The following is a 55,214-nucleotide window of genomic DNA, read 5'->3' on the forward strand; positions in this document are numbered from 1 at the left end:
GCACGTTGTCCACGGCCACGCGGATGGGGCGCGAGGTGTCGCCGATGGTCTCCAGGCGCACGCCCGGGGGCAGCTCCTGGCGCAGCGCGGCGACGGCGCCGTTGAGGCCGTCGACCACGTCGATGGTGTTCTCGCCCTGGGCCTTCTGCACCGACAGCAGCAGCGTGCGCGCGCCGTTGTACAGCGCCAGGCTCTCGACCTCCTGCGGGCCGTCCTGCACGCGCGCGACCTGCGCCAGGCGCACCGGGGCGCCGTTCTTGCGCGCGACGATGATGCGGCCGAAGTCCTCGGGGCGCTGCATGCGTGCGTCGATCTGCACCATGCGGTCCTGCGCCAGCGAGCGCACGGCGCCCAGGGGCAGGTCCTGGTTCTCGTTGCGCACGGCCTGCGCGACCTGCTCGGGCGTCACGCCGTAGGCTTCCAGGGCCTGCGGCTCCAGGTAGATGTTGATCTCGCGCCGCGTGGCGCCCACCAGCGTCACGGCGCCGACGCCGCGCACGTTCTCCAGGCGCTTTTTCAGCGTCTGGTCGGCCCAGGTGGTCAGGTCCACGGCGCTCTTGCGCTCGGCGGCGGGCACGGAGTCGTCGGGCAGCACGGCCAGCGACCACACGGGGCGGCTGGAGGGGTCGAAGCGCAGCACGCGCGGCTCCTTGACCTCGTCGCGGAACTGCGTGCGCACCGTGGCCATCTTCTCGCGCACGTCCTCGGCGGCCAGGCGGCCGTCCACGTAGAGCTCGAATTCGAGGATGACGACGGCCGTGCCCTCATAGCTGCGCGAGGTCAGGGCGCTGATGCCGGCGATGGAGTTGACGCCTTCCTCGATCTTCTTGGTGACCTCGCTCTCGACGATCTCGGGCGAGGCGCCCGGGTAGTCCGCCGTGATCACGACCACGGGGAAGTCGATGTCGGGGAACTGGTCCACCTTCAGGCGCTGGTAGGAGAACACGCCCAGCACCACGATGGCCAGCATGACCATGGTGGCGAACACCGGATTCTTGAGGCTGACCTTGGTAAACCACATGGTGCGTCCTGGTGTTCAAGGCCGGCGGGCCGGTGCGCTGGCGGCGGCGGCGGGCGCCTGCCCCGGCAGTTGCAGGGCCGTGCCCTGGGGCAGGGCGCCCACGCTGCCGGCGAGCACCTGCGCGCCCTCGGGCAGGCCTTGCACGGCCGCCAGGGACTGGCCCTGGGCCTGCAGGCGCTCGAGCGTGCGCACCTTGCGGTGCGCCACGCGGCCGCTCTCGACCACCTGCACGTAGGGCTCGGGCTGGTCGATGCGCACGGATTCGAGCGGCACGACGACGCGCTCGGCCTCGCCCACGTCCAGCCGCCCCTGCAGGAACAGCCCGTGGCGCAGCGCCGGCGCGCGCGCGTCCTGTTCGATGGCCAGGTACACCGGCACGGCACGGCTTGCCGCCTGGGCGCTGGGGTTGATGCGCACCACGGTGGCCTGCACGCCCTGGTCCGTGCCCTCGATGGCGAGCTGCGCCTTCTGGCCCACGCGCACGGCGGCGGCGTCGGCGGGGGCGAGCTGCGCTTCGAGCTCCAGGCGCGCAAGATCCACCACCTCCAGGATGCGCGCCTCCACGGCCACGCGCTCGCCGTTCTGCGCCAGGCGCTGCGAGACCTGGCCCGCCAGCGGGCTGCGCAGCACGGTGTCGGCCAGGGCCTTGCGGGCCACGTCCACGGCGGCCAGCGCGGCCTGGTGGCTGGCCTGTGCGGCGCTCAGGCTGGCCTGCGAGGTCTCGAGCGCGGTGCGCGAGATGAAACCCTGCTCGACCAGCGCGCGGTTGTTGCTGAACTGGCGCTGCGCAATGTCCACCTGCGCGCGCGCCGCGTCGGCCTGCTCCTGCGCCTGGCGCACGCGCGCCTGCGACTCGGTGGGGTCGATGCGCGCGACGATCTGCCCGGCGCGCACGCTGTCGCCCTCGCGCAGCTCCAGGCCCTGCAGCTCGCCGGGCACGCGTGCCTTGATCACGGCGCTCTGCACGGCGCGCACCGTGCCCGTGATGGGCAGCGTGAGCGGCAGGCGCTGGCGCTGCGCGGTCCACAACTCGTCCGCGGCGATCTGCATGACCACCTCCTTGGCGGCGGGGGCAGAAAGCGCCTGCTGCTGCGCCTTGCGCGCGCCGATGGCGCGCAGCGCGCCCGCGGCCACCAGGGCGAGGGCCACGGCGGCAATGGTCCAGGGAATCCAGCGTTTCATGAAGAGGGCTCGGAGGATGGGGGGAGGGGGGAGGATGCGCGGGCCAGGGCGGCGCCCTAGGCCAGCAGGCCTTGCAGCAGGGTCTCTGCCTGGTGGGCGATGTAGTCCTCGGGGTTGAAGTCCGCGCCGGCGGGAACACAGGCGCTGACCGAGTGCTTCCAGAGCATGAGGAAGATCATGGGGGCCAGCACGCTGTAGACGGCGTAGTCCAGGTTGACGGGGCGGAACTCGCCGCGCGCCACGCCGCGTTCGAGCAGGCTGCGGATGAGCTGCTGGCCCGGCACGATGACTTCCTGCTGGTAGAACAGCGCGAGATCGGGGAAATTGCACGCCTCGCTCATGATCAGCTTGGTGATGCCCGAGGCGCGGGTCGAGCCTATCGACGCCCACCAGGTGCGAAAGCCATAGCGCAGCATGTCGGCCGTGCTGCCCTCGAAGTGCTGCAGCTCGTCGCGCCATTCGGCGAAGCGGCCCACGATGTTCTCGCGCACCACCGCCTTGAACAGCTCTTCCTTGCTCGGGAAGTACAAGAACAGCGTGCCCTTGGACACCCCGGCGCGCGCCGCCACTTCCTCCACGCGCGTGGCGGCGTAGCCCTTCTCGACGAACAGGTCGAGCGCGGCGTCCAGCAGCTCGCCCGGCCGCGCTTCCTTGCGGCGCTCGCGCTTGCTGGACGATGGGGCGGAGGCGGAATCGATCAAGACAGGAACCTGGGCTTGTTAGTGACTGACTGGTTAGTAATGTAGCAAAAGCGCGCCTGGCAGGCAATGCCGCCAAAGCCCCCACCCGGGGCAGGGCCCACCGGGCGGCTGCGCCGGGCCCGTGTCTATGATGCGCAGGCGGGCGGGCACGGCCTGCCCGCAGCCTCATTTCTTGCGAGCCCTGCCATGACCCCTGCCGTACCCGCCCCGGGTTTCCCCGCGTTCTATGCCCACGCCCCGCGCCTGACCGTGCGCGACCCGCTGGCGGACTTCCTGGGCGCTGCGCCCGGCGGCGTGATGGAGTACCAGTATCAGGATGCCGTGCGCCTGGCCGGGCATTCCTGCCCCACGGTGGCGGGTGCCTGGCTCATGGCGGTGCACGGGCTGCGCGCGCTCTATGGCAGCGAATTGCCGGTGCGCGGCGAGATCGAGGCCGCCCTGCGCGATGCGCGCGACCAGGGCGTGACGGGCGTGGTGGCCAGCGTGGTGCAACTGCTCACCGGCGCGGCGGCCGAAACGGGTTTCCAGGGCGTGGGGCCGGCGCACCGGTTCGCGCGCCAGGGCCTGCTGTCCTTCGGCCAGGAGCTGCAGGGCGAGCTGGCCCTGCGGCGGCGCGACACGGGCAGCGCCGTGCAGGTGCGCTTCGACGCCTCGGCCGTGCCCTGGCCGCCGGAGATGCGCGCCCTGTTGCCGCGGGCCATCGCCGGGCAGGCCAGCGCGGCGGAGCGGGAGCGCTTCGGTCAGTTGTGGCAGGAGCGTGTGCGCGCCATCCTGATCGACCATGCCGATGATGCGCACATGGTGCAGGTCGAGCGCGCGGACGGCCTCAGAGCGCCAGGCCCTTGAGGTACTGCCGGAACGCGCCGCCCACCTCGGGGTGCTGCAGCGCCAGTTCCACGGTGGCTTCGAGGAAGCCCTCCTTGCTGCCGCAGTCGTAGCGCTTGCCGGCGTACTGGTAGGCGTAGACGGCCTCCTGTTCCAGCAGGCGGGCGATGGCGTCGGTGAGCTGGATCTCGCCGCCCACGCCGCGCGGCTGGCTGCGGATGAGGCCGAAGATGGCCGGCGTGAGGATGTAGCGCCCCGCCACCCCCATGCGCGACGGCGCCTGCTCGGGCGCGGGCTTTTCCACGATGGCGTCGATGCGCAGCAGCGCCCCGCCGGCGGCTTCCCCCTGGACGATGCCATAGCGGCGCGTGTGCTCCAGCGGCACCTCCTGCACCGCCAGCAGCGAGCGGCCCTGTTTGGCAAAGGCTTCGGTCATCTGCGCCATCACGCCGGGGCCGCCAGGTTTGCCCACCATCAGGTCGTCGGCCAGCAGCACGGCGAAAGGCTCGTCGCCCACCAGGGCCTCGGCGCACAGCACGGCATGGCCCAGGCCCAGCGAGCGCGGCTGGCGCACGTAGGCGCAATCCATGTCCGCGGGCTGCACGGAGCGCACCAGGGCCAGCAGTTCCTGCTTGTGGGCGGCTTCCAGCTCGCTTTCGAGCTCGTAGGCGGTGTCGAAATGGTCCTCGATGGCGCGCTTGCTGCGGCCGGTGACGAAGATCATGTGGCGGATGCCCGCCTCATAGGCCTCCTCGACGGCGTACTGGATCAGCGGCTTGTCCACCACCGGCAGCATCTCCTTGGGCGAGGCCTTGGTGGCGGGCAGAAAGCGCGTGCCCAGGCCGGCCACGGGAAAGACGGCTTTGCGGACGCGGGTGCTGGGGGCCATGGTGTCTGCTCCTGAAATATGAGCTGCTGACGCTTTCTTCATAAGGTTTTCAGAATGGAAAAAGTCTGAAAACCTCAGCAGTCAAGCGCGAGAAGCTCTTCATTTGATAGCTCTGGCCCATGCAGGGCGGGCGCCTCAGGCGCCCAGGCGGGCGCGTTGCTCCTGCACGCGCGCCAGGGTGGCGCTGAAGTCGGCCACGCGCTTTTTCTCCTGCTCGATCACGGCCGGCGGCGCCTTGGCCACGAAGGCCTCGTTCGAGAGCTTGGCATGGGCCTTGGCGATCTCGCCCTCCAGGCGCGCGGCCTCCTTGGCCAGGCGCGCCTTCTCGGCCGCCACGTCGATCTCCACGAACAGCGCCAGGCGCGCGCCGCCCACCACGTTGACCGGCGCGTTCTGTGCCGCCTGGGCCCAGGCGGCAGCGTCGTCGAACACCTGGACCTCGCTGAGCTTGGCCAGGTTGGCCAGCACGGGCGCGTTGGCGCGCAGGAAGGCGGCCTCGTCGGCGGTGTCGGCCAGGGCCAGCAGGGGCAGGCGCTGCGCCGGGGAGATGCCCATCTCGCCGCGCAGCGTGCGGCAGGCGTCCACCATCAGCTTGAGGCGCGCGACGTAGGCGATGGCGCCTTCGTCGATCTTCTCGGGCTGGGCTTCGGGGTAGCGGGCAATGGCAACGGACGCGCCCTCGATGCGCGCCACGGGCGCCACCACCTGCCACAGCGCCTCGGTGACGAAGGGGATGATGGGGTGCGCCAGGCGCAGGATGGCCTCGAGCGTGCGGATCAGCGTGCGGCGCGTGGCGCGCTGCTGCGCCACGCTGCCCGTCTGGATCTGCACCTTGGCAATCTCCAGGTACCAGTCGCAGAACTCGTTCCAGACGAAGTCGTAGATCGTGCTCGCCACGTTGTCCAGGCGGTACTCGGCAAAGCCCCGGGCGACCTCGGCCTCCACCTTCTGCAGTGCGGAGACGATCCAGCGGTCGGGCTGGCTGAAGTGCATATAGGCTTCGCTGCAGCTGCCGTCGCCGTCAAAGCCGCAGTCGTAGCCCTCGCAGTTCATGAGCACGAAGCGGCTCGCGTTCCACAGCTTGTTGCAGAAGTTGCGGTAGCCCTCGCAGCGCTTGCTGTCGAAGTTGATGCTGCGCCCGAGCGACGCCAGCGCCGCGAAGGTAAAGCGCAGCGCGTCGGCGCCGTAGGCCGGGATGCCCTCGGGGAATTCCTTTTGCGTGGCCTGGCGCACCTTGGGCGCGGTCTCGGGGCGGCGCAGGCCCTGGGTGCGTTTTTCCAGCAGGGGTTCAAGCGCGATGCCGTCGATCAGGTCCACGGGGTCGAGCACGTTGCCTTCGCTCTTGCTCATCTTCTTGCCCTGCGCGTCCAGCACCAGGCCGTGGATGTACACATGCTTGAACGGCACGCGGCCCGTGAAGTGCGTGGTCATCATGATCATCCGGGCGACCCAGAAGAAGATGATGTCGTAGCCCGTCACCAGCACGCTGCTGGGCAGGTAGAGGTTGTAGTCGTCGGTGGCCGCGTCGCCCTGCTCGGGCCAGCCCATGGTGGAAAACGGCACGAGGGCGCTGGAGTACCAGGTGTCGAGCACGTCCTCGTCGCGCGTGAGCGTTTTGCCCGGCGCCTGGGCCTGTGCCTCGGCCTCGTTGCGCGCCACGTAGACTTGGCCGTCCTCGTCGTACCAGGCCGGAATCTGGTGGCCCCACCAGAGCTGGCGCGAGATGCACCAGTCCTGGATGTTGTTCATCCACTGGTTGTAGGTGTTCACCCAGTTCTCGGGCACGAAGCTCACCTGGCCGCTGGCCACGGCGGCTATGGCCTTCTGCGCGATGGATTTGCCCGTGGCATCGCCGGCGCCCACCTTGTTCATGGCCACGAACCACTGGTCCGTCAGCATGGGCTCGATCACCTGGCCGGTGCGCGTGCAGATGGGCACCATGAGCTTGTGCTTCTTGGTCTCGACCAGCAGGCCCAGGGCTTCGAGGTCGGCCACCACGGCCTTGCGGGCGGCGAAGCGGTCCATGCCGCGGTATTTTTCCGGCGCGTTGTCGTTCACCGTGGCCTGCAGCGTGAGCACGCAGATCATGGGCAACTGGTGGCGCTGGCCCACGGCATAGTCGTTCTGGTCGTGCGCGGGCGTGACCTTGACCACGCCGGTGCCGAATTCCTTGTCCACATAGGCGTCGGCAATCACCGGGATCTCGCGGTCGCACAGCGGCAGCCTGACCTTCTGGCCGATCAGGTGCTGGTAGCGCTCATCCTCGGGGTGCACCATCACGGCCACGTCGCCCAGCATGGTCTCGGGGCGCGTGGTGGCCACCACGAGCTGGCCACTTCCATCAGCCAGCGGGTAGGCGATGTGCCACAGCGAGCCGTCCTTCTCCTCGTTCTCGACTTCCAGGTCGGACACGGCGGACTGCAGCTTGGGGTCCCAGTTCACCAGGCGCTTGCCGCGGTAGATCAGGCCCTGCTGGTACAGGCGCACGAAGGTCTCGGTCACCACCTGGGAGAGCTTGTCGTCCATGGTGAAGTACTCGCGGCTCCAGTCCACGCTGTCGCCCATGCGGCGCATCTGCGTGGTGATGGTGTTGCCCGACTTTTCCTTCCACTCCCACACCTTGGCGACGAAATTCTTGCGTCCCAGGTCATGGCGGCTCACGCCCTGCTCCTGCAACTGGCGCTCCACCACGATCTGCGTGGCGATGCCTGCGTGGTCGGTGCCCGGCACCCAGGCCGTGTTGCAGCCCTTCATGCGGTGGTAGCGCGTGAGGCTGTCCATGATGGTCTGGTTGAACGCATGGCCCATGTGCAGCGTGCCCGTCACGTTGGGCGGCGGCAACTGGATGCAGAACGCGGGCTGGCTGGCATCGGGCTGGCCGCTGCCGCGCACGCCGGCGGTGCCGTAGCCGCGCCGCTCCCACTCGGGGCCCCAGTGGGCCTCCAGCTGCGCGGGCTCGAAGGACTTGGACAGGGATTGCAGGCCGGGTTGCTGGACGGAATCGGTCATGGGTGCGCTGGTGGGTCAAGAGCAACAGCATCTCTCGGGACGCTGTTGGGCCACTGGGCGTGGCGGGATAGGGAGCCTGCGATTTTAAGCGAAGGCCCCGGTGGCCAATGTGCCGCGAGCAGCGCGTGGAAGCGGCGCCGGGCTGCCTGGTGCGTCGTGCTCAGGAGGCCGCAGCGCCGGGCCCGGCGGGGCGGCGGTCAGCGAGGCGCTATCTCGTGCACAGCGCCATGGCATGCGGGTCCGCCGCTGCGCAAAAAAACCCGCCGTCCCGGAGGGCGGCGGGTTGCCGTGCGGTGCGGCCGGTGCTTACTGCTTGACGGCCTCGATCTGGGCGATCAGGCGCACGTTCTTGGCAAATCCCCAGTCGATGCCGTAATTCATGCCCCACTGCGTGCGGTCGATGGTGGCCTCGAAGTCGCCGCCGCAGACCTCGCGCTTGAGCATGGGGCTTTGGTAGCAGTTGAACTGGTTGGCCTTGAAGGTCACGGGCGCGGTCTTGCCCAGCAGCGTGAGCTGGCCCGTCACTTCCGTCACCTTGTCGCCGTTGAACACGAACTTGTCGGACACGAAGCTGATCTTCGGGTGCTGGGCGGCGTTGAACAGGTCGGCGCTCTGCAGGTGCTTGTCGAAGGACGGCGTGCCGGTGTTGATCGACGTGGCATCGAAACTGATCTCCACCTTGCCGGCCTTGCCTGCGCGGTCGAACTGCACGCTGCCTTCCTTCTTGTCGAAGCGGCCGCGGTTCACGGCGGCGCCGAAGTGGTTGATCTCGAAGGTGACGAAGGTGTGCGTCGGGTCGATGGCGTAGGCGGCCGTCTCGGCGTGGGCGATGCTGCTGCCCAGGGTGGCGGCTGCGGCCAGGGCGAGGAGGGAAATGCGCATGGGAAGTCTCCTGAAGAAAAAGAACAAAGGGAACAGGGGGAAAAAGGTCGGGGGCCGGTCAGAGCTTGCCCACGCCCGTGAGCACGAGCGAGAACTTCACCTGCACCTCGTCGGCCACCATGGAGGTGTCGGCCCATTCGCCGTCGCCGATCTTGAAGGCCAGGCGCTTGAGCGGCAGGCTGCCCGTGGCGGTCGTGGTGCTGCCCGACTGGGCGAGCTGCACGGGGACGTTCACGTCCACCGCCGTGCCCTTGATGGTGAGCTTGCCCGCCACATCGAACTTGCCACCGCCCAGCGCCTTGATGCTGGAGGACTCGAAGGTGGCTTGCGGGAACTGGACCACGTTGAACCAGACCGGCTTGGGCAGCTCGGCGTCGGTCTCGCGCGCGCCCATGGTGGCGCTGCCGGTGTCCACCGTGAAGCGGATGCGGCTGCTGGCCAGCTTGGCGGGGTCGAAGGCGACCTGGGCGTCGAACTTCTTGAACTGGCCCTGCAGGGGCACGCCCATTTGCTTGGCCGTGAAGCTGACGCTGCTTTGCGCTGCGACGAGCTGCTGCTGGGCCAGGGCGGGCAGGCAGGCGCCGAACGCGGCGGCAGCCGCCAGGGTGGGGAGGAAGGTGCGCAATGGAAGCATGGCGGTGGTCAGGAGCAGGCAAGGAAAATCAACGGCCGGGCAGCATGCGGGCCAGCAGGCCGTCGCGGTCCACCCAGTGGTGCTTGAGCGCGGCGGCGACATGCGCCAGCACCAGCAGCGCCAGCGACATGGCCAGCACGCGGTGGCCGATCTGGAGGGCGTCGGCCAGCGTCTTGCTCACGGGCACGAAGTCGGGCAGGGCGATGCGGCCGAACCACACGACGGGAAAGCCCGCGGCCGAGCTGTAGGCCCAGCCCGCCAGCGGCACGGCAAAGAACAGCAGGTACATGAGCACATGCGTGCCCTGGTGGGCCTGGCGCTGCCAGCCCGGCATGGCCTGCAGCACGCTGGCCGGCAGCGGGGGCGCAGGGCGCGCCAGGCGCCACAGCAGGCGCACGAGCGAGAGCGCCAGCACGGTGATGCCCGCCCATTTGTGCCAGTTGTAGAGCTTGAGGCGCTGGGGCGATACCGGCAGGTCCACCATGTAGACGCCGACGCCAAACATGGCGATCAGCATCAGCGCCAGCAGCCAGTGCAGGGCGATGGCAAGACCATCGTAGCGAGCGGAAGGTGTCGGGGCCATGGTGCAGTCCGGTGGAGGAGAAAACCCGCATTGCGGTGCGGGAACCAGGCCAGTGTAGAGGTCTGACCCTTCACGAAGTTTCAAGCGAATTGACGTTGATCGTCAAAAAAGTTGAATTCATGGGCTCCGCCCGCCGCAGCCCGGCGCGGCCGGAGGCGCTGACGCGGCCGGATGCGGGGGGCTCAGCGCGCCAGCGCCGCCTGCTTCCAGGCGTGGGCGGCGGCGGCCGCGTCGTTGCGCTGCTCGGCCAGCTCGGCCAGCGTGCGCCAGGCCCGGCGCTGCAGACCGGCGTCGTGCAGTTGCGGCGCCGCCTGGGTCAGCAACTGCTGGGCCTTGCCCCAGAGCTGGCGCTGCACGCAGGCCATGCCGGCCAGGTACTGCAGGTGCGCGTCGCGCGGGTTGGCCTGCTGGGCGGCTTCGATGCGTGCGAGCCAGGCGGCGTCCAGGCCGGCCAGCGCCGACTCCAGCGCCGCGATCAGGCGCTGCCCCTGCGGCTGCGCGAGCGCGCCGGGCAGCTCCACCGCCTGCTGCCATACCGGCAGCAGCCATTGGCGCACCTGCGCGCCGTCGCCGCCCAGCAGCGCCAGGCGCTGCGCCGCGTGGACGGCGATGTCGGGCATGGCGCGGTCCTGCGCGTCCAGCGCGAGCCAGGCGGCCTGCAGTTGGGCCGGGTCGTGCGCCTGGTTGAGCAGCTCGATCGCCAGGCCGCGCACCAGGCTGCGCGCGGCGTCGCTGGAGAAGGCGCGGTGCTTGCCGAGCAGGCGCGCCGTGTCCAGTGCCTCGCGCGTGCGCCCGGCCAGGCGGCTGGCCTTGAGGCGGATGCGCAGCGCCAGGGTGCGCCGTGCCGCGCCCTGGGGCAACTCGGCCAGGCGCTCGAGCGCGCCCTCGGCGTCGCGGTCGTCCAGGCTCCAGCGCGCGGCGCGCAGTTGCGCACCCTCCAGCAGCTCCTGGGTTCCGTGGCGGCGCGCGCGCGCCTGGCCCAGCGCCTGCTCCAGGTAGGCGTCGCGCAGCTTGCCGTCCTGCAGGGCGTGTGAGGTCTCGGCCGCCACCATGTGCGCCAGGGCGCGCAACTGGGGCCCGTAGGGCGGCGCCTTGCCTTCGGCGTGCAGGCCCTGTTCTTGCTCCAGCGCGGCAAGCGCGGCCTTGCGTGCGCGCAGAAAGCGCCCGCCCAGCATTTGCACGAAGGCGTCGAGCAGGGCGGCGTGCATGGCGCGCTCACGCTGCTGCAGGCGCCAGCGGCGCGCCTGGCGCGGCAGTTCGAGCAGCGCGCCCAGGGCGCGCAGGGCCGCGTGCAGGGTGACGAAGCCCAGGGCCAGCAGCACGAGCACCAGGTTGAGCGAGAGGTCCACGCGCCAGGGCGGCCAGAACAGCGTCACCGTGCCCTGGTTGTTGCCGGCGAACAGGGCCACGGCCACGGCCGTCGCGAACAGTGCCAGGAGCCAGAGGGTTGCGCGCATCGGGGTCGCTTTCCGGGAGGGCGCTCAGCGCCCGGCGGCGGCCGTGGCCAGCGCCGCGAGGGTCTCGTCGGGCCGCGGCAGCTCGGCCACCTTCATGGAGGCCTGCACCTGCTGCAGCGCCGTCGCGGCGGCCTGGGTGCGGCGCGCGGCGGGGTCGAAATAGCGGTTGAGCGCGTTGGTGGCGGCCTGCAGGTCGGCGCGTGCCGAGTCGAACTGCCGCGCCAGGATGCCCATGCGCGCATTGAGCAGCTTGAGCTTGAGGTTTTCGCGCAGGAAGAAGGCCTGCTCCGGCGCCAGCAGCACGGCTTCGGGCCGTTCGATGCGGCTCACGCGCACCAGGCCGCGGGCCTCGTCGAGCACCACGTCCAGGGCGCGCTGCAGCCAGGCCAGCCAGACGCTGTCCTGCGCGGCGCTGGTGCTGGCGGCCGGGGCCTGGCCCGACAGGCGCCGCACGGCGCTGGCCTGGGCCACGGCGTTGAGCAGGGGCAGCTCGTCGGTCTGGCGCACGAGGTCGTCGAGCCGGGCGAGCAGGCCCGCGGTGTCGGTGACGCTGGCGCCGCCCACGCGCTCGAGGTCGTGCGCGATGGCGCGCTGCACTGGCGCCAGGCGCGGCTGGGCGGCGCGCTCGATGCGCTGCTGCGCGCTCTTGAGCGCGGCCACCAGCGGCTCCAGGCTGCCGGTGAGCTGGGCCTGCTGCTGGGCCAGGCGCAGGCCCGATTCGATGTCCACCACGAGGTTTTCGTCGCGCGAGCGCGAGAGGCTTTGCATCAGCTCCTCGAGCTGCGCGCGCTGCAGGGCGACTTCGTTGACACGCGCCTCCTGCACGGCCAGCCGGGCCGCGGCCTCGGTGACCTGCTCCTGCGCCTGCCGCGCGAGGGTGCGTGCCTCTATGGCCTGGGTGCCGGCGTCCTGGCTCTGGCGCGCGAGCTGCTCCTGGATATGGCCCAGCTTTTGCCACAGCAGCACGCTGCTGGCCAGGCCCGCGGCGGCGGCGGTGGCGGTCACGGCCAGCAGCAGGCGCCCGGCGCCTGCGGCGGGCGCAGCCGCGGGTGGCGCCGCGGTGGCAGCGGCGGCGTCTGCGGGCGCGGACTCGGGGACGGAACTCATGGCAGGGATTCTATCGACGCCAGCACATCGCGCAGGGCCGGGCGGCATTCGTGCACGCTGCCAAACCCCGCGGCCCGGGCCGCCTGGGCGATGCGCGGGTGCGTGGCCAGCGCGCGCGCGCCGTGCCAGTCCTGGCCGGGCAGGGCGGCGCGCAGGTGGTCCACGGCCTGGGAGCTGCTCAGCAGCCAGAGCGCGCCGTTGTCCGCGGCCTCCTGGGCCTGGCGGCGCTGCGCCGCGTCCCACTGGGGCGCGGAGCGCGTGTAGGCGACGGTGAAGTCCACCTCCCCGCCGGTGGCCCGGATCTGCCGGGCCAGCCAGTCGCGCCCCGTGCCTTCTTCTGCGGCGCCCGCCTCGGTGCCGCGCACGATGAGCACGCGCGTGCCCGGCCCCACCTGCCCGGCCACCTGGGGCCACAGGGCTTCGGAGTCGAATTGCGTGGCGTCGGCGGCCGGGGTGTCGATGCGCGCGCCGTCCACCCCCAGGGCGCGCAGGGCCCGGGCGGTGCCGGGGCCGGGCGACCATACTCTTGATTTGATAGCGTCTTGCGCTTTCCGGGAAAGGGCTAGAGCCGTTTTTTCATCAAAAAAATGCTGGGCGGCATTGCTGCTCACGACCATGACGGCGCCGTAGGCGCCTTGCTGCACGCGCGCGCGCGCCTGCGCCAGCGCAGCAGGGTCGGCGGGCGGGCCGATGGCGATCAGCGGCAGCGCGCAGGCGTCGATGCCGTGCGCGCGCAATTGCTCCGCCCACTGCAGCGCCTCGCGCTCGGGCCGGGTGACGATGACGCGGGCCATGCGGCGCGGGGCTCAGCCGGTGGCGCCGCCGGCGCGCAGCTGCTGCGCGGCCTGCCGGCCCAGGGCGTCGGCCTGCTCCAGCGTGCTGCAGGGGCCCTGGGCGCTGGTGCGCACCAGGCCGACGCGGCCCTCGGGGTCGCCCCAGGCGGCGGCGATGTGCAACTGGCCGCCTTCGAGGCGCGCGTGCGCGGCCAGCGGCATGGAGCAACTGCCGCCCATGCTGCGGCTGACGGCGCGCTCGGCGGTCACGGTGATCCAGGTGGGCAGGTGGGCCAGCGGTGCCAGGGCGTCCACCAGGTCCTGGCGGTCGGCGCGCACCTCGATGCCCAGGGCGCCCTGGCCGGCGGCGGGCAGCATCTCGGTGGTGGAGAACTCGGCGCGGATGCGCGCGCCCAGGCCCAAGCGCTTCAAGCCCGCGGCCGCCAGCACAATGGCGTCGTACTGGCCTTCGTCGAGCTTGCGCAGGCGCGTGTCGAGGTTGCCGCGCAGCGGCTCGATCTTCAGGTCGGGGCGCAGCGCGTGCAGCAGCACCTGGCGGCGCAGGCTGGACGTGCCGACCACGGCGCCCTGGGGCAGGGCGTCCAGGCTGGCGTAGCGTGGCGAGACGAAGGCGTCGCGCGGGTCTTCGCGCTCCATCACGCAGGCCAGGGTGAAGCCCTCCGGCAGCTCCATGGGCACGTCCTTGAGCGAGTGCACGGCGATGTGCGCGCGCCCGTCGTGCAGGGCGGTTTCCAGCTCCTTGACGAACAGGCCCTTGCCGCCGACCTTGCTCAGGGAGCGGTCCAGGATCTGGTCGCCAAGCGTGGTCATGCCCAGCAGCGCCACGCTGTGCCCGCGCGCGCGCAGCAGGGCCTGCACATGTTCGGCCTGCCACAGGGCCAGGCGGCTCTCGCGGGTGGCAATCACGATGGGAAGCGGGGAGGGGCTGGGAGTCGTCATGCGGGTGCGCCAGGAGAAAAGCAGCCCGGGATGCTAGCATGCTGCGCCGCAACAGATGCGCCCGGCGTCTGCTCTGCGCCATCCCAGGAGACCATCGCAGTGACCGCGAAGAAGAACGACAAGGATTTGCCGCTGATCCAGGACATCCGCCTGCTCGGGCGCATTCTGGGCGACGTGATCCGTGAGCAGGAGGGAGACGCCGCGTTTGCGCTCATCGAGCAGATCCGCCAGTTGTCCGTGGCGTTCCGGCGCGACGCGGACCACGAGGCCGACAAGGCGCTCAAGAAATTGCTCAAGGGCCTGAGCGCGGACCAGACCGTGAGCGTGATCCGCGCCTTCACCTACTTCAGCCACCTGGCCAACCTGGCCGAGGACAGGCACCACATCCGCCGCCGCACCATCCGCGAGCGCGCCGGCGACACGCAGGAGGGCAGCATCGACGTGGCGCTTGCACGCCTGCGCTGGGCGGGTATCGCGCCCGATGCCATCGTGCAGACGCTGGCGCACAGCTACCTCTCGCCCGTGCTCACCGCCCACCCCACCGAGGTGCAGCGCAAGAGCATCCTGGACGCCGAGCGCGACATCGCCCAACTGCTGGCCGCGCGCGACGACATCGCCGAGCGCGCCCAGCTCTACAAGGCCGGGCGCGACGCGCTCACCCCGCGCGCGCTGGCCGCCAACGAGGCGCAACTGCGCGCGCGCGTGGCGCAGTTGTGGCAGACGCGCCTGCTGCGCTACAGCAAGCTCACGGTGGCCGACGAGATCGAGAACGCGCTGTCCTACTACGAGGCCACGTTCCTGCGCGAGATCCCGCGCATCTACGCCGACCTGGAGAACGCCCTGGGCCAGACGCGCGTGCACAGCTTTCTGCGCATGGGCCAATGGATAGGCGGCGACCGCGACGGCAACCCCAACGTCACCGCCGAGACCCTGGTGCAGGCCCTGCGCCGCCAGAGCGAGGTGGCGCTGCGCCACTACCTGACCGAGGTGCACCTGCTGGGCAGCGAGCTGTCGCTGTCGGCACGCCTGGTCGGCGTCACGCCGGCCATGCAGGCCCTGGCGGACAGCTCGCCCGACACCAGCGAGCACCGCCGCGACGAGCCCTACCGCCGCGCGCTCACCGGCATCTATGCGCGCCTGGCGGCCACGCTCGCGCAGCTCAGCGGCGGCGTGGCGGCGCGCCACGCCGTGGCGCCGCAAAACCCCTATGCGGACGCTGCCGGCTTCCTGGCCGAGCTGCGCACCATCGAGGAGTCGCTGCAGGCGCACCACGGCGCGCCGCTGGCCAGCGAGCGCCTGCAGCCCCTGATCCGCGCCGTGGAGGTGTTCGGCTTTCACCTGGCCACGGTGGACCTGCGCCAGAGCTCGGACCAGCACGAGCGCGTCGTCGCCGAGCTGCTCGCCGCAGCGCGCATCGAGCCGGACTACGCCGCCCTGGACGAAGCCGCGCGCCGCACGGTGCTGCTGCGCCTGCTGCGCGATGCGCGGCCGCTGCGCGTGGTGGGGGCGCAGTATTCGGAGCACACGCGCGCCGAAATCGCCATCTTCGAGACCGCGCTGCGCATGCGCCAGGCCTACGGCGCAGCCGCCATCCGCCACTACATCATCAGCCACACCGAAACGGTGAGCGACCTGCTGGAAGTGCTGCTGCTGCAAAAGGAAGTGGGCCTGCTGCGCGGCACGCTGGACGAGCCCGCCGCCAGCCCGCCCGGCGCCGCGCCCGGGGCCGTGGCCGACCTCATCGTGGTGCCGCTGTTCGAGACCATCGAGGACCTGCGCAACGCCGCGGACATCATGCGCGCCTTCTACCAGGTGCCCGGCGTGGCGGCCATGGTGCAGCGCAGCGGGGCCGAGCAGGACATCATGCTGGGCTACAGCGACAGCAACAAGGACGGCGGCATCTTCACCAGCAACTGGGAGCTGTACCGCGCCGAGATCGCCCTGGTGGACTTGTTCGACGAGTTGCCCGGCATCCGCCTGCGCATGTTCCACGGCCGCGGCGGCACCGTGGGGCGCGGCGGCGGCCCGAGCTACCAGGCCATCCTGGCGCAGCCGCCGGGCACGGTGCGCGGGCAGATCCGCCTGACCGAGCAGGGCGAGGTCATCGCCTCCAAGTACGCCAACCCCGAGATCGGCCGGCGCAACCTCGAAACCCTGGTCGCCGCCACGCTGGAGGCCACGCTGCTGCAGCCGACCAAGCCGGCGACCAAGGCCTTTCACGAGGCGGCCGAGCAGCTCTCGCGCGCCAGCATGCAGGCCTACCGCGCGCTGGTGTACGAGACGCCGGGCTTTGCCGACTATTTCTTCAGCGCCACGCCCATCCGCGAGATCGCCGAGCTCAACATCGGCTCGCGCCCGGCCTCGCGCAAGCCCAGCCAGAAGATCGAGGACCTGCGCGCCATCCCCTGGGGCTTCAGCTGGGGCCAGTGCCGCCTCACGCTGCCGGGCTGGTACGGCTTCGGCACGGCGGTGCAGGCCTTTCTGCACGAGAGCGGCCGGCCGCCGGCAGCGCAACTGGCGCTGCTGCGCAAGATGGTGCGGCAATGGCCGTTCTTCAGCGCGCTGCTGTCCAACATGGACATGGTGCTCGCCAAGAGCGACCTGGCCCTGGCCTCGCGCTACAGCGAACTGGTGCAGGACGCGCGCCTGCGCAAGAAGGTCTTTACCGCCATCGAGCAGGAGTGGCAGCGCACGGCCGACGCGCTGGCGCGCATCACCGGCGAGAAGGAGCGCCTGGCGAGCAACACCGCGCTGGCGCGCTCCATCAAGCATCGTTTCCCGTACATCGACCCGCTGCACCACCTGCAGGTCGAACTGGTGCGCCGCTGGCGCGCCGGGCAGGGCGACGAGCGCGTGCAGACGGGTATCCACATCTCCATCAACGGGATTGCCGCGGGGCTTCGCAATACGGGGTGATTGGCGCGGAAATCCGGCGCTGTTGCGCCGATCGCCGCGGCTGGCGCGCCGTACCATGGGCGCATGCCATTCCTGACCCAAGACCGTCCCACCCGCCGTGCCGCGCCGTGGGCGCTGCTGCTGGCGGCGGCCGTGCTGGCCGCAGGCTGCGGCACGCTCGACGTGCCGCGCGCCGACAACTACCCGGCCACGGGGCAGCCGAAGGCTCGTGCCGTGCACCACTGGGATGTGCTGGCCGGCGACGTGGCCGCGCGCGTGGCCCAGAAGATCGCCGGCTGGCCTGAAGGCGAGCACCCCATCCATGTGCGCGTGGCGGAATCGTCCGCCTTCGAGCAGGGCTTTGGCAAGCTGCTGGCCGTGCAACTGCTCGAGCGCGGGGTCGCCCTGTCCCAGGAGCCGGCGGCCGTGGAACTGCTGGTGCAGACCCAGGTCGTGCAGCACCAGGCGGGTGTGCGCAACGGCCTGGCCATGCCCTGGACGCGCCTGGCGGCCGGCGTGGCCGTGGTGCGCGACTGGCATCGCTACGCGCAGTCGGCGGCCTCGGGGGTGGCCAGCGGCCTGGCCCTGGGCATGGCCGTGGACATGGCCGAGCAGCACACCCAGGGTGCGGCCGCGGGCGGCCCTACGCGCACCGAGGTGCTCGTCACCACCCTGTTGCAGGCCGGGGGACGCTACCTTGCGGGCTCGGCCGATGTGTACTACATCGAACCCGAGGACGCCGTGCTCTATCTGCCGCCGCCGCCCGCGGTGCCGCTGGCGCCCGTCAAGAGCTGGAAGGTCGTGACGCCATGACGCGCCGCCTGCTGCTGTGCATGCACCTGGCGCTGGCGCTCGGCCTGCCGGGCTGCGCGGGCTATTACTACGGTGAGCGGGGCGGGGCGGTGGTGCGCACCGACGTGCTCCAGGCCAATTACCAGGCGGTGGACCGGCTGCTGGAGACGGCGCCGCTCGATCCGCGGCGCAGCGTGCTGGTGGCGACGCTGGTCAACGTGGACCGGCTGCAGGAGTCCTCGCGCCTGGGCCGCATCTTCTCCGAGCAGATTGCCGGGCGCCTGGTGCAGCGCGGCGTGCCCGTGGCGGAGTTGCGCCTGCGCGAGCAACTGGTGCTGCACCCGGGCCAGGGCGAGCTGCTGCTCTCGCGCGAGCTGCGCGAGGTCAGCCAGGCGCACGATGCGCAGGCCGTGGTGGTGGGCACCTACGCGGTGTCCGGCGCCATGGTGTATGTGAGCCTCAAGCTCGTGCATCCGCAGGGCAACCAGGTGGTGGCCGCCAGCGACTACGCGCTGGCGCTGGACGAGAATCTGCGCGGGCTGCTGCAGGGGCGCTGATTGTGCTCCTGAAAATATAGCTGCTCGCGCTTGCTCCACAAGCGCTGCAAGCCTTTTTTACTCTCAGTGCAGCATCAGTGCGCCGGCGTTCTTGCTCTTGCCTGCGCGGGCCGGCGGGTTGCACAGGCCGCAGGTGTAGTGGCGGTTTTCGTACAGCTCGGTCACGAACATGCCGCCGCACTGCGCGCACTTGGTGCGCTGGAGCATGCCGGCGTCCACGAACTTCACCAGGCGCCAGGCGCGCGTGAACGAGAGCAGCGGCTCCACCTGGGCCGTGGCGATCTGCTCGGTGTAGAGGCGGTAGGCCTTGGTGAGCTGGTCCACCGGGTCCAGGGCGATGCCCTTGGCCAGGTACTCGTAGATGTTGAGGAACAGCGAGCTGTGGATGTTTTCCTGCCAGGTGAGGAACCAGTCGGTCGAGAACGGCAACTGCCCCTTGGAAGGCGACTTGCCCGCGATCTCCTTGTACAGGCGGATCAGGCGCTCGTAGGACAGCGTGGTTTCCGATTCGAGCACCTGCATGCGCGCACCCATCTGGATCAGCATGGCCGCGCGCTCGATCTGGCGCGACTCGTTGAGCACGCTCTTGACCGGTGCGCTGGTCTTGGCGGTCTTTTTGGCGGCGGGGCGGGTAGGGGTCTCGGTCGTCATGGCAGAACTCCGTGGAGAAGGGCGGGGCGTGTGCTCAGAGCACTTCGGAGGCGCGGCTGGCCATCAGGATGTTGGCGTGCAGCGTGTTCGTCGCCTCGTTGCCCACCTTGCTGGGCGCGTGGTTGGTGAGCAGGCCCCAGACGAGGTTGTCGTCCACGCGGAAGCTGCAAAGAAGCGTGTTTCTGGCCGCCAGTTTCATCAGTTGCGCGGCCGACAGCGATGCCAGAATATCGGCAGCCTCTTCGTTCAGGCCCAGGCGGAAAACGGCTTCGGCCTTGTCCTGGCGGATCAGGGTCTGGGCCAGCATCAGATAGGTGAGGTTGGCTTCGCGGATTTCGGCAAGCAGTTGTTCGTTCGTCATGGGGCACTTCCTTTTCCATCCCCGGATCGCCTGGTCTGCCTCATGCAGCGTTTCGCGATCCGTTGAAATGGATTGTGAATTTGGCCCAATCAAAAATTAAGTCAGCCGATGGCGGTGCGTGTTGTCCGGTACAGCCGCAGGCCTTGTAGGAATTTGCCTGACAAGCGCTGTCGGCGTCAGCCGCGCGCGACGGGGCGCGCCGGGTCGCTGCACCACTCGCTCCAGCTGCCGGCATAGAGCGCCGCGCGCCCCAGTCCCGCGTATTCCATGGCCAGCAGATTGGGGTTGGCCGTCACCCCGCTGCCGCAGTGGTGCACCACGCTGGCCGGGTCGCGCCCGTCCAGCAGCGCGAGGAATTCGGCACGCAGCACCGCAGGCGCCTTGAAGCGGCCATCCGGGCCGAAGTTGTCGGTGAACGGCCGGTTCAGGGCCCCCGGGATATGCCCGGCCACCGGGTCCAGGGGTTCGACCTCGCCCCGAAAGCGCGGTGCGGCGCGCGCGTCGACGATGGTCTGCTGCGCCGAACCCAGGTGCTGCAGCACCTGGGCGCTGTCCGCCAGCGTGCGCAGCGCCGGGCCGGGGGTGAAGTCGCCCGGTGGCCGCGGCGCGCTCGCCCCCTCTTCGAGTGCTCCGCCGGCCTGTGTCCAGGCCTGCAGGCCGCCGTCGAGCACGGCCACGGCCTCGTGGCCCAGCCATTGCAGCATCCACCACAGGCGGGCGCAGAAGGCGCTGCCATTGCGGTCATACACCACGGCCTGCATGCCATGGGCAAAGCCCTGGCTCGCCAGCCACGCGGCAAAGGCTGCGCGCGTGGGCAGAGGGTGGCGCCCGCCCGAGGCGCGTGCCGCGCCGGGCCGGGCCGAGAGCGCCTGGTCCAGGTGCGCGTACACCGCGCCCGGGATATGGCCCTGCAGGTACTGCGCCGCACCGGCGCCGGGATCGGCCAGGTCGAAGCTGCAGTCGAAGACCATGCAGGGGGTGCCGCGCTGGCGCAGGGCCAGCAGCTCGGGGGCGGAGATCAGGAGCGTGTGCGTCATGGCTGGAAGGGTGCGGTCGGACGCCGGCAGGGCGGCGCGGGGTTCACAGTGCGGCACGCGCATCGCGCGCGCGCAGCACAGTGGCGAGGATACCGCTGCCCACGATCAGGGCCATGCCGGCCCAGCCCAGCAGGTCCACGCGCTCGTCGAACAGCAGCACGCTGTAAAAGCCCGCGAACACGATGCCCGAATACTGCAGGCTCGCCACCACCAGGGTGCTGCGCGCCGAGCGCGCGCTGCCGTAGGCGTACGTCATGCACAACTGCCCCAGGGCGGCCAGAACGCCGATGGGCAGCAGCCACAGCGCGGGCCAGCCGGGCCAGGGCGAGTGGCCCACGGCCAGCGTGGCCGCGCCGCCTGCCAGGGCCGAGCCCAGGGCGAAATAGAACACGGTGCGCGACTCGGGTTCACCCAGGCGCGCCAGCCGGCCCACCTGCAGGTAGGCGAGCGCCGCCATCAGGCCCGAGAGCAGGCCCAGCGCGCTGCCCAGCGTCTGCTGCGGCGTCTGGGCGATGCTTGGGCGCAGCATCAGCACCACACCGGCAAACCCGGCCAGTACGGCGAGCAGCAGCGGGGCGCTGAGCGTGGCGTGCGCCGCACCGCGCCGCCGGTGCCAGGCCCACAGGCTGGCGCCGACGATGAAGGCGGCGATCCAGATGCTGCTCATGTAGTTGAGCGTGAGGGCCGTGGCCAGCGGCAGGTGGGCGATGGCGTAGAACCAGGCACCCAGCGAGACCACGCCGACCAGGCTGCGCCAGGCGTGCTGGGCCGGGTGGCGCGTGGCCAGCGTCACCCCTTGCGAGCGCGCGAGCAGCCAGAGCATGAGCATGCCGACGAGGCCGCGCCAGAACACCAGCTCCGCCGGGTTGAACCACGCTGAGCCGAGCTTGACGCACACCCCCATGCTCGCAAACAGGAACGCGGCGAGCACCATCCAAAGGGCATGCATGGGAGAGCTGGGTATTAGAGTGAAAACGGCACGCAGCGCCCGTGCGGCGGGCGCCACGTGCTATTGCAATGGTAGCAAGAACCGGTCGGGTCTGCCGCTGTGCGCCGCTCAGCGCGCCGGCACGGCGTCGCCCATGCGGCGGCGGTACCACTCGTGGAAGTGCTGCATGCCGTCTTCCATGGGGCTTTGGTAGGGGCCCACTTCGTTGTCGCCGCGCTCGTGCAGCGCCTTGCGGCCCGCATCCATGCGCTCGCCGATCTCATCGTCCTCGATGCAGGTTTCCATGTAGGCCGCCTGCTGGGCCTCGACGAACTCGCGCTCGAAGGCCTGGATTTCCTCGGGGTAGTAGAACTCCACGAGGTTGAGCGTCTTCGACGGGCTCAGGGGGTGCAGCGTGGAGACGGTGAGCACATGCGGATACCACTCCACCATGATGTGCGGGTAGTAGGTCAGCCAGATCGCGCCGCGCTCGGGCAGCTTGCCATCGCGGTAGCGCAGCAGCACCTCGTGCCACTGGCGGTAGACCTCCGAGCCCGGCTTGCCGAAGGTGGGCGCCACGCCCACGGTCTGCACCGAGAACTCCTCGCGGAACTCCCAGCGCAGATCGTCGCAGGTGACGAAGTTGCCCAGGCCCGGGTGGAAGGGCCCGACGTGGTAGTCCTCCAGGTAGACCTCGATGAAGGTCTTCCAGTTGTAGTTGCACTCGTGCAGCTCCACGCGGTCGAAGGCGTAGCCCTCGAAGGAGAGCTCGGCGCGCACGCCCATGCCGGCGAGGTCGGCCTCGATGTCGCGACCGTTGTCCTCGAACAGCATGCCGTTCCACTCACGCAGCGGGTAGTTGCGCAGATTCAGGCAGGGGTCCTGCGGGAAATGCGGCGCGCCCAGCAGCTCGCCGCTGGGGCTGTAGGTCCAGCGGTGCACGGGGCAGACGATGTTGCCGCCCGCGCTGCCTTTCTGGCTGTCGTGCAGCGAGCCGCGCCCCTGCAGCATGACGGCCTGGCGGTGGCGGCAGACGTTGGAGACCAGCTCCACCTGGCCCTGGGCATTGCGCACCAGCGCGCGTCCGCCCAGTTCCTGGGGTAGCACCTGGTAGTCGCCGGGCCCGGGCACGCTCAGGCCGTGGCCCACGTAGCGCGGGCCGCGTTGGAACAGCACTTCCATCTCGCGCTGGAACAGCGCCTGGTCGAAATAACTGGAGACGGGAAGTTGGCTTGCGGCCTGCTGCAGTCGAAGACTTAAATCAGACATGGCATACCTGACCTAAAGACCCCCCACAGGGAGAAACGGGACCAGGGTGGTGAATGCGTCCCGGGGAAGAAAAATAAACCGGCATGGCAGCCGGTTTGCAGTGAATGGGATTATAGGACGTGGGGTTATTTGCGTCCCCCCATTCCCGCAGCCGCACTGCGTGTATTCGCCGGGCCCGCGGGCCGCCCGGCCGGGGCGGTGTATCGGCCTAAAATCGAGCGTTTCAGCTATTGCAGGCACCACTCCATCCATGCCCAAACCCAAAACCGCCGAGCCGGCCAGCTACGAGGCTGCGCTGGAAGAACTGGAGCAATTGGTCGGCCGCATCGAAACGGGGCAGATGCCCCTGGACCAGTTGCTCGCAGGCTACCAGCGCGGTGCCGTCTTGCTGGCCTTTTGCCGCGAGCGGCTGCAGGCCGTGCAGGAGCAGGTCCGCGTGCTTGATGAAGGCGGGCTGCAGCCATGGACGCAGGAATGACGGCCGCCGCAGCCTGGAGCCTGCAGGCCTGGAGCGGGGCGCAGTTGCAGCGCGTCGAGCAGGCCCTGGACGCCTGGGTGGGCGTGGACGCCCCCGCGGATCTGGGCGAAGCCATGCGCTATGCCGTGCAGGGCGGCGGCAAGCGCCTGCGCCCGCTGCTGGTGCTGGCGGCGCGGCAGGCCGTGCGCGCCGCCGACGCCGCGCACGAGGCGGCCGCGCTTGACGAGGCGGCGCTGCGCGCGGCCTGCGCGGTGGAGCTGATCCACGCCTATTCGCTGGTGCACGACGACATGCCCTGCATGGACAACGACGTGCTGCGTCGCGGCAAGCCCACGGTGCACGTGCAGTTCGGCCAGGCCCAGGCGCTGCTCGCGGGCGATGCCCTGCAGGCCCTGGCGTTTGAACTGCTCACGCCCGAGGACGCGGCCGTGCCCGCCGCCGTGCAGGCGCGCCTGTGCCGCCTGCTGGCGCGTGCGGCCGGTGCCACGGGCATGGCGGGCGGCCAGGCGATCGACCTGGCCAGCGTGGGCGTGGTGCTCGACGAAGCCCGGCTGCGCCACATGCACCGCCTCAAGACCGGCGCCCTGCTGCAGGCCAGCGTCATGATGGGCGCGGCCTGCGGCCACGCCGATGCGCGCGCGCAGCAGGCCCTGGCGGCCTATGGCGCAGCCCTGGGCCTGGCCTTCCAGGTGGTGGACGACATCCTCGACGTGACCCAGGATTCGGCCACCCTGGGCAAGACGGCCGGCAAGGATGCCGCGCAGGACAAGCCGACCTATGTGTCGCTGATGGGGCTGGCATCCGCCCAGGCCCATGCGCGCGATCTGCTGGGCGAGGCCCATGCCGCGCTCGCTGCCAGCGGCCTGGACGATACGCAGGCGCTGGCGGCGCTGGCCGATACGGTGGTGCACCGTTCCCATTGAGGGTTTACGCAAAAATCACGTTCTGCGCTTGACTGGCAAGCGCGGTAAGCTGCAAAAAATATAGCAATGTCCACCCCCCAATACCCCCTGCTCTCGCGCGTGAACGACCCGGCCGACCTGCGCAAGCTCGCGCGCCCGGAGCTCAAGGCGCTGGCGGCTGAGCTGCGCGCCTACGTGCTCGAGAGCGTCTCCCAGACGGGCGGGCACCTGAGCTCCAACCTGGGCACGGTGGAGCTGACCGTGGCGCTGCACCATGTCTTCAACACGCCCTACGACCGGCTGGTCTGGGACGTGGGCCACCAGACCTATCCGCACAAGATCCTCACCGGGCGGCGCGAGCGCATGCACACCCTGCGCCAGTTCGGCGGCATCTCGGGCTTTCCGCGGCGCGACGAGAGCCCCTACGACACCTTCGGCACGGCGCACTCGAGCACCAGCATCTCCGCGGCGCTGGGCATGGCCCTGGCGGCCAAGCGCAAGGGCGAGCAGCGCCACGCCGTGGCCGTGATCGGCGACGGCGCCATGACGGCGGGCATGGCCTTCGAGGCCTTGAACAACGCGGGCGTGGCCGACTGCAACCTGCTCGTCATCCTCAACGACAACGACATGAGCATCAGCCCGCCCGTGGGCGCGCTCAACCGCTACCTCGCCCAGCTCATGAGCGGCCAGTTCTATGCCGCCGCCAAGAACGTGGGCAAGAGCGTGCTCAAGAACGCGCCGCCGCTGCTGGAGCTGGCCAAGCGCCTGGAGCAGCAGGCCAAGGGCATGGTGCTGCCGGCCACGCTGTTCGAGAAGTTCGGCTTCAACTACATCGGCCCCATCGACGGGCACGACCTGGACTCGCTCATCCCCACGCTGGAGAACATCAAAAGCCTGCCGGGGCCGCAGTTCCTGCACGTGGTGACCAAGAAGGGCCAGGGCTACAAGCTCGCCGAGCAGGACCCCGTGGCCTACCACGGGCCCGGCAAGTTCGACCCCAGCGTGGGCCTGATGCAGCCGGCCACCCCGCCCAAGCAGACCTTTACCCAGGTATTCGGCCAGTGGCTGTGCGACATGGCCGCGCAGGACCAGCGCCTGGTGGGCATCACCCCGGCGATGCGCGAAGGCTCCGGCATGGTCGAATTCCACCGCCGCTTTCCCGACCGCTACTACGACGTGGGCATTGCCGAGCAGCACGCCGTCACCTTCGCCGCCGGCATGGCCTGCGAGGGTGTCAAGCCCGTGGTGGCGATCTACTCCACTTTCCTGCAGCGCGCCTACGACCAGATGATCCACGACGTGGCGCTGCAGAACCTGCCCGTGGTGTTCGCGCTCGATCGCTCAGGCCTGGTGGGGGCCGACGGCGCCACGCACGCCGGTGCCTACGACATCGCCTTCATCCGCTGCATCCCGAACATGGCCCTGGCGTGCCCGGCCGACGAGCGCGAGTGCCGCCAGCTCCTGAGCACTGCCTACGCGCAGGACCACCCCGTGGCCGTGCGCTACCCGCGCGGCAGCGGCGTGGGCACGGCCCCGCTGCCGGGGCTGGAGGGCCTGCCCTATGGCAAGGGCGAGCTGCGGCGCACGCGCCAGGGCGGCGGCGCCGGGCCGCGCATCGCCATCCTGGCGTTCGGCACCTTGCTGTACCCGGCCCTGCAGGCGGCCGAGTCCCTGGATGCCACAGTGGCCAATATGCGCTGGGCCAAGCCGCTGGACACTGCCCTGCTGCTGGACCTGGCCGCCAGCCACGATGCCCTGGTCACGGTGGAAGAGGGCTGCACCATGGGCGGCGCGGGCAGCGCCGTGTGCGAGGCACTGAACGCCGCGGGCGTGCTCAAGCCCGTGTTGCAACTGGGCTTGCCCGATAGCTTCATCGAGCACGGCGACCAGGCGCGCCTGCTGGCCCTGCAGGGGCTGGACGCCGAAGGCATGGAGCGCGCCATCCGCCAGCGGTTTGTTGGCGAGCCGTAAGCCTGGTGGCTTAGGGTTGCCTGTGCGGGAGTACCCCCAGGCACGACACGTGTACAGGGTTGACCCGCCCAGAGTTCGCACCGGTTGTTTCTACAATGCCTCGGGCTGCGAAGTCTCCGGCCTGGCTCTTGTACCCCAAGCCAGGCCGGGTTTTTTTCAATCAATCAGGAGACCTTCATGGATCGTCGTTCCGTCATTAAAAATGCAGGTATTGCAGGCGTGCTGGCCGCAGGCGTGGCGCCCGCAGTGCATGCCCAAGCGGCAGTGCGCTGGCGTTTGGCCACCAGTTTCCCCAAATCGCTAGAAACCCTGCATGGCTGCGCCGTCAAGTTCTCCGAGACCGTGAAGGCGCTTTCGGGCGGCAAGTTCGAGGTCTCGGTGCACGCTGCGGGCGAACTGGTGCCGGCATTCGGCATCGTTGACGCGTTGGCCGACGACTCGCTGGAAATGGGTGAAACCGCTGCCTACTACTACACCGGCAAGGATCCATCGTTCGCCTTCGGTTGCGCGATTCCCTTTGGTATGACGGCGCAGCAAAACCAGGCCTGGAAGCTGCACGGCAACGGTCACAAGCTGATGGATGAGCTGTACGGCAAGTACAACTTCTTCGGTATCAGTGCGCTCAACACCGGCACGCAAATGGGCGGCTGGTACCGCAAGGAGATGAAGACCCCAGCCGACTTCAAGGGCCTGAAAATGCGCCTGGGCGGCGGCGTGTTCGGCGAATCCATGGCCAAGCTGGGCGTGGTGGCGCAAAACATGCCCGGCGGCGATGTGTACCAGGCACTGGAAAAGGGCACGCTGGACGCAGCCGAGTTCGTGGGACCCTACGACGATGAGAAGATGGGTTGGAACAAGGTCGCCAAGTACTACTACTTCGGTGGCTGGTGGGAAGGTGGCGCGGACTTGGAGTTCTTCATCAACAAGAAGGCATTTGCCAAGCTCTCGCCGGAAAACCAGGCCATCGTGCACGCCGCTGCGGCTGTCGCCTACAACGACGGCACTTCCAAGTACCTGGCCCTGAATCCGATCTCGCTCAAGCGCCTGGCCGCGAGCGGTACGCAGCTCAAGCGCTTCCCCAAGGCCATCGTCGAGGCGGGCTTCAAGGCCGCGCAAGAGGTGTACGCCGAGCACAGCGCCAAGGATCCGCAGTTCAAGAAAATCCTCGACGACCTGCGCACCTTCCAACGTGACCAGATTCTCTGGAACCGCTACTCGGAACTGGCATTCACCCAGGATATGGCGTCGCTGAAGATTTGACGCCTTGGGGGGCGCACTGCGTGTGTGCCCCGAGAAAGACAAACCGCGGCTCTGAGGCCGCGGTTTTTTTTGTGCGCGCCCAGCATGGGCGCGCTTGCAGAAGGTCAAGGTTTGCCGGTGGCGTCCCTCAGGGCCTTCATAGGGTCTTCCTCGCCCGCCGGCGTGCTGTCCGTGTTCGTGCTGGGGGCCTCATCGGGGGTGGATGCTGCACCGTCTTGTGGAGACGGCTCCCCGAGCGCATCGTCGCTGTGGCCTGGTTCCATGTCGCCGCCCTGGTCCAACTGCTCCAGCATTTGCTCGCCAACGGCCTTCATGTCCACATTCACTTGTTTGTCCAGGTTGCTGGTGACCAGGCTGGGGAAGGCAATCAGAATGGCGACCATGGTCAGTTGCAGGATCAGGAAGGGAATCGCGCCCTTGTAGATCTGCATCGTCGTCACCGGGGCCATGGTCTTGCCCGTCACGTGGTCAACGTAGGGTTTCTCGGGCGCGACCGAGCGCAGGTAAAACAGCGCAAAGCCAAACGGCGGGTGCATGAACGAGGTTTGCATGTTTACTGCCAGCAGCACGCCGAACCAGACGAGATCGATGCCCATCTTGTCGGCAATGGGTGCGAGCACCGGAACGACGATGAAGGACAGCTCGAAAAAGTCCAGGAAGAACGCCAGCACGAAGATCATGACGTTCACAAAGATCAGGAAACCCAACTGACCGCCGGGCAGCTTGGAAAGCAGGTGTTCGACCCAGACCGGGCCATCCGCTGCCTGGAACACCATGCTGAAGATGGTCGCGCCCACGAGGATGAACATCACGAAGGATGACAGCTTGGTGGTGGTGTTGAGTGCCTGCTTGAGCAATTGCAGGTTGATGCGCCCGCGCATCGCGGCCATCACCAGCGCGCCCATGGCACCCATGGCGCCACCCTCGGTCGGCGTGGCGACACCCAGGAAAATGGTGCCCAGCACGAGGAAGATCAGCAGCAGCGGGGGGATCAGCACAAACGTGACCCGCTCGGCCAGCTTGGACAGCAGGCCCAGGTTCGTGACCCGGTTGACGACGGCGATGAGCCAGGCGAGAAAGCTGCCGCCGCACATGGCGACGACGATTTTTTCATCGGTGGGCACAAATTCCACCAACTCGTTCTTCCACCAGGAATGCACGGCCTCCATGTGCTCTGCCAGGAACACGGCCACCAGCGTGGACAGGGCCACGAGCACGGCCAGCGAGGTGTAGCCCGAGTGGCCGTTGGCTTCGCGGAAGGTGCGTGCCTCTGGCGGCAGTGCAGGCACTGCCTTGGGCTTGAAAATGGCCAGAGCGACGATCCACAGGATGTAGAGCCCCATGAGGGCAAAGCCGGGGATGAACGCACCCTTGTACATGTCGCCCACGCTCTTGCCCATTTGATCGGCGAGCACAATCAGCACCAGCGACGGTGGGATGATTTGCGCCAGCGTGCCTGAGGCGGCGATCACGCCGCTGGAGAGGCTGCGGTCATAGCCGTAGCGCAGCATGATGGGCATGGAGATCAGGCCCATGGAGATCACGGAGGCAGCGACGACGCCGGTGGTGGCGGCGAGCATGGCCCCCACCAGTACCACGGCCAGCGCCAGGCCGCCGCGCAGCGGACCGAACACCTGACCGACCGTTTCCAGCAGATCCTCGGCCATGCCGCTGCGTTCGAGGATCAACCCCATCAGCGTGAAGAAGGGCACGGCCAGCAGGGTTTCGTTGGCCATGATGCCAATCAAGCGCTGGGGCAGCCACGAGAATATCGACGTGGTAAAGACGCCCAGTTCGATGCCCAGCAGGCCGAAGAACAAGCCCGCAGCCCCCAGACTGAAGGCCACGGGAAAGCCTAGGATCAGAAAGCAGATCAGCCCGGCGAACATCACCGGGGCAAAGTTGGCAGCAATGAATTCCATGGTGAACAAGCTCCGCGTGCGTGTCAGTGGGCCTGGCCGGTCGCGGCCTGCTGCTGGCGCAGCGCTTCGACGAGTTCCTCTTCGGCGCTCTTGTCATTGAGCTTCACCGTCGGATCGGGCCCCTGGCCCGTGAGAAAGGCGATGCACTTGATGAGCTCGGACCAGCCCTGCAGCATGAGCAGGGCAAAGCCTGCCGGCAGCGCCACCCAGACCGGCCAGCGGATCAGGCCTCCGGGGTTGGGTGACATTTCGCCCGAGGCGTAGCGCTCGGCCACGATGGGCCCGCACAGCCAAAGAATGACGATGCACACCGGGGTGAGAAAGAACACGATGCCCAGGATCTCGATCCAGATCTGCACTTTCTTGGGCAGGCGGCTGTTGAGCACGTCGATGCGCACATGCTCACGGTGGAGCAGCGTGTAGCCAGCGGCGATCAGGAACGACCAGGCAAACAAATACCACTGCACCTCGAGAAAGCCGTTGGAGCTGGTGTCGAACACCTTGCGCACCACCGCGTTTGCCGCGCTGATGAAGGTGGCCGCAAAAATCAGCCAGATGCAATATTTGCCCACGAAGGTATTGAGCCTGTCGATGGCACGGGACAGTGAGAGTAAAGCCTGCATGGTGTCTCCAGAAAAGCAGCCGAAGCACACCACAGCGCATGCCCGGGTGGGGCATGCGCTGTGGTGCATTTTTTGGACATGCGCATTCTACGGAGTCCCGTGCGCCCGCGTTGCACTAAGGCCTAATGCCTGGGGGGCGAAAATGCACGGTTGAACGGGGTTCAATTGCTCTTGTTTGCATAGCGGTGCAACAAGTTCGCGGCCCGTGCGGCTCGGTCGGTCTGCGGCGGCCTGCAGGTTCCGTGCGTGCAGGGCGAGGTAGAATGGCCGGGTCATCCACACACCAGGGCGAGAAAGGCAAGATCGGTTATGACACCGCGAACTACGACCACCCAGTCCGCCGGCCGCTGAGGCCGGGTGTTCGCGCCTGCACGAGACCGTTTTCCTCTCCCCCTCGAAAAGCGCGGACCGTGTTCCGCGCTTTTTGCTTTATGGCCGAGGCGCGCATTGCAGTACCTCTCCAGAATTGACAAGGATTTGCTCACCATGATTCAGATTACGCTCCCCGACGGCGCGCAGCGCAGCTATCCCGGCCCGGTCACGGTGGCCGAGGTGGCCGCCTCCATCGGCTCTGGTCTGGCCAAGGCCGCGCTGGCGGGCAAGGTCGACGGCAAGGTGGTGGACACGAGCTACCAGATCACGCAGGACAGCGCGCTGGCCATCGTGACTGCCAAGGACGCCGAGGGCCTGGAGGTCATCCGCCATTCCACGGCCCACCTGTTGGCCTATGCGGTCAAGGAGCTGTTCCCCGACGCGCAGGTCACCATCGGCCCGGTGATCGAGAACGGCTTCTACTACGACTTTGCCTACAAGCGCCCCTTCACTCCCGAAGATCTGGTGGCGATCGAGAAGCGCATGACCGAGCTCGCCGCCAAGGACGAGCCCGTGGTGCGTCGCGTGCTGCCGCGCGACGAGGCGGTGCAGTATTTCAAGAGCCTGGGTGAGCACTACAAGGCCGAAATCATCGCCAGCATCCCGAGCAACGAGGACGTGAGCCTGTACCGCGAAGGCGGCTTCGAGGACCTGTGCCGCGGCCCGCACGTGCCCAGCACGGGCAAGCTCAAGTTCTTCAAGCTCATGAAGGTGGCCGGCGCCTACTGGCGCGGCGACCACCGCAACGAGATGCTGCAGCGCGTCTACGGCACGGCCTGGGCCACGAAGGACGAACTGCAGCAGTACCTCACGATGCTGGAGGAGGCCGAGAAGCGCGACCACCGCAAACTCGGCCGCGAGCTCGACCTGTTCCACATCGACGAGCATTCGCCCGGCACCGTGTTCTGGCATCCCAAGGGCTGGACGCTGTGGCAGGAGGTGGAGCAGTACATGCGCCGCGTGTACCGCGACAACGGCTACCAGGAGGTCAAGGGCCCGCAGATCCTGGACAAGACGCTGTGGGAAAAGACGGGGCACTGGGACAAGTACCGTGACAACATGTTCACGACGGAGAGCGAGAAGCGCGACTACGCCTTGAAGCCCATGAACTGTCCGGGCCACATCCTGATCTTCAAGCAGGGCATCAAGAGCTACCGCGATCTGCCGCTGCGCTACGGCGAGTTCGGCCAGTGCCACCGCAACGAGCCCACGGGCGGCCTGCACGGCATCATGCGCGTGCGCGGCTTCACGCAGGACGACGGCCACATCTTCTGCACGGAAGACCACATCCTCTCCGAGTGCACGGCCTACACCGCCCTGCTGCAGAAGGTGTACAAGGACTTCGGCTTCACGGACATCATCTACAAGGTGGCCACGCGCCCCGAGGCGCGCATCGGCTCGGACGAAAGCTGGGACAAGGCCGAGCAGGCGCTCATGCACAGCCTACAGGCCTCGGGCTGCGCGTTCGAGATCGCGCCCGGCGATGGCGCCTTCTACGGCCCCAAGATCGAGTACACGCTCAAGGACGCGATCGGCCGCCAGTGGCAGTGCGGCACCATGCAGGTGGACTTCTCCATGCCCGAGCGCCTGGACGCCGAGTACGTGGGCGAGGACGGTGCGCGCCACCGGCCTGTGATGCTGCACCGCGCCATCGTCGGCAGCCTGGAGCGCTTCATCGGCATCCTGATTGAGCAGCATGCTGGCGCCTTGCCGGTGTGGCTGGCGCCGGTGCAGGTGGCGGTGCTCAATATCACCGACGCGCAGGCGGACTACTGTCGCGAAATTGCCGAAAAAATCGCCCAGGCCATGCCCCAGCATCCGCTGCGCGTGGCGCTGGATCTGCGTAACGAAAAGATAACGTATAAAATACGCGAGCATTCCATGCAGAAACTGCCCTATATTCTCGTCGCCGGCGACAAGGAAAGGGCGTCTGGAGCCGTCGCAGTGCGTGCCCGGGGCAACAAGGACTTGGGCGTCATGCCGGTCGATGCGTTCATCGACCTGATCGTCCAGGCCGTTGCATCCAAAGCCTGATCGCGGATGTGTGCCTGCAAGCCCCGGCCTGCAGGCAGCGTGCCGTGGGTACTGCGTGTTGTCGTTTTTGACCAAGGGTGAGAGCCATAGCTACTGAATTTCGTGACCGTCGTCAGCGCGAGGAGCGCAAGCACCGTCTCAATCGTGAGATTACCGCGCCCGAGGTGCGCCTGTCCGGGCCGAACAACGAACCCATCGGTGTCGTGAGCCTGATGGAGGCGCTGCGCATGGCCGGCGAGCTCGACGTCGATCTGGTCGAGATCGCTGCCACGGCCAACCCGCCCGTCTGCCGCCTGATGGACTACGGAAAGTTCAAGTACCAGGAGCAGAAGAAGGCTGCCGAGGCCAAGGCCAAGCAGACGGTCATCGAGATCAAGGAAGTCAAGTTCCGTCCCGGGACCGACGATGGCGACTACAACATCAAGTTGCGCAACATCCGGCGGTTCCTCGCCGATGGCGACAAGTGCAAGATCACCCTGCGTTTTCGCGGCCGCGAGATCACGCACCAGGACCTCGGCCTGGCGCTGCTCAACCGCCTCCGGGACGACCTGGCCGACACCATTCTGGTGGAGCAGTTTCCCAAGCTCGAAGGCCGCCAGATGATCATGATGATCGCTCCGGCGCGCAAGAAGGCCGGCAAGGCCGCCTCCGAAGCCACGGGCGCCGAGCAGGCCGGCTGAACGGAAACAGCGCAAGCATCTGGCCGCCGCGGCGCATGCCGGGGCAGCCGGTGGCAGGAGTGCATGGCATTCCTGCCCGGGCAGGCGAAAGCCTGCCGTTAAAAGTGGCTCGGGGCCGACAAGTTTGCAAGCTGGTTTGCAAACGCCTCGCGAGCACAAACAAAGAGGAGCATTCCAATGCCCAAAATGAAAACCAAGAGCAGCGCCAAAAAGCGCTTCCGCGTTCGTCCGGGTGGTACCGTCAAGCGCGCCCAGGCCTTCAAGCGTCACATCCTGACCAAGAAGACCACCAAGAACAAGCGCCACCTGCGCGGTGCAGTGAATGTGCATGAGACCAACATGGGTCACATCGCACAGATGCTGCCCTTTGCCGGCCTGTAATCAACTGACGAACAAGGAGTACACACATGCCTCGCGTCAAACGTGGTGTTACGGCTCATGCCCGTCACAAGAAGGTTCTGGCTCTGGCCAAGGGTTTCCGCGGCCGCCGCGGCAATGTCTTCCGCATCGCCAAGCAGGCGGTGATGAAGGCCGGGCAGTACGCCTACCGTGACCGCCGCAACAAGAAGCGCGTGTTCCGCCGCCTCTGGATCGCCCGTATCAACGCCGGTGTGCGCGAGCTGGGCCTGACCTACAGCCAGTTCGCCAACGGCCTGAAGAAGGCTGCCATCGAGATCGACCGCAAGATGCTGGCCGACCTCGCCGTGCACGACAAGGCTGCCTTCGGCAGCATCGTGGATCAGGTCAAGGCCAAGCTGGCTGCCTGAGTTCCCGGCGGGCTACTATCTTTTTGATAGCTACCTACGCACCAACAACAAGGGCCAGGGCTTGAAAAGGCACTGGCCCTTGTTTCTTTTTGAAGAATGCATATGAACGAGTTGGACCCGCTGGTCGAAAGTGCGCGCCAGGCCTTCGCTCACAGCGCGACGCCCGCCGACCTGGAAAACGCCAAGGCCCAGTTCCTGGGCAAGGCCGGTCGCATCACCGAGCTCATGAAGGGCATGGCCCAGCTCTCGGTGGAGGAGAAGAAATCGCGCGGCGCGGCCATCAATCTGGCCAAGCAGGCCATCGAAGGGCTGCTGACCGAGCGGCGCCAGCAACTGGCCGATGCGCAATTGCAGGAGCAGCTCAAGGCCGAGGCGCTGGACGTGAGCCTGCCCGGGCGCCGGCGCGGGCAGGGCGGGCTGCACCCGGTCTCGCGCACGCTCGAGCGCATCCAGGGCATCTTCGGCTCCATGGGCTTCGACGTGGCCGAGGGCCCCGAGATCGAGTCCGACTGGTTCAACTTCACCGCGCTCAATACGCCCGAGGACCATCCCGCGCGCTCCATGCATGACACCTTCTACATCGAAGGTGGCACGCCGGACGCGCCCCACCTGCTGCGCACGCACACCAGCCCGGTGCAGGTGCGCCATGCGGTGCAGCACGTCAAGCGCCACCGCGCGCTGCTCGATGCCGGCCAGAGCATGCCCGAGATCCGCGTCATCGTGCCCGGCCGCACCTACCGCGTCGATTCGGACGCCACGCATTCGCCCATGTTCCACCAGTGCGAGGGCCTGTGGATCGGCGAGAACGTGAGCTTCAAGGACCTGAAGGTCGTCTTCACCGCCTTCTGCCGCACCTTCTTCGAGAGCGAGGACCTGGTGCTGCGCTTCCGGCCCAGCTTCTTCCCCTTCACCGAACCCAGCGCCGAGATCGACATCCAGTTCCAGGACGGGCCGCTGGCCGGGCGCTGGCTGGAGGTGGCCGGCTCTGGCCAGGTGCACCCCAACGTGGTGCGCAACATGGGCCTGGACCCCGAGCGCTACATCGGCTTTGCCTTCGGCATGGGGCTGGACCGTTTCACCATGCTGCGCTATGGCGTGAACGATCTGCGCCTGTTCTTCGACGGCGACATCCGTTTCCTGTCGCAGTTCCAGTAATGCAAAAAAGTGAGCTGCCAGCGCTTGATTTCATTGATTTTCAATATGTTTTCATATTGAATCGACCACATAGCAATCGCTACCAGCTCCTGATTTCATAGCGTACCGAGGGCCTGACGCCTCAAAGAGTCTGACCATGCAATTTCCCGAATCCTGGTTGCGCGAGTTCTGCAACCCGCCGCTGTCCACCGCCCAACTGGCCGAGACCCTGACCATGGCCGGCCTTGAAGTCGAGGAGCTGCGCCCCGTGGCGCCGCCGTTCACGCGCGTGGTCGTGGGCGAGATCAAGGACGCCCAGCAGCACCCCAACGCCGACCGCCTGCGTGTGTGCCAGGTGGACGTGGGCCAGGGCGCGCTGCTCAACATCGTCTGCGGCGCACCCAACGCCCGCGTGGGCATCCGCGTGCCCTGCGCCCTGGTGGGCGCCGAACTGCCGCCCGGCGAGGACGGCAAGCCCTTCCTGATCAAGGTCGGCAAGCTGCGCGGCGTGGAAAGCCAGGGCATGCTGTGCTCGGCGCGCGAGCTCCAGCTCTCGGAGGACCACGGTGGCCTGCTGGAGCTGCCGCTGGACGCCCCGCTGGGCCAGGACATCCGCCAGTACCTGAACCTCGACGACACCCTGTTCACGCTCAAGCTCACGCCCAATCTGGCGCATTGCCTGAGCGTCTACGGCGTGGCGCGCGAGGTCGCCGCCCTGACCGGCGCGCCGCTGAAGGCGCCCACCTTCCCCGCGGTGGCCGTGGCGCTGGACGACACGCTGCCCGTCAAGGTCAGCGCGCCCGACCTGTGCGGGCGCTTCTCCGGCCGCATCGTGCGCAACGTCAACACCCAGGCCCAGACGCCGCAGTGGATGGTCGACCGCCTGGCGCGCTGCGGCCAGCGCAGCGTGACCGCGCTGGTGGACATCTCCAACTACGTGATGTTCGAGCTGGGTCGCCCCTCGCACATCTTCGACCTCGACAAGATCCATGGCGGCCTGGATGTGCGCTGGGGCCGTGCGGGCGAGCAGCTCAAGCTGCTCAACGGCAACACCGTCGAAGTCGACGAGAAGGTCGGCGTGATCGCCGACGAGCAGCAGGTCGAGTCGCTTGCCGGCATCATGGGCGGCGACGCCACGGCCGTGTCCGACGACACGCGCCACATCTACGTCGAGGCCGCCTTCTGGTGGCCCAAGGCGATCGCCGGCCGCTCGCGCCGCTACAACTTCTCCACCGACGCGGGCCACCGCTTCGAGCGCGGCGTGGACCCGCAGCTCACCGTGGAGCACATCGAGCGCATCACCCAGCTCGTGCTGGAGATCTGCGGCACGGACGCGACGCAGTGCGGCCCCATCACCGACCAGCAGGTGCGCATGCCCGAGGCGCGCCCCGTGACCCTGCGCGTGGCGCGTGCCGCCAAGGTCATCGGCATGCCCCTGACCCAGGCGCAATGCGCCGACGCCCTCACGGGCCTGGGCCTGGCGGTCACGCAGGGCGAGGGCACGGTCACCGTCACGCCGCCGTCCTACCGCTTCGACCTCGCCATCGAGGAAGACCTGATCGAGGAAGTCGCGCGCATGGTGGGCTACAACCAGTTGCCCACCACGGCGCCGCTGGCGCCCATCACGCCCAAGCTGCGCGCCGAGAGTCGCCGCAGCCCCTTCGACGTGCGCCACCAGCTCGCCGCACAGGGCTACCAGGAAACCATCAACTTCAGCTTCGTCGAGGAGCGCTGGGAGCACGAGCTGGCGGGCAACGCCCAGCCCATTCGCCTGCTCAACCCCATTGCCAGCCAGATGAGCGTGATGCGCTCCTCGCTGCTGGGCTCGCTCCTGCAGGTGCTCAAGTTCAACCTGGACCGCCGCGCCGAGCGCGTGCGCGTGTTCGAGCTCGGTCGGGTGTTCCTGCGCGACGCCGCCGTGCCCGACTCCGACAGCACCGTGCAGGGCTACCACCAGCCCATGCGCGTGGCCGCGCTGGCCTACGGCCCGTGTGATGCCCTGCAGTGGGGCAGCAAGGAGCGCGCCGTCGACTTCTATGACGCCAAGGGCGACGTCGAGGCGCTGCTCGCGCCCGTGCAGGCGCAGTTCGAGGCCGCCGAGCACCCTGCCATGCACCCCGGGCGCTGCGCGCGCGTGCGTGTGGGCGGCCAGGTCATCGGCCATGTGGGCGAGCTGCACCCGCGCTGGTGCCAGTCCTGGGAGCTGCCGCGTCCGCCCGTGCTGTTCGAGCTCGAACTCGACGCCGTGCTCGAGCGCGCGGTGCCGCGCCTGGTCCCCGTGCCGCGCCACCAGACCGTGGAGCGCGATCTGGCCGTCGTCGTGGCCGAGAGTGTCAGCCATGCCGCTATGATGGCGGCCATCGAGGCGGCGCTGCCCGCGCAATTGCTGCGTGGCGCCGTGCTGTTCGACGTATACCGCGCGCCCCAGGGCAAGGGGGCGCAGGCGGGTACGGCGGGGCTGGAGCCGGGCGAGAAAAGCCTGGCCGTGCGCTTGACGCTGGGCGGCCATGCGACGCTCACGGACGCGCAAATCGATGCGGCCGTGCAGGCCGTGCTGGCCCAACTCCAGGCCCAGGTGGGAGCAAGGTTGCGTGCGTGATGCTGGAACGGAGCGACGAGGTGATCGAGTTTGCAGTGGATAGCCTGGAGACCCCGGCCCTGACCAAGGCGCAACTGGCCGATTTGCTGTTCGAGCACATCGGCCTGAACAAGCGCGAGTCCAAGGACATGATCGATGCCTTCTTCGATCTGATTGCGCAAAGCCTGATCGAGGGCCGGGACGTCAAGCTCTCGGGCTTCGGCAACTTCCAGATCCGGACCAAGGCGCCCCGTCCCGGGCGCAACCCGCGCACGGGCGAGGCCATTCCCATCGGCGCGCGCCGGGTCGTGACTTTCCACGCCAGCAGCAAGCTCAAAGAGCAGATCCAGGACGCGCACGGCTGAGCCGGGCGCGGCGGCCGCGCCCCAGGGCCATGCTGTGGCGCAACTGCTGCAGCGTACTGGCGCTGGCGGTCCGTCTGCAGTACCCTTGGCGGTTCCCCGCTGATCATTCGTTCGCGCCCGCCTCACACCCGCACCATCGACCATGGGTACCGTGCTCCCCCCCATTCCGGCCAAGCGCTACTTCACCATCGGCGAGGTGGCCGAGCTGTGTGGCGTCAAGCCCCACGTGCTGCGCTATTGGGAGCAGGAATTCACGCAACTGCGGCCCATGAAGCGGCGCGGCAACCGGCGCTACTACCAGCACCACGAGGTGCTCATGATCCGCCGCATCCGCGACCTGCTCTACGACCAGGGGTTCACCATCAGCGGTGCGCGCAACAAGCTGCAGGAGCTGGCGCACGCCACACGTGCCGTGCCGGGCGCGGCGCCGGACATGCCAGAAGGCGCGGTGCTCGAGCCTGTGGCTGAGCCCGCGGCGGCTGTGGCCGCGCTGGGCCGTGGCGACATGGATGCTGTGCGCCAGGAATTGTTGGAAATTCGTGCACTGCTTTCTTTCGAGGCCTGATTTTCGATATATAATTTAAGTCTTGTCGGCGTGTAGCGCAGCCTGGTAGCGCACTTGCATGGGGTGCAAGGGGTCGCGAGTTCGAATCCCGCCACGCCGACCATTTTTTACCGAGACAACGGGTTACAGTAGGAATGCTGTAACCCGTTTTCTTTTGCCCTGTGCGGCCTGCTTGCCGGCGCCGGGGGAGATTGTTCGGAGTCTTTCATGGACAAGCATTACCTGAACCCCTTGTTCACGCCGGAGACCGTGGTGGTATTCGCCGGCCGGCTCGACGACGAGGAGCGCCCCGCGCAGGCACAGGTCCTGTCCGAGGCCTTGCGCGCGCAGCGCTATGCCGGGCGCATGGTGTTCCTCGACATCCATACCACGGGCACGCTGGCCGATCTGGCGCAAAGCCGCGCGGACCTGGCCATCATCGCGCTGCCGCCCGCTGAAATCGGTGCCGCCCTGGAGCTGGCCGGCCGCATGGGCTGCCACGCCGCCATGGTCATCTCCAGCGGTATCGGCGCAGAGCAGGCGGCGCAGCTGCGCACCATTGCCGAGCGCGAGGACATGTTCCTCCTGGGCCCCAATGGCATGGGCATGCAGCGCCCGGCGCTGCAGCTCAACGCCAGCATCGCCGGGCCCCTGGCGCGGCCGGGGCCGCTGGCGCTGGTGTCGCAGTCCGGGGCGCTCACGGCGTCCATTCTGGATTGGGCGCGCAACAACGCCGTGGGTTTTTCCTCCGTGGTCTCGCTGGGCCCGCATTCCGGCCTGGACATCGCGCAGGTACTCGACTTCCTGGCCACCGACCCGCAGACGCACAGCATCGTGATGTACCTGGAAGGCATCACGGATGCGCGCCGCTTCATGAGCGCCTTGCGCTCGGCCGCCAGTGCCAAGCCCGTGGTCGTGCTCAAGGCCGGGCGCAAGCCGGCCGGCAACGAGGCGGCGCAGACGCACAGCGCGGCCATCGTCGGCAGCGACGACGTGTTCGACTCCGCCCTGCGCCGTGCCGGCGCCGTGCGCGTGCGCTCCTTCGTGGCGCTGTTCTCGGCGGCCAAGTGCCTGGCCTCGCGCTACCGGCCCGTGGGCAAGCGCCTGGCCATCGTGACCAACGGGGGCGGGCCGGGCGTGCTGGCGGCCGACTGGGTCAACGAGATCTTTCTCGACCTGGGCCGCCTGTCGCCCGAATCCGTGGCCGCCCTCAGGCCGCAGTTGCCGGCGCTGGCCTCGCTCACGGACCTGATCGACCTGTCCGAGGATGCCGCCCCCGAGCATTACCGCCTGGCCATCGAGGCGGCGGCGCGTGATCGGCAGATCGACGGCGTGCTGGTCATCCATTCGCCCAAGCATGGCGTGGACCCGACGGAGGTGGCGCAGGCCGTGGTGCAGGCCAAGCGCCAGTTGCACAAGCCGCTGCTGTCGTGCTGGATGGGCGACGCCACGGTCGTGCCGGCGCGCGGCGTGCTGCTGGAGGCCTCGATTCCGAATTTCCGCACGCCCGAGGCAGCCGTGGGCGCCTTTGGCAACATCGCGTCCTTCCACCAGAACCAGCAGTTGCTGCAGCAGACGCCGCCGCCGCTGTCGGCCCTGGCGCGGCCGGACATCGAGGGCGCGCGCCTGCTCATCGAAAGCGTGCTGGCCGAGCGGCGCAAGGTGCTCACCGAGATGGAGTCCAAGACCCTGCTGGCGGCCTTCCACATTCCGGTGACGCGCACCATCCTCGCGCGCTCGGCGCAGGAGGCGATGATGATTGCCACGCAGATGGGCTTTCCCGTGGCGCTGAAGATCGATTCGCCCGACATCCTGCACAAGTCCGACGTGCAGGGCGTGGCCTTGAACGTGATGAACGGTGCCGCCGCGCGCGACACCTACACCGACATGGTGCAGCGCGTGGCGCGCCTCAAGCCCGAGGCGCGCATCAACGGCGTGACGGTGCAGAACATGGCGCCCACGCGCCGCGGCCGCGAGGTCTGCGTGGGCCTGGTCACGGACGACCCGTTCGGCCCCGTGATCTCGTTCGGCGCCGGGGGCACGATGATCGAGCTCATCAACGACCGCGCGATGGAGCTGCCGCCGCTCAACCAATTCCTCGCACGCAACCTGATCCAGCGCGCGCGTGTGGCCGAGACCCTGGGCGAGTGGCGCGGTGCGCGCGCCGTGCACCTGGAGGCGCTGGAGCAGATCCTGCTGCGCGTCTCCGAGATGGTGTGCGAGCTGCCGCAGTTGCGCGAGATGGACATCAACCCCATCATCGTCGACGAGAACGGCGCCGTGGCGGTCGATGCGCGCATCCTCGTGGACCACGCGCCGCAACTGGCGGGCAGCGGCTCGGGCCGGTATGGGCACCTGGCCATCCTGCCGTACCCGGCGCGCTTCGAGCAGGTCTGGCCGCTGCGCGGCGGCGGCGAATACACCGTCCGCCCCGTGCGCCCGGACGATGCGCAAATGCTCCAGGACCTGGTGCAGGGCCTCTCGCCCGAGAGCCGCTACTTCCGCTTCGTCTCCACCATGGCCAAGCTGCCGCCCGCCATGCTGGCGCGCTTCACGCTCATCGACTACGACCGCGAGATGGCCCTGGTGGCGGTGGTCAAGGACCGCAAGATCCTGGATGACGGCAGCATCCAGGAGACCGAGCGCATCGTGGGCGTCTCGCGCTACGTGACCAATCCGGACCTCGTCAGTTGCGAGTTCGCCCTGGTGGTGGCCGACGACTTCGCGGGCAAGGGCATGGGCTCGCGCCTCATGCTCAGCATCATGGACGTGGCGCGCGAGAAGGGCCTCTCGACCATCGAGGGTCTGGTGCTCGCGAACAACCCGGACATGCTCAAGCTGATGCGCAACCTGGGCTTTTCCATCAAGCCCTACCCGGAGGATCCGGAGTTCAAGCTGGTGGCGCACACGCTGTGAGCGCGCCCCGGCGCCTGCCCACTGCGGGCGCCGAAGCGGTCCACCGGCAGGTCAGTGCTGCGGCAGCTTGATGGGCTGCCAGCCGGTGTGCTCGAAGTACTTGCCGTAGGCGTTGGCCGCCTGGGCCACCTGGACCACACCGGCGGCGCGCTTCTTCGCGCCCTGCTTGCCCTGGGCGGCCTCGATGCCGCCCATCAGGTCGGCGACGATGATGTGGAGCTGGGCATCGGCCGCGGCGTCGAGCTTGCAGTTGTCCACCATGTAGGTGACCTGGTCCGAGACCTCCTTGCCGAAGGCGTCGTAGTCGGCGGCCGTGGCCTTGCCGGAGTGGGCCGCAGGCAGGGTCTGCGACACCGCCTTGTGGATCTGGCCCATGGCCTGGCGCAGTGCCTGGTCGGTGCCCCATTTCTTGCCCGCGTTGAGTTCGAGCTTGTGCGGGGCGGCATTGCCGTGGTCATGGGCGTCGGCAGCGGCCAGTGCGGCCAGCGGGGAGGCCAGGGACAGGGCCAGCAGCAGGGCGATGGGTGATTTCATGAAAAGACTCCGGTAGGGGTTGAACACGTTTGGGGCCCTCGCAGCGCGGCGGCCTTGCTGTCTTCAACGAACCGGGGGCGGGAATGTTCCTTCTTTTTTTGCTCCGCGCCCGCATGCGGCTCAATCGCGGTGCAGCAGCTCCTCCTCCGTGGCTTCCTGCGCATAGCGGCTCAGCAGCAGGTCCATGAGGCGTTGGCGCTGCTGCGCGTCCAGCACGCTGCGCTCGGCCAGCAACTGTTCGATCACGCGCTGCTGCTGCGCCCCCTGCAGGGCGGCAATGGCGGCCTGTTCGGCATCGATGGCTGCGCGGTCGGGCTGGGCCGCGAAAATATGCCGCACCAGGGCCTCGCGGCGCTGGCGGATGTCCTGCCAGTTGGCCGTCAGGGCGTGCAGAAAGGGCGTTTCCAGCTCCTGCCAGCGGGCGCGCTGTTCGGCGCTCAGCTCCAGGTAGTCCGGCAGATGCAGGGGGGCGGGCTGCGCTGCCGGCTGCGCTGGATTGGGGGGCGCGGCGCGCCACACCAGGGCGGCGACGATGCCCAGGTTCAGCGCCAGCGAGACGGCGAGCAGGTAACGGAGCCAGGGGGTGCGGTTCATGGCATTCCTTTCGGCAGGCGGCAAAGTTCGGCGGCGGCGCACAGGCCGCCCGGCGGTACCGGATCGAAGACCCGCACCATGGCGGCACGCGGGGCGGTGGCGGCGCTGCCGCCCGCCAGCAGCAGGCTGCCGAGCCACACGCCGGAGACCAGCGCCAGGCCAGCGGCCAGACCGGCTGGTATCCAACCGGGCCCGCCCCACAGCGCGGGCCAGGGGCGCTGGCGGCGCCGCGGCGGGCGCTGCAGGCGGCCCTCCAGGCGGGAGGCGAGGTCGAAGCCCAGCGTGGGCGAGGGCAGGGCGTGCAAATCGTGGCGCAGGGCCTGCAAGGCCGTCAGTTGCCGCTGGCAGACGGGACAGCCCTGCAGGTGCTGCTCGAAGCGGGCGTGTTCGCGCGGTGCGAGCGCCTGGTCGATATAGGCGGACAGTTCATCGTGGCGGGGGCAGATCATGGCATTTCCTCCGGTCAGCGCGGCATTTTGTCCAACAGGCTGGCGCGCGCACGGGCGATGCGCGATTTGACGGTGCCCAGGCTGATGTCCAGCACCGTGGCGATGTCCTCGTAGGACAGGTCTTCGATCTCCCGCAGCAGCAGGATTTCGCGGTGCTCGGTGGGCAGCCGGGCCAGGGCCCGCTCCAGGCCCCGCAGGCTTTGCGTGGTCTCCAGCGTTGCATCCGGGCCCGGGCCAGGGTCGGCAAGGCCGTGCTCCTGTTCCTCGTCCAGCGCCACGAACTCGACCCGCTTGCCGCGCCGCAGCCAGTCGAAGGCCTGGTTGCGTGCAATGCGGAACAGCCAGGTCGTGAACTGCGCCTCGGGCTGCCAGCGCGCCAGGGCCTGGTAGGCGCTCAGAAAGGTCTCCTGCGTCAGCTCCAGGGCATCGTCGGGGGAGCGCGTGAGCCGCAGCAGGAACCGGTAGATGCGGTCCTGGTAGCGCGTCACCAGCTCCGAGAACGCGGCCACCTCGCCCTGCCGGGCACGGGCGAGGCACTCGCTGTCATCGAGGTGGCGCAGAAGGGTTCGCATGGCGGTTGCCCATGTCAACGAATGGGGCGCGCCAAAGTTCCATCTTTTTGCGCGCCGCTGAACCGCAAGAATACCGATGGTCTGGCCATGTCTGCTCTCGGGGGCGGGCGCGAGGCGGCGGCGTGCGGGTTTCAGCCCAGGTTGCCGGTGGCAATGCTATGGGCGCGCTGGGCGGCCTCGGCCTGAACCTGCACTGCGCTGCGGCTCACGGCAGACGTTGCGTCAAGCACGGGCCGCGCGTTGTCATTCTGGCGGTGGGGTGCGGCCAGGATGGCTTCCGCGCGCACGGCAGCGCGGTCGCGGTGCGACGCAAAGCCCGCCTCGAAGTCCAGGCCGTAGAGGTTGCCTTGGCGCGCGGCGGAGTGCGCAGGCGCATCGCCAGAGGTGTGGGGAGCAGCCGCGAACGCAGACAGCGGGGCGGCAATGGCAAGGGCGCTCAGAAGAAGACGGAAGGATGGCATGGGAGTTTCCAGAAGTTGCAGGGAGTGGGGTCCGGCATGCGCCGGGCCTTGCTTGCTTCAACGTGGAAAACCCTGAATTGTTCCCGCCATGCCCGCGCCCGGCCTCAACCAATGGTCATCAGGCTGGCATTGCCGCCGGCGGCTGCCGTGTTCACGCTCACCGAGCGCTCGTGCACCAGGCGCTCCAGGGGCACGGTGCTGTCACCCGGGCGCAAGCCGGTCACGCCCACGATGGGGCCGGGGCGTTGCGCCACGGACTGGCACACCGCGCGCAGGGCGTCTGCGCTGCCATGGTGCAGCACGGCGTCGAACCAGACGCTGTCCTGCTGCCAATCGGCGGCCAGCGACACATGCTCCTGCAGCGCGGCGGGCAATGCGTCGCGCAGACCTGCGTGCGCTGCGCTCCACACGGCCTGGCCGCCCGCAGCGAGCACGGCGGCCAGTTGCACCAGCAGGTCGGCGTCCTGGTCGGCCAGGCACAGCACGCGGGCGCGCGCCAGCACGCGATAGGTGTTGCTCTCGCCCGTGGGCCCCGGCAGGGCCAGCGTGGTGCCGCTGGGGGTCTCGCGGCCCAGGCGCTCGCAGGCGGATGCGAGGGCGCCGTCCTGGCGCTGCAGGGCCCAGGTGTGCAGGGCCTGCAGGGCCGGTGGCTGCTCTTGCGCGGCCTGGCCGCCGGCCTGCAGGCGCTGCACCAGCGCCCCGGCGGGGTAGCGCGCGAGCAGGCGCAGCAGGTACATGGGGCCGCCCGCCTTGGGGCCGGTGCCCGAGAGGCCTTCGCCGCCAAAGGGCTGCACGCCCACCACGGCGCCCACCATGTTGCGGTTGACGTAGATGTTGCCTGCGTGGGCCTGCTCCAGCACCTGGGCGATGGTTTCGTCGATGCGCGTGTGCAGGCCCAGGGTCAGGCCGTAGCCGGTGGCGCTGATCTGCTGCATCAGGCGCGGCAGGTCCTTGCGTGCATAGCGCACCACGTGCAGCACGGGACCAAAGACCTCGCGCTGCAGTTCGCCGAGGTGCTCGATCTCGATCAGCGTGGGCGGCACGAAGGTGCCATGCTCCGTGCCTGCCTGCGCCGGGGCCTGGTACACGCGCCGGCCCTGGGCGCGCAGGCGCTCGATGTGGCCGAGGATGCTCTTCTGGGCCTCGGCGTCGATCACCGGGCCCACGTCGGTGCGCAGCGCATCGGGCCGGCCCACGCGCAGCTCGCCCATGGCGCCCTGCAGCATGGCCACGATGCGCTCGGCCGCCTCCTCCTGCACGCACAGCACGCGCAGGGCCGAGCAGCGCTGTCCGGCGCTGTCGAAGGCCGAGGCCACCGCGTCGCCCACCACCTGCTCGGCCAGGGCCGAGGAGTCCACGATCATGGCGTTCTGGCCGCCGGTCTCGGCGATCAGCGTGATGGGCTGGCCGGCAGCGTCCAGCCGCCCGGCCAGCGTGCGCTGCAGAATGTGCGCAACTTCGGTGGAGCCGGTGAACACCACGCCCATGGTGCGCGCATCGGCCACCAGGCGCGCGCCCACGCTCTCGCCCTGGCCGGGCAGCAATTGCACGGCGGCGCGCGGCACACCTGCCTGCCACAGGGTGCGCACGGCCTGGGCGGCGACCAGCGGCGTCTGCTCCGCCGGCTTGGCCAGCACCACGTTGCCCGCGGCCAGGGCGGCGGCCACCTGGCCCATGAAGATGGCGAGCGGGAAGTTCCAGGGGCTGATGCAGACCACCGGCCCCAGCGGGAGGTGGGTGCTGTTGTCGAAATCGCTGCGCGCCTGGGCGGCGTAGTAGCGCAAGAAGTCCACGGCCTCGCGCACCTCGGCCACGGCGTTGGCCGCGGTCTTGCCGGCTTCGCGCATCAGCAGGCCCAGAAGCTGGGGCATCTGCGCCTCCAGCAGGTCGGCGGCGCGCAGCAGGGCCGCGGCACGCTCGGCCGGCGCCGTGGCGGCCCAGTGTGGCGCGGCCTGCGCGGCCCAGGCCAGGGCCTGGTCCACTTCTGCGGGAGTGGCTTCCTGCACCTGGCCCACCAGGTCGCGCTGGTCGGCAGGGTTGCGCACGGGCACGGTGGCGGCGGGTGGCGTGTCCTGGGCCAGCAGGGGGCCGGCGTGCCAGGGGTGGGCGGCGCTTTGCGCCAGTTGCGCGGCCAGTTCGTCCAGCACCTGCTCGCTGGCCAGGTCCAGGCCGCGCGCATTGGCGCGCTCGCTGCCATAGAGCTGCAGGGGCAGGGGGATGCGTGGGTGCGGCAGGCCGGCGCTGCCCTCGGCCTGGGCGGCCTGCAGCACGGCGGCCACGGGGTTTTGCACCAGGTCTTCCAGGGCGATGCTGGGGTCGGCGATGCGGTTGACGAAGGAGGTGTTGGCGCCGTTCTCCAGCAGGCGGCGCACCAGGTAGGCGAGCAGGGTTTCGTGCGTGCCCACGGGGGCGTAGATGCGGCAGGGACGGCCCAGCTTGCCGGCGGCCACGGCGCCCACCACCTGTTCATACAGCGGTTCGCCCATGCCGTGCAGGCACTGGAATTCGTACTGGCCGGCGTAGTAGTTGTGGCCCGCCAGGTGGTAGATGGCGGCCAGCGTGTGCGCGTTGTGCGTGGCGAACTGGGGGTAGATGGCCTCGGGGGCGGCCAGCAGCTTGCGCGCGCAGGCGAGGTAGGACACGTCGGTGTGCACCTTGCGCGTGTACACGGGGTAGTCGGCCAGGCCATCGACCTGGGCGCGCTTGATCTCGCTGTCCCAGTACGCGCCCTTGACCAGGCGCACCATGAGGCGGCGCTGCGTGCGGCGGGCCAGGTCCACGCAGAAGTCGATCACGCAGGGGCAGCGCTTCTGGTAGGCCTGGATGACGAAGCCGATGCCGTTCCAGCCCTGCAGGCTGGGCGCGTGGCACAGGCGTTCGAGCAGGTCCAGCGAGATTTCCAGGCGCTCGGTTTCCTCGGCGTCGATGTTCAGGCCGATGTCGTACTGGCGTGCCAGTTCGGTCAGGCGCAGCACGCGCGGGTAGAGCTCGTCCATCACGCGCTCCCACTGCGCCCGGCTGTAGCGCGGGTGCAGGGCCGAGAGCTTGATGGAGATGCCCGGGCCTTCGTAGATGCCGCGCCCGTTCGAGGCCTGGCCGATGGCGTGGATGGCCTGCTCGTAGGACTGGTAGTAGCGCGCCGCATCCTCGCTGGTGAGGGCAGCCTCGCCCAGCATGTCGTAGGAGTAGCGAAAGCCCTCGGCCTCCATCTTGCGTGCGTTGGCCAGCGCCTCGGCGATGGTCTCGCCCGTGACGAACTGCTCGCCCATCATGCGCATGGCCATGTCCACGCCCTTGCGGATCAGCGGCTCGCCGCCCCTGCCGATGAGGCGCCCCAGCGATGCCGAGAGACTGCCCTCGCTGTGCGTGGCGGTGAGCTTGCCCGTGAGCAGCAGGCCCCAGGTGGCCGCGTTGACGAACAGCGAGGGGCTCTTGCCCAGGTGGTTCTCCCACTGGCCGTTGCTGATCTTGTCGCGGATCAGCGCGTCGCGCGTCGCCGCGTCGGGAATGCGCAGCAGCGCCTCGGCCAGGCACATCAGCGCCACGCCTTCCTGCGAGGACAGGGCGAACTCCTGCAGCAGCCCCTGCACGATGCCGGCGCGACCCGCCGAGGCCTTGCGCTGGCGCAGCGTGCCGGCGATGCGCAGGGCCAGGGCCTGGACGGCCTCGTCCTTGTCCTGCGGCAGGCGGGCCTGCTCCAGCAGCGGCGCCAGGGCCTGGGGCTCGGGGATGCGGCAGGCGGCGGTGATGGCCGCGCGCAGCGGCGTGGCGCTGGCGGCACGGGGGGCAAAGTCGGCAAAGGGCTGTGTCATGGTGCGGCTCTCGTGGAATGGACCTGGTACGGGCATGCGGTGGCGCGATCATGCGGTGAATTCGGATGAATTAATATCCAAAAATTACACGATCAACCGAATAAATGTCTGCATATGTCAGAACAAATAAATGATCTGGATCGTATCGACCGCCGGATTCTGGAAATCCTGCAGGACGACGGCCGCATCTCCAACCTCAAGCTCGCCGACAGCGTGGCGCTCTCGCCCACGGCGGTGCTTGCGCGCGTGCAGCGCCTCACGCGCGAGGGCTACATCGTGGGCTACGAGGCGCGGCTCAATCCGCTCAAGCTCGGCGCCGGCATGCTGGTGTTCGTCGAGGTGCTGCTCGACCGCACCACGCCCAATGTGTTCGAGCAGTTCAAGGCCGCCGTGCAGGTGCGTCCGGAAATCATGGAGTGCCACATGGTGGCGGGCGGCTTCGACTACCTGCTCAAGACGCGCACGGCCGACATGAACGCCTACCGCGAGTTTGCCGGCGCCGTGCTGTGGCAGTTGCCCGGCGTGCGCGAGACGCGCACCTACGCGGTGATGGAGGAGGTCAAGCACAGCACGCGCCTGCCGCTGTGATGCCGCGGCCGCTATCATCGGGCCGTCGCATCCAGCCAAGGAGAGAAACCATGCGTGCATTTCCCGGTGTTGCCGCAGCCCTGCTGTGCGCCCTGGCGGCGCAGCAGGCTGCCGCCAGTTGCTATGTGATCTACGGGGCGGACGGCCAGGTGCTGTACCGCTCGGTCGAACCGCCGGTCGATCTCTCCCTGCCGCTGCACCAGACGCTGCCGCAGGCCGCGCCCGGCGGCAGGCTGGTGTTTACGCTGGACGACCATGGCTGCGAGGCCGAAATCAACCGCCTGGCGACCCGGCGCACCGCGCCTGCTGCGCCGCCTGCACCCGCGCAAAGCCCCGCCAAGGGCTGAGGCCCGGGCCTGAGACAATCAGGGGCATGAGCGAACATTCCAGCCTCCCTCCCGACCTCGACATCCCGCCCGCCAGCGCCCCGGCCCTGCCCGAGGGGCAGTTGCTCGTGCAGGCGCTCAACCTCGACGCCCAGGGCGTGGCGCGCCGCGCCGACGGCAAGGTCGTGTTCATCGACGGGGCGCTGCCCACCGAGCGCGTGAGCGTGCGCGTCGAGCGCCGCAAGAACCAGTGGGAGCAGGCCAGCCTCACCGACATCCACCACGAATCGGCCTTGCGCGTGCACCCGCGCTGCCCGCATTTCGGCCTGCACGCGGGCGCCTGTGGCGGCTGCAAGATGCAGCACCTGGACATGGCCGGCCAGGTGGCCGTCAAGCAGCGCGTGCTCGAAGACAACCTCTGGCACCTGGGCAAGGTGCGCGCCGAGACGCTCTTGCGCCCCATCGAGGGGCCGTCCTGGGGCTACCGCTACCGTGCGCGCCTGTCGGTGCGCCATGTGCTCAAGAAGGGCGTGGTGCTGGTGGGCTTTCACGAGCGCAAGAGCCGCTACATCGGCGACATGCAGGTCTGCCCCATCCTGCCGCCGCACGTGAGCGCCCTGCTGCTGCCGCTGCGTGCGCTCATCGGCAGCCTGCAGGCGCGCGACACCTGCCCGCAGATCGAGCTGGCCTGCGGCGACAGCGTGACCGCCCTGGTGCTGCGCCACCTCGAGCCCCTGAGCGCGCACGACCTGGCGCTGCTGCGCGCCTTTGCCGCCACGCACGGCGTGCAGTGGTGGCTGCAGCCCAAGGGGCCGGACACGGTGCGCCTGCTCGATGAAGGCGGCGCGCCGCTGGCCTACGGCCTGCCCGAGTTCGGCATCACCATGCCGTTCCGGCCCACGGATTTCACCCAGGTCAACCCGCACATCAACCGCGTGCTGGTGGCGCGCGCGCTGCGCCTGCTGGACGTGCAGGCGCACGAGCGCGTGATCGACTGGTTCTGCGGCCTGGGCAATTTCACGCTGCCGCTGGCCACGCAGGCGCGCGCGGTGCTGGGCATCGAGGGCAGCGAGGCGCTGGTCGCGCGTTCACGCGAAAATTATGCGTTCAACAATGCCCAAAGGCCCGCGGGGCAAGCGCTGGCAGCTACTACATTCGTAGCGCGCAACCTGTTTGAGATGACGCCGGAGATGCTGCTCGCCGATGGCGTGGCCGACAAGTGGCTGGTGGACCCGCCGCGCGAGGGCGCCTTCGCGCTTGCCAAGGCCCTGGCCGACATCGAGCAGGCCCGCCGCGGCGCCGAGGGCGCGCCGCCCCTGCCGGCCGGTGCGCAGCACTGGACGCCGCCGCGGCGCATCGTCTACGTGAGCTGCAACCCGGCCACACTGGCGCGCGACGCCGGCCTGCTGGTGCACCAGGCGGGCTACCGCTGCACGGCCGCGGGCATGGTCAACATGTTTCCGCACACCGCGCATGTGGAGAGCATGGCGGTGTTCGAGCGGAAGGCTGTGGCCTAACTCAGGCGCCTTCGTCCTGGGTGCTGTCGCGCTTGTCTGCCGTGGCCGGCCGGGCCGAGGGCGTGACGGTCGAGGGCGTGCCCTCGATCTTGTTCTCGCGCATGTACTGGTCCATGTCCTTCCAGCCCGCGAAGATGGCCGCCTTGTTGGCCTTGGGGTTGAGGGCGTAGCAGTCCTCGGGGCCGCGCAGCGCATGGCGGCAGGCGCCGCCAATGGCCTTGGCCTCCTCCTCGCGCTGCGCAATGCGCGGGTCCGGGCCCAGGCCGGGAATGGACTGGAGCTGGTCGCAGCCCGCCAGGAGCATGGCCAGGGCCAGGGCGAGGGAGAGGCGTGGTGGCATGTCGGAATGGTGTGCAGGCTTGACCTTCATTATCGGCTGCTGCGCGCGCGGATTGAGCCTGCCCGTGCCTGCCCATGAAAAAGGGCCCCTGGCGGGGCCCTGGAGGCAGAGCGCGGGGCGCGGGCTTCAGTCGCTCTCGCCGCCCATGATGCCCAGCAGCGCCAGCAGGCTCTGGAAGACGTTGAACAAGTCCAGGTACAGGGCCAGCGTGGCGCTGATGTAGTTGGTCTCGCCGCCGTCGATGATGCGCTTGAGGTCGTACAGCATGTAGGCGCTGAAGATGGCGATGGCGGCCACCGACAGCGCCACCATGCCGGCCGACGAGCCGACGAACACGTTGATGATGGCGCCCGCCATGAGCACCAGCGCGCCCACGAACAGCCACTGGCCCAGGCCCGAGAGGTCGCGCTTGATCACGCTGGCCAGGCTGGCCATGACGAAGAACACGCCGGCGGTGCCCGCGAAGGCCGTCATCACCAGGTCGGTGCCATTCTTGAAGCCCAGCACCATGGCGATCAGGCGCGAGAGCATGAGCCCCATGAAGAAGGTAAAGCCCAGCAGCACGCCCACACCCGCGGCCGAGTGCTTGGTCTTCTCGATGGCGAACATGAAGCCGAAGGCGCCGCCCAGGAAGACGACCAGCCCCAGGCCGCCGCCCAGCGCGCGCGTGATGCCCGTGGACACGCCCAGCCACGCGCCCAGCACGGTGGGCAGCAGGCTCAGCGCCAGCAGCCAGTAGGTATTGCGCAGCACCTTGTGGCGCTGCTCCTGCGCCAGGCCATAGCCGGCAGAGGGGAGGGTGGTGATACGGTCGTTCATCGTGGCGCTCCTGTAGGGCCTGCACCATGCAGACGCAGGCATTCTAGATGGGGGTGCGCGCCGGCATTGCAATGCCGGCGTCCAATACCCGGTTTTCGGTCAGGGATCTTTTGCCCGGCGTGCGGGTGACGCCGGCGAGGCCGCGCGCTATCCTGCTGGCCCATCCATTCCTTGCCGGCCCACGAGGCCCATCGACCATGAAGACCCACAACACCCTCGAACTCGCCGATATCAAGAAGATTGCCGCCGCCGCCGAGGCGGAAGCCCTGAAGAACCACTGGGCCGTGACCATCGCCATCACCGACGCCGGCGGCCACCTGCTGTGGCTGCAGCGTCTCGATGGCGCCGCGCCGCTGTCGGCCCATGTCGCGCCCGCCAAGGCGCACACCGCCGCGCTGGCGCAGCGCGAGAGCAAGGTCCATGAGGACATGATCAACGGCGGGCGCACGGCCTTTCTGAGTGCGCCGGGCGTCGCTGGCATGCTCGAAGGCGGCGTGCCCATCATGCACCAGGGCGCATGCCTGGGCGCCGTGGGCGTCAGCGGCGTCAAGGCCAGCGAGGATGCGCAGATCGCACGCGCCGGCATTGCCGCGCTGGGGCTTTGATGCTATTGAAGATATAGCTGTTTGCGCTTGCTGTATCAGCCTTAGAGGCCTTTTGATCCATATTCGGCCAGGCGGCCCGCAAGCAGCGGGCCCTGGCCCGGCGCCTGCTCCGCCGCCAGGCCGTGCAGAAAGGCCGCGTGCACCGCGGCCTGCTCTGGCGCCTGGCCGGCAGCCAGCTGCGCGCCCACCATGCCAGCCAGCACGTCGCCCGTGCCCGCCGTGGCCAGGCGGGCGTTGCCCGTGGGGTTGATGACGGGCGTGCCCTGCGGCGCCGCCACCACACTGCCCGAACCCTTGAGCAGCACCACGCAGCCCGTGCGCCCGGCCAGGGCCTGGGCGGCGCCCAGGCGGTCGGCCTGCACCGCGCTGCTGTCCACGCCGAGCAGGCGCGCCGCCTCCAGCGGGTGCGGCGTGAGCACGGTCGCCTGGCCGCGCGGTGCACGCTGGGCCAGCGCCTGGGCGAGTGCGGGCATGCGCGCCATGGCGTTGAGTGCGTCGGCATCGAGCACCAGGCGCGGCGCCGCCGCCAGCACGCCGGGCAGCACGCTGCGCACGGCCGCGCCGCCGCCGCAGCCGCAGACCACGGTCAGATCCGCCAGCGCCAGCGCTTCCACGCGGCGCAGCATGAGCTCGGGCTGCTGCGGGTCGATCTCCAGGGCCGTCTGCCCCAGCAGCGCCACCAGTACGCGCCCCGCGCCCTGGTGCAGCGCCGCGCGCGCCGCGAGCAGGGCGGCGCCGGCCATGCCCAGGCCGCGTTCGGCCAGCGCCTCGCCGCCGATCACGGCCACGTCGCCATAGCTGCCCTTGTGGCTGGCGTGCGGGCGCGGCGCTGTGGCCGGCGCGCCGGCCAGCCAGGCCGTGGGGGCGGTGCTGGCGTCCTCGCTGCCCAGGCCGTGCCACCAGACGGTGCCGGCGGCATCGCGTCCGGCGCCGGTGAACAGCCCGGGCTTGAGCGTCAGCAGGCTCAGCGTATGGCGCGCCCCGGCCGGGGGGCTGCCGGGGCCGGGCGCAAAGCCCGCGGCGTATTGCCCGGTGTCGGCCTGCAGGCCCGAGGGCAGGTCCACGCAGAGCACGGCGGCCGGGGTCTGGTGCAGCGCCTGCAGCAGCGCCCGCAGGCGCGCGGGCGGCGCGGGGCGCTGGTCCCCGGGGGCCAGGCCTATGCCCAGCAGGGCGTCTATGCACAGGTCCTGCGGCCCCAGGCCCTGCGGGGGCCCGGAGACGAACGGTACGCCCGCCTGCTGCGCGCGCTGCCAGGAGTGGCGCGCGTCTGGTGGTGCGCTCTCGGGCGTGCCCAGCCAGGTCACGGCCACGGGCACGCCGTGGCGGTGCAGGTGTAGGGCGGCCTCCAGGCCGTCGCCGCCGTTGTTGCCCGGCCCGCAGGCGATCCACACGCGGCGCGCATGCGGCGCCAGGGCGCGCGCCAGTTGCGCCACGGCCAGCCCGGCGCGCTGCATCAGCGTGTGCGCGGGCAGGGTGGCGGCAGCGGCCTGTTCGATGCGGCGCGTGGCCGCGCTGCCGTGCAGCGGCCAGGGGCGGTCGTGGTGGATGCGGTGCATGGTGCGGGTGCAGGAGCGGGGCCTGGCACCCATTGTGCGTCAGGCCAGGCGCGCCGGCTCCAGGGCCTGCATGGGCAGCGCGGGCGTGCGCCCGGCGATCCGGTCGGCCAGCGCGCGGGCGCTGCCGCACGCCAGGGCCCAGCCGCTGGCGCCGTGCCCCAGGTTGAGCCACAGGCCCGGCACGCCGCTGGCGCCCACGGCGGGTGGCCCGTCGGGCAGCATGGGCCGCGCGCCGCGCCACACCTGCACGCCGGCAGAGTGCGAGATGGCCCCGGGAAAGCATTCGCTGAGCACGCGCCAGAGCGTGTGCAGCGTCTGCGGGTGGGCGGCTGCGCCGCACCCGAGCTCGGCCCCGCCGGCGATGCGCACGCGCTGGCCCAGGCGCGCGATGCTGGTGCCGCTGGCGGCGTCGCTCACCACGCCCTGCGGTCCGTGCAGCGCCTCGCGCAGCGGCGCGCTGATGGTGCAGCCCTGCAGCGCCACCAGCGGCAGGCGCAGGCCCAGGGGACGCAGCAGAGTCGCTGCCGCGGCGCCCGTGCACAGCACCACGGCGTCGAAGCGGCGCACCGCGGCCTCGCCCTGCACCTGCACGCCCGGCGGGTGGGCCTGCACCTGCGCAATGCTGGCGCCGAATTCGAACTGTGCGCCGTGGCGCTGCGCGGCCTGGCGCAGCAGCAGGGCGAACTGGCGGCAATTGCCGGTCATGCCGTCGGGCAGGTGCCAGGCCGCGGCCAGGGGCAGGTCGGGTGCCAGGCCGGGCTCGATGCGGCGTGCCGCGTCGGCGTCCACCTCGTGCACGGTGTGGCCGCTCTCGCGCAGGGCGCGCAGCAAGCGCGCCCCGGCCGCGGCGTCGCGGGCGCTGCGCAGCAGGACCAGGGCGCCCGTGCCGTGCTCGAAGGCCAGGTCCAGTTGCCGGGTGCGTTCGAGCAGGCAGGCCTGGCTGTAGCGCGCCCACTGCAGCAGCTCGGCCCAGGCGGCGGGCGCCGTGGCGGCGCGCTGGGCGGCGCGTGCGTTGCGGCGCCAGCGGCGCAACCAGGACAGCTCGTTGAGCGTGACGGCGCGGCCCAGGCGCAGCGGTGCCTGGCGGCCCCACCAGCCTGCGTTGCCCCAGGCACCGGGCAGGGCCCAGGGGTCCAGGCCCGCGGGCGCCAGCAGGCCGCCGGGGGCAAAACTGGCTTCCTCGGCGGTGGCGTTGCGCTGTTCGAAGACGGTGACGGCGTGGCCATCGGCGGCCAGCTCATAGGCGGTGGCGACGCCGGCAATGCCGGCGCCCACGATGGCAATGTTCATGAATACGGGTGATTTTGGCCTATAGCGCCCATGGGGAGAGCGCTGGCAGCTATTGTTTTTGTAGTGCTTGTTCGATCTGCAGGCCGATGTTGAGCACGCTGTCGTCGTGCAGCGCAGCGTGCCAGACCATCAGGCCCACGGGCAATTCGCCCTGGAGGTGGCAGGGCAGCGACAGGGCGCAGCCATCGAGCAGGTTGACGGCGCTGGTATTGCGCAGCAGCAGCGTGTTGACACGGAAGAACTCGGCGTCGCGCGCGGCATCGCGGGCAGCGTCCTGGCCGTCGGCCGGGGCCACCTGCTCCCATGCGGGGGCCAGTATGGGGACGGTGGGCGAGAGCAGGGCGTCAAAGCCCGCCAGGCAGGCCTGCATGCGCGCGATCCAGGCCTGGCGCTCGTGCACCAGCGCCAGGTATTCCCAGGCCAGGAGCGCGGCGCCCTTCTCGATGCGGGTGCGCACGCGCGGGTCGTAGCGCGCGCCGTCCCGGGCGAGCAGGTGGCGGTGCCAGGCGTAGCTCTCGGGGGCGGAAAAGCCGTAGGCGGGCTGCTCGTGCATCGGGGGCAGGTCGATCTCGGCGATGCACGCGCCCGCGCGCGCCAGCACCTGCAGGCTGCGCTCGAAGGCGCGCGCCACCGGGGCGTCCAGCGCGTCCAGGAATACGGTGCGCGGCACGGCCAGCCGGTAGCACGAGAGC

Annotated in this window: 51 protein-coding genes and 1 tRNA gene (2 of these 52 only partly in view); 22 read left to right on the forward strand and 30 right to left on the reverse strand. The window is 69.3% G+C overall.

Going from position 1 to position 55,214, the window contains the following annotated elements; genetic code table 11:
- The 3 genes in view from CGR01S_RS05840 to CGR01S_RS05850 are tightly spaced (at most 56 nt apart) and all read right to left on the reverse strand, a layout consistent with a single transcriptional unit that may run on beyond the window.
- Nucleotides 1-1,021, reverse strand: the start of a protein-coding gene (locus tag CGR01S_RS05840) for an efflux RND transporter permease subunit (protein WP_042423707.1). 2,159 nt of this gene lie to the left of the window's left edge; the window shows 1,021 of its 3,180 coding nt (coding positions 1-1,021); it begins with the start codon at nt 1,019-1,021; its stop codon lies off the left edge, out of view.
- Nucleotides 1,022-1,036: 15 nt separating this feature from the next.
- Nucleotides 1,037-2,203, reverse strand: a complete 1,167-nt coding sequence (locus CGR01S_RS05845) for an efflux RND transporter periplasmic adaptor subunit (RefSeq protein WP_042423709.1) — start codon at nt 2,201-2,203, stop codon at nt 1,037-1,039.
- 56 nt (nt 2,204-2,259) lie between these two features.
- Nucleotides 2,260-2,904 carry a TetR/AcrR family transcriptional regulator gene (locus CGR01S_RS05850; protein WP_042423713.1) on the reverse strand — a complete coding sequence of 215 codons (645 nt, stop codon included), beginning with the start codon at nt 2,902-2,904 and terminating at the stop codon, nt 2,260-2,262.
- Nucleotides 2,905-3,090: 186 nt separating this feature from the next.
- Here CGR01S_RS05850 and CGR01S_RS05855 point away from each other — a divergent pair, with 186 nt between their 5' ends.
- The gene (locus CGR01S_RS05855; protein WP_042423716.1) at nt 3,091-3,750 is read left to right on the forward strand and encodes an FmdE family protein; all 660 of its coding nucleotides are present in this window, start codon (nt 3,091-3,093) and stop codon (nt 3,748-3,750) included.
- Here CGR01S_RS05855 and galU read toward each other — a convergent pair.
- The 9 genes from galU to hemC form a co-directional block, all read right to left on the reverse strand.
- Nucleotides 3,731-4,618 (reverse strand): UTP--glucose-1-phosphate uridylyltransferase GalU, encoded by an 888-nt coding sequence (gene galU, locus CGR01S_RS05860; RefSeq protein ID WP_042423718.1) that lies wholly within the window; start codon nt 4,616-4,618, stop codon nt 3,731-3,733. The genes CGR01S_RS05855 and galU overlap by 20 nt on opposite strands.
- A gap of 135 nt (nt 4,619-4,753) precedes the next feature.
- Entirely contained in the window at nt 4,754-7,627 is a 2,874-nt protein-coding gene (locus CGR01S_RS05865; RefSeq protein WP_042423720.1) for a valine--tRNA ligase, read from the reverse strand.
- 306 nt (nt 7,628-7,933) lie between these two features.
- On the reverse strand, nt 7,934-8,509 hold the full coding sequence (locus CGR01S_RS05870; protein ID WP_042423723.1) for a YceI family protein: 576 nt from the start codon (nt 8,507-8,509) through the stop codon (nt 7,934-7,936).
- 58 nt (nt 8,510-8,567) lie between these two features.
- Nucleotides 8,568-9,143: a YceI family protein gene (locus tag CGR01S_RS05875; protein ID WP_042423725.1), complete on the reverse strand. Its 576-nt coding sequence runs from the start codon at nt 9,141-9,143 to the stop codon at nt 8,568-8,570.
- A 28-nt stretch (nt 9,144-9,171) separates the two neighbouring features.
- A complete protein-coding gene (locus CGR01S_RS05880) occupies nt 9,172-9,726 on the reverse strand; it encodes a cytochrome b (protein ID WP_042423728.1) in 555 nt (184 codons plus the stop codon).
- A gap of 182 nt (nt 9,727-9,908) precedes the next feature.
- Nucleotides 9,909-11,183: a heme biosynthesis protein HemY gene (locus CGR01S_RS05885; protein ID WP_042423731.1), complete on the reverse strand. Its 1,275-nt coding sequence runs from the start codon at nt 11,181-11,183 to the stop codon at nt 9,909-9,911.
- Between the two features lie 24 nt (nt 11,184-11,207).
- Nucleotides 11,208-12,290, reverse strand: coding sequence for a uroporphyrinogen-III C-methyltransferase (locus CGR01S_RS05890; RefSeq protein WP_042423734.1), 1,083 nt, complete (start codon nt 12,288-12,290; stop codon nt 11,208-11,210).
- Complete coding sequence (locus tag CGR01S_RS05895) at nt 12,287-13,084, reverse strand: uroporphyrinogen-III synthase (protein WP_042423737.1); 798 nt, start codon at nt 13,082-13,084, stop codon at nt 12,287-12,289. The genes CGR01S_RS05890 and CGR01S_RS05895 overlap by 4 nt, the downstream gene beginning before the upstream one ends.
- Nucleotides 13,085-13,096: 12 nt before the next feature.
- A complete protein-coding gene (gene hemC / locus CGR01S_RS05900; RefSeq protein WP_042423740.1) occupies nt 13,097-14,023 on the reverse strand; it encodes a hydroxymethylbilane synthase in 927 nt (308 codons plus the stop codon).
- Here hemC and ppc point away from each other — a divergent pair.
- The 3 genes from ppc to CGR01S_RS05915 all read left to right on the forward strand — a co-directional run bounded on the left by ppc (nt 13,943) and on the right by CGR01S_RS05915 (nt 18,267).
- The gene (gene ppc / locus CGR01S_RS05905) at nt 13,943-16,939 is read left to right on the forward strand and encodes a phosphoenolpyruvate carboxylase (RefSeq protein WP_439644732.1); all 2,997 of its coding nucleotides are present in this window, start codon (nt 13,943-13,945) and stop codon (nt 16,937-16,939) included. The two genes, hemC and ppc, sit on opposite strands and share 81 nt — an antisense overlap.
- A gap of 63 nt (nt 16,940-17,002) precedes the next feature.
- Nucleotides 17,003-17,731, forward strand: coding sequence for a hypothetical protein (locus CGR01S_RS17185; protein ID WP_042423746.1), 729 nt, complete (start codon nt 17,003-17,005; stop codon nt 17,729-17,731).
- Entirely contained in the window at nt 17,728-18,267 is a 540-nt protein-coding gene (locus CGR01S_RS05915; RefSeq protein WP_042423749.1) for a FlgO family outer membrane protein, read from the forward strand. The genes CGR01S_RS17185 and CGR01S_RS05915 overlap by 4 nt, the downstream gene beginning before the upstream one ends.
- A gap of 63 nt (nt 18,268-18,330) precedes the next feature.
- Here the strand turns inward: CGR01S_RS05915 and flhC are convergent, their stop codons facing one another.
- The 5 genes from flhC to CGR01S_RS05940 all read right to left on the reverse strand — a co-directional run bounded on the left by flhC (nt 18,331) and on the right by CGR01S_RS05940 (nt 22,513).
- Entirely contained in the window at nt 18,331-18,918 is a 588-nt protein-coding gene (flhC, locus tag CGR01S_RS05920) for a flagellar transcriptional regulator FlhC (protein ID WP_042423752.1), read from the reverse strand.
- A 34-nt stretch (nt 18,919-18,952) separates the two neighbouring features.
- Complete coding sequence (gene flhD / locus CGR01S_RS05925; protein WP_042423755.1) at nt 18,953-19,279, reverse strand: flagellar transcriptional regulator FlhD; 327 nt, start codon at nt 19,277-19,279, stop codon at nt 18,953-18,955.
- Nucleotides 19,280-19,455: 176 nt separating this feature from the next.
- Entirely contained in the window at nt 19,456-20,316 is an 861-nt protein-coding gene (locus CGR01S_RS05930; protein ID WP_042423757.1) for a sulfurtransferase, read from the reverse strand.
- 43 nt (nt 20,317-20,359) lie between these two features.
- Nucleotides 20,360-21,265, reverse strand: coding sequence for a DMT family transporter (locus CGR01S_RS05935; protein WP_042423760.1), 906 nt, complete (start codon nt 21,263-21,265; stop codon nt 20,360-20,362).
- Nucleotides 21,266-21,373: 108 nt separating this feature from the next.
- On the reverse strand, nt 21,374-22,513 hold the full coding sequence (locus tag CGR01S_RS05940) for an aromatic ring-hydroxylating oxygenase subunit alpha (protein ID WP_042423763.1): 1,140 nt from the start codon (nt 22,511-22,513) through the stop codon (nt 21,374-21,376).
- Nucleotides 22,514-22,763: 250 nt separating this feature from the next.
- Here CGR01S_RS05940 and xseB point away from each other — a divergent pair, with 250 nt between their 5' ends.
- The 4 genes from xseB (at nt 22,764) to CGR01S_RS05960 (ending at nt 27,124) form a co-directional block, all read left to right on the forward strand.
- On the forward strand, nt 22,764-22,991 hold the full coding sequence (xseB, locus tag CGR01S_RS05945) for an exodeoxyribonuclease VII small subunit (RefSeq protein ID WP_042423766.1): 228 nt from the start codon (nt 22,764-22,766) through the stop codon (nt 22,989-22,991).
- Nucleotides 22,976-23,914 (forward strand): polyprenyl synthetase family protein, encoded by a 939-nt coding sequence (locus tag CGR01S_RS05950; RefSeq protein WP_245616761.1) that lies wholly within the window; start codon nt 22,976-22,978, stop codon nt 23,912-23,914. The genes xseB and CGR01S_RS05950 overlap by 16 nt, the downstream gene beginning before the upstream one ends.
- Nucleotides 23,915-23,980: 66 nt before the next feature.
- A complete protein-coding gene (dxs, locus tag CGR01S_RS05955) occupies nt 23,981-25,864 on the forward strand; it encodes a 1-deoxy-D-xylulose-5-phosphate synthase (protein WP_042423772.1) in 1,884 nt (627 codons plus the stop codon).
- 177 nt (nt 25,865-26,041) lie between these two features.
- Nucleotides 26,042-27,124: a TRAP transporter substrate-binding protein gene (locus CGR01S_RS05960; protein WP_042423775.1), complete on the forward strand. Its 1,083-nt coding sequence runs from the start codon at nt 26,042-26,044 to the stop codon at nt 27,122-27,124.
- Nucleotides 27,125-27,228: 104 nt separating this feature from the next.
- Here CGR01S_RS05960 and CGR01S_RS05965 read toward each other — a convergent pair whose 3' ends face one another.
- Together CGR01S_RS05965 and CGR01S_RS05970 are read right to left on the reverse strand one after the other, a co-directional pair.
- Entirely contained in the window at nt 27,229-29,046 is a 1,818-nt protein-coding gene (locus tag CGR01S_RS05965) for a TRAP transporter large permease (RefSeq protein ID WP_042423778.1), read from the reverse strand.
- 23 nt (nt 29,047-29,069) lie between these two features.
- Nucleotides 29,070-29,669: a TRAP transporter small permease subunit gene (locus tag CGR01S_RS05970; RefSeq protein ID WP_042423781.1), complete on the reverse strand. Its 600-nt coding sequence runs from the start codon at nt 29,667-29,669 to the stop codon at nt 29,070-29,072.
- A 486-nt stretch (nt 29,670-30,155) separates the two neighbouring features.
- On the opposite strand from CGR01S_RS05970, the gene thrS reads away from it, so the two are divergent.
- From thrS to CGR01S_RS06020, 10 genes are all read left to right on the forward strand, one after another.
- Nucleotides 30,156-32,075: a threonine--tRNA ligase gene (thrS, locus tag CGR01S_RS05975; protein ID WP_042424592.1), complete on the forward strand. Its 1,920-nt coding sequence runs from the start codon at nt 30,156-30,158 to the stop codon at nt 32,073-32,075.
- Nucleotides 32,076-32,152: 77 nt separating this feature from the next.
- Nucleotides 32,153-32,755 (forward strand): translation initiation factor IF-3, encoded by a 603-nt coding sequence (gene infC, locus CGR01S_RS05980; RefSeq protein ID WP_084690578.1) that lies wholly within the window; start codon nt 32,153-32,155, stop codon nt 32,753-32,755.
- Nucleotides 32,756-32,932: 177 nt separating this feature from the next.
- Nucleotides 32,933-33,136, forward strand: a complete 204-nt coding sequence (gene rpmI, locus CGR01S_RS05985; RefSeq protein WP_042423784.1) for a 50S ribosomal protein L35 — start codon at nt 32,933-32,935, stop codon at nt 33,134-33,136.
- Between the two features lie 26 nt (nt 33,137-33,162).
- Complete coding sequence (gene rplT, locus CGR01S_RS05990) at nt 33,163-33,522, forward strand: 50S ribosomal protein L20 (protein ID WP_042423787.1); 360 nt, start codon at nt 33,163-33,165, stop codon at nt 33,520-33,522.
- A 102-nt stretch (nt 33,523-33,624) separates the two neighbouring features.
- Nucleotides 33,625-34,677: a phenylalanine--tRNA ligase subunit alpha gene (pheS, locus tag CGR01S_RS05995; protein WP_042423791.1), complete on the forward strand. Its 1,053-nt coding sequence runs from the start codon at nt 33,625-33,627 to the stop codon at nt 34,675-34,677.
- A 136-nt stretch (nt 34,678-34,813) separates the two neighbouring features.
- The gene (pheT, locus tag CGR01S_RS06000; RefSeq protein ID WP_042423793.1) at nt 34,814-37,255 is read left to right on the forward strand and encodes a phenylalanine--tRNA ligase subunit beta; all 2,442 of its coding nucleotides are present in this window, start codon (nt 34,814-34,816) and stop codon (nt 37,253-37,255) included.
- Complete coding sequence (locus CGR01S_RS06005) at nt 37,255-37,599, forward strand: integration host factor subunit alpha (protein ID WP_042423796.1); 345 nt, start codon at nt 37,255-37,257, stop codon at nt 37,597-37,599. Before pheT ends, CGR01S_RS06005 begins: the two co-directional genes overlap by 1 nt.
- 142 nt (nt 37,600-37,741) lie before the next feature.
- The gene (locus CGR01S_RS06010; RefSeq protein WP_042423799.1) at nt 37,742-38,164 is read left to right on the forward strand and encodes a MerR family transcriptional regulator; all 423 of its coding nucleotides are present in this window, start codon (nt 37,742-37,744) and stop codon (nt 38,162-38,164) included.
- A 26-nt stretch (nt 38,165-38,190) separates the two neighbouring features.
- Nucleotides 38,191-38,267, forward strand: a tRNA-Pro gene (locus CGR01S_RS06015).
- A gap of 104 nt (nt 38,268-38,371) precedes the next feature.
- Nucleotides 38,372-41,059 (forward strand): bifunctional acetate--CoA ligase family protein/GNAT family N-acetyltransferase, encoded by a 2,688-nt coding sequence (locus tag CGR01S_RS06020; RefSeq protein WP_042423802.1) that lies wholly within the window; start codon nt 38,372-38,374, stop codon nt 41,057-41,059.
- Between the two features lie 51 nt (nt 41,060-41,110).
- Here CGR01S_RS06020 and CGR01S_RS06025 read toward each other — a convergent pair whose 3' ends face one another.
- From CGR01S_RS06025 to putA, 6 genes are all read right to left on the reverse strand, one after another.
- The gene (locus CGR01S_RS06025) at nt 41,111-41,593 is read right to left on the reverse strand and encodes a hypothetical protein (protein ID WP_042423805.1); all 483 of its coding nucleotides are present in this window, start codon (nt 41,591-41,593) and stop codon (nt 41,111-41,113) included.
- Nucleotides 41,594-41,713: 120 nt separating this feature from the next.
- Nucleotides 41,714-42,187 carry a Spy/CpxP family protein refolding chaperone gene (locus CGR01S_RS06030; RefSeq protein WP_042423808.1) on the reverse strand — a complete coding sequence of 158 codons (474 nt, stop codon included), beginning with the start codon at nt 42,185-42,187 and terminating at the stop codon, nt 41,714-41,716.
- Nucleotides 42,184-42,636, reverse strand: coding sequence for an anti-sigma factor family protein (locus tag CGR01S_RS06035; RefSeq protein WP_042423813.1), 453 nt, complete (start codon nt 42,634-42,636; stop codon nt 42,184-42,186). Before CGR01S_RS06035 ends, CGR01S_RS06030 begins: the two co-directional genes overlap by 4 nt.
- A 14-nt stretch (nt 42,637-42,650) precedes the next feature.
- A complete protein-coding gene (locus CGR01S_RS06040) occupies nt 42,651-43,208 on the reverse strand; it encodes an RNA polymerase sigma factor (protein WP_042423816.1) in 558 nt (185 codons plus the stop codon).
- 131 nt (nt 43,209-43,339) lie between these two features.
- On the reverse strand, nt 43,340-43,669 hold the full coding sequence (locus CGR01S_RS06045; RefSeq protein WP_042423818.1) for a hypothetical protein: 330 nt from the start codon (nt 43,667-43,669) through the stop codon (nt 43,340-43,342).
- Between the two features lie 104 nt (nt 43,670-43,773).
- Entirely contained in the window at nt 43,774-47,481 is a 3,708-nt protein-coding gene (putA, locus tag CGR01S_RS06050; protein WP_042423821.1) for a trifunctional transcriptional regulator/proline dehydrogenase/L-glutamate gamma-semialdehyde dehydrogenase, read from the reverse strand.
- A 114-nt stretch (nt 47,482-47,595) separates the two neighbouring features.
- Here putA and CGR01S_RS06055 point away from each other — a divergent pair, with 114 nt between their 5' ends.
- Genes CGR01S_RS06055 through rlmD form a run of 3 tightly spaced genes read left to right on the forward strand, consistent with a single transcriptional unit; the run spans nt 47,596 to nt 49,912 of the window.
- Entirely contained in the window at nt 47,596-48,069 is a 474-nt protein-coding gene (locus tag CGR01S_RS06055; RefSeq protein ID WP_042423823.1) for an Lrp/AsnC ligand binding domain-containing protein, read from the forward strand.
- Between the two features lie 50 nt (nt 48,070-48,119).
- Nucleotides 48,120-48,416 carry a hypothetical protein gene (locus tag CGR01S_RS06060; RefSeq protein ID WP_042423825.1) on the forward strand — a complete coding sequence of 99 codons (297 nt, stop codon included), beginning with the start codon at nt 48,120-48,122 and terminating at the stop codon, nt 48,414-48,416.
- Nucleotides 48,417-48,442: 26 nt separating this feature from the next.
- On the forward strand, nt 48,443-49,912 hold the full coding sequence (gene rlmD, locus CGR01S_RS06065; RefSeq protein ID WP_042423828.1) for a 23S rRNA (uracil(1939)-C(5))-methyltransferase RlmD: 1,470 nt from the start codon (nt 48,443-48,445) through the stop codon (nt 49,910-49,912).
- 1 nt (nt 49,913) lies between these two features.
- On the opposite strand, the gene CGR01S_RS06070 is transcribed toward rlmD, so the two are convergent.
- Together CGR01S_RS06070 and CGR01S_RS06075 are read right to left on the reverse strand one after the other, a co-directional pair.
- Entirely contained in the window at nt 49,914-50,252 is a 339-nt protein-coding gene (locus CGR01S_RS06070) for a hypothetical protein (protein ID WP_042424598.1), read from the reverse strand.
- A 126-nt stretch (nt 50,253-50,378) separates the two neighbouring features.
- Nucleotides 50,379-51,071: a Bax inhibitor-1/YccA family protein gene (locus tag CGR01S_RS06075; protein WP_042423831.1), complete on the reverse strand. Its 693-nt coding sequence runs from the start codon at nt 51,069-51,071 to the stop codon at nt 50,379-50,381.
- Nucleotides 51,072-51,268: 197 nt separating this feature from the next.
- Here CGR01S_RS06075 and CGR01S_RS06080 point away from each other — a divergent pair, with 197 nt between their 5' ends.
- A complete protein-coding gene (locus tag CGR01S_RS06080) occupies nt 51,269-51,676 on the forward strand; it encodes a GlcG/HbpS family heme-binding protein (RefSeq protein WP_042423834.1) in 408 nt (135 codons plus the stop codon).
- A gap of 41 nt (nt 51,677-51,717) precedes the next feature.
- Here the strand turns inward: CGR01S_RS06080 and CGR01S_RS06085 are convergent, their stop codons facing one another.
- The 3 genes in view from CGR01S_RS06085 to CGR01S_RS06095 are tightly spaced (at most 49 nt apart) and all read right to left on the reverse strand, a layout consistent with a single transcriptional unit that may run on beyond the window.
- Nucleotides 51,718-53,232 carry a bifunctional ADP-dependent NAD(P)H-hydrate dehydratase/NAD(P)H-hydrate epimerase gene (locus tag CGR01S_RS06085; protein ID WP_042423837.1) on the reverse strand — a complete coding sequence of 505 codons (1,515 nt, stop codon included), beginning with the start codon at nt 53,230-53,232 and terminating at the stop codon, nt 51,718-51,720.
- A gap of 39 nt (nt 53,233-53,271) precedes the next feature.
- Nucleotides 53,272-54,522 carry an FAD-dependent oxidoreductase gene (locus CGR01S_RS06090; protein ID WP_042423839.1) on the reverse strand — a complete coding sequence of 417 codons (1,251 nt, stop codon included), beginning with the start codon at nt 54,520-54,522 and terminating at the stop codon, nt 53,272-53,274.
- 49 nt (nt 54,523-54,571) lie between these two features.
- Nucleotides 54,572-55,214: the end of an amidase gene (locus CGR01S_RS06095; RefSeq protein ID WP_042423844.1), read on the reverse strand. The gene runs 716 nt beyond the window's last position; 643 of the gene's 1,359 nt are visible here — the last part of the coding sequence; its start codon lies beyond the right edge, outside the window; it ends in the stop codon at nt 54,572-54,574.

The sequence above is a fragment of the Comamonas granuli NBRC 101663 genome, assembly GCF_000739995.1.
Lineage (GTDB): Bacteria > Pseudomonadota > Gammaproteobacteria > Burkholderiales > Burkholderiaceae_C > Simplicispira > Simplicispira granuli.

Coding starts and splice junctions, on each gene's coding strand:
- CGR01S_RS05845 (WP_042423709.1), bottom strand. CDS start 2,203: ATGAAACGCTGGATTCCCTGGACCATTGCCGCCGTGGCCCTCGCCCTG.
- CGR01S_RS05855 (WP_042423716.1), top strand. CDS start 3,091: ATGACCCCTGCCGTACCCGCCCCGGGTTTCCCCGCGTTCTATGCCCAC.
- galU (WP_042423718.1), bottom strand. CDS start 4,618: ATGGCCCCCAGCACCCGCGTCCGCAAAGCCGTCTTTCCCGTGGCCGGC.
- CGR01S_RS05865 (WP_042423720.1), bottom strand. CDS start 7,627: ATGACCGATTCCGTCCAGCAACCCGGCCTGCAATCCCTGTCCAAGTCC.
- CGR01S_RS05870 (WP_042423723.1), bottom strand. CDS start 8,509: ATGCGCATTTCCCTCCTCGCCCTGGCCGCAGCCGCCACCCTGGGCAGC.
- CGR01S_RS05875 (WP_042423725.1), bottom strand. CDS start 9,143: ATGCTTCCATTGCGCACCTTCCTCCCCACCCTGGCGGCTGCCGCCGCG.
- CGR01S_RS05880 (WP_042423728.1), bottom strand. CDS start 9,726: ATGGCCCCGACACCTTCCGCTCGCTACGATGGTCTTGCCATCGCCCTG.
- CGR01S_RS05885 (WP_042423731.1), bottom strand. CDS start 11,183: ATGCGCGCAACCCTCTGGCTCCTGGCACTGTTCGCGACGGCCGTGGCC.
- CGR01S_RS05890 (WP_042423734.1), bottom strand. CDS start 12,290: ATGAGTTCCGTCCCCGAGTCCGCGCCCGCAGACGCCGCCGCTGCCACC.
- CGR01S_RS05895 (WP_042423737.1), bottom strand. CDS start 13,084: ATGGCCCGCGTCATCGTCACCCGGCCCGAGCGCGAGGCGCTGCAGTGG.
- ppc (WP_439644732.1), top strand. CDS start 13,943: ATGTTCGGCCTGCCACAGGGCCAGGCGGCTCTCGCGGGTGGCAATCAC.
- hemC (WP_042423740.1), bottom strand. CDS start 14,023: ATGACGACTCCCAGCCCCTCCCCGCTTCCCATCGTGATTGCCACCCGC.
- CGR01S_RS17185 (WP_042423746.1), top strand. CDS start 17,003: ATGCCATTCCTGACCCAAGACCGTCCCACCCGCCGTGCCGCGCCGTGG.
- CGR01S_RS05915 (WP_042423749.1), top strand. CDS start 17,728: ATGACGCGCCGCCTGCTGCTGTGCATGCACCTGGCGCTGGCGCTCGGC.
- flhC (WP_042423752.1), bottom strand. CDS start 18,918: ATGACGACCGAGACCCCTACCCGCCCCGCCGCCAAAAAGACCGCCAAG.
- flhD (WP_042423755.1), bottom strand. CDS start 19,279: ATGACGAACGAACAACTGCTTGCCGAAATCCGCGAAGCCAACCTCACC.
- CGR01S_RS05930 (WP_042423757.1), bottom strand. CDS start 20,316: ATGACGCACACGCTCCTGATCTCCGCCCCCGAGCTGCTGGCCCTGCGC.
- CGR01S_RS05935 (WP_042423760.1), bottom strand. CDS start 21,265: ATGCATGCCCTTTGGATGGTGCTCGCCGCGTTCCTGTTTGCGAGCATG.
- CGR01S_RS05940 (WP_042423763.1), bottom strand. CDS start 22,513: ATGTCTGATTTAAGTCTTCGACTGCAGCAGGCCGCAAGCCAACTTCCC.
- xseB (WP_042423766.1), top strand. CDS start 22,764: ATGCCCAAACCCAAAACCGCCGAGCCGGCCAGCTACGAGGCTGCGCTG.
- CGR01S_RS05950 (WP_245616761.1), top strand. CDS start 22,976: ATGGACGCAGGAATGACGGCCGCCGCAGCCTGGAGCCTGCAGGCCTGG.
- dxs (WP_042423772.1), top strand. CDS start 23,981: ATGTCCACCCCCCAATACCCCCTGCTCTCGCGCGTGAACGACCCGGCC.
- CGR01S_RS05960 (WP_042423775.1), top strand. CDS start 26,042: ATGGATCGTCGTTCCGTCATTAAAAATGCAGGTATTGCAGGCGTGCTG.
- CGR01S_RS05965 (WP_042423778.1), bottom strand. CDS start 29,046: ATGGAATTCATTGCTGCCAACTTTGCCCCGGTGATGTTCGCCGGGCTG.
- CGR01S_RS05970 (WP_042423781.1), bottom strand. CDS start 29,669: ATGCAGGCTTTACTCTCACTGTCCCGTGCCATCGACAGGCTCAATACC.
- thrS (WP_042424592.1), top strand. CDS start 30,156: ATGATTCAGATTACGCTCCCCGACGGCGCGCAGCGCAGCTATCCCGGC.
- rpmI (WP_042423784.1), top strand. CDS start 32,933: ATGCCCAAAATGAAAACCAAGAGCAGCGCCAAAAAGCGCTTCCGCGTT.
- rplT (WP_042423787.1), top strand. CDS start 33,163: ATGCCTCGCGTCAAACGTGGTGTTACGGCTCATGCCCGTCACAAGAAG.
- pheS (WP_042423791.1), top strand. CDS start 33,625: ATGAACGAGTTGGACCCGCTGGTCGAAAGTGCGCGCCAGGCCTTCGCT.
- pheT (WP_042423793.1), top strand. CDS start 34,814: ATGCAATTTCCCGAATCCTGGTTGCGCGAGTTCTGCAACCCGCCGCTG.
- CGR01S_RS06005 (WP_042423796.1), top strand. CDS start 37,255: ATGCTGGAACGGAGCGACGAGGTGATCGAGTTTGCAGTGGATAGCCTG.
- CGR01S_RS06010 (WP_042423799.1), top strand. CDS start 37,742: ATGGGTACCGTGCTCCCCCCCATTCCGGCCAAGCGCTACTTCACCATC.
- CGR01S_RS06020 (WP_042423802.1), top strand. CDS start 38,372: ATGGACAAGCATTACCTGAACCCCTTGTTCACGCCGGAGACCGTGGTG.
- CGR01S_RS06025 (WP_042423805.1), bottom strand. CDS start 41,593: ATGAAATCACCCATCGCCCTGCTGCTGGCCCTGTCCCTGGCCTCCCCG.
- CGR01S_RS06030 (WP_042423808.1), bottom strand. CDS start 42,187: ATGAACCGCACCCCCTGGCTCCGTTACCTGCTCGCCGTCTCGCTGGCG.
- CGR01S_RS06035 (WP_042423813.1), bottom strand. CDS start 42,636: ATGATCTGCCCCCGCCACGATGAACTGTCCGCCTATATCGACCAGGCG.
- CGR01S_RS06040 (WP_042423816.1), bottom strand. CDS start 43,208: ATGCGAACCCTTCTGCGCCACCTCGATGACAGCGAGTGCCTCGCCCGT.
- CGR01S_RS06045 (WP_042423818.1), bottom strand. CDS start 43,669: ATGCCATCCTTCCGTCTTCTTCTGAGCGCCCTTGCCATTGCCGCCCCG.
- putA (WP_042423821.1), bottom strand. CDS start 47,481: ATGACACAGCCCTTTGCCGACTTTGCCCCCCGTGCCGCCAGCGCCACG.
- CGR01S_RS06055 (WP_042423823.1), top strand. CDS start 47,596: ATGTCAGAACAAATAAATGATCTGGATCGTATCGACCGCCGGATTCTG.
- CGR01S_RS06060 (WP_042423825.1), top strand. CDS start 48,120: ATGCGTGCATTTCCCGGTGTTGCCGCAGCCCTGCTGTGCGCCCTGGCG.
- rlmD (WP_042423828.1), top strand. CDS start 48,443: ATGAGCGAACATTCCAGCCTCCCTCCCGACCTCGACATCCCGCCCGCC.
- CGR01S_RS06070 (WP_042424598.1), bottom strand. CDS start 50,252: ATGCCACCACGCCTCTCCCTCGCCCTGGCCCTGGCCATGCTCCTGGCG.
- CGR01S_RS06075 (WP_042423831.1), bottom strand. CDS start 51,071: ATGAACGACCGTATCACCACCCTCCCCTCTGCCGGCTATGGCCTGGCG.
- CGR01S_RS06080 (WP_042423834.1), top strand. CDS start 51,269: ATGAAGACCCACAACACCCTCGAACTCGCCGATATCAAGAAGATTGCC.
- CGR01S_RS06085 (WP_042423837.1), bottom strand. CDS start 53,232: ATGCACCGCATCCACCACGACCGCCCCTGGCCGCTGCACGGCAGCGCG.
- CGR01S_RS06090 (WP_042423839.1), bottom strand. CDS start 54,522: ATGAACATTGCCATCGTGGGCGCCGGCATTGCCGGCGTCGCCACCGCC.